The sequence below is a fragment of the Streptomyces sp. NPDC002671 genome, from assembly GCF_053592475.1.
On record NZ_JBSFVU010000004.1, the window covers coordinates 184,950 to 239,912 of the forward strand.

General features: G+C 72.1%; 54 protein-coding genes, 3 tRNA genes and 4 pseudogenes (2 of these 61 running past the window's edge). 26 read left to right on the top strand and 35 right to left on the bottom strand.

What is annotated here, in order from left to right; all coding sequences use genetic code 11:
* Nucleotides 1–328 carry the end of a GH1 family beta-glucosidase gene (locus tag ACWD35_RS07645; protein WP_451350236.1) on the top strand. Its footprint begins 1,100 nt before the window's first position, so 328 of the gene's 1,428 nt are visible here — the last part of the coding sequence; its start codon lies beyond the left edge, outside the window; it ends in the stop codon at nt 326–328.
* A gap of 57 nt (nt 329–385) precedes the next feature.
* On the opposite strand, the gene ACWD35_RS07650 is transcribed toward ACWD35_RS07645, so the two are convergent.
* From ACWD35_RS07650 to ACWD35_RS07665, 4 genes are all read right to left on the bottom strand, one after another.
* Nucleotides 386–946, bottom strand: a complete 561-nt coding sequence (locus ACWD35_RS07650) for a hypothetical protein (protein ID WP_451350237.1) — start codon at nt 944–946, stop codon at nt 386–388.
* Nucleotides 947–1,108: 162 nt separating this feature from the next.
* Entirely contained in the window at nt 1,109–2,581 is a 1,473-nt protein-coding gene (locus ACWD35_RS07655; protein ID WP_451350238.1) for a glycoside hydrolase family 18 protein, read from the bottom strand.
* A 110-nt stretch (nt 2,582–2,691) separates the two neighbouring features.
* Nucleotides 2,692–4,092, bottom strand: coding sequence for an ATP-binding protein (locus tag ACWD35_RS07660; protein WP_451350239.1), 1,401 nt, complete (start codon nt 4,090–4,092; stop codon nt 2,692–2,694).
* On the bottom strand, nt 4,089–4,796 hold the full coding sequence (locus tag ACWD35_RS07665; RefSeq protein WP_451350240.1) for a response regulator transcription factor: 708 nt from the start codon (nt 4,794–4,796) through the stop codon (nt 4,089–4,091). The genes ACWD35_RS07660 and ACWD35_RS07665 overlap by 4 nt, the downstream gene beginning before the upstream one ends.
* A gap of 123 nt (nt 4,797–4,919) precedes the next feature.
* On the opposite strand from ACWD35_RS07665, the gene ACWD35_RS07670 reads away from it, so the two are divergent.
* Nucleotides 4,920–5,444, top strand: a complete 525-nt coding sequence (locus ACWD35_RS07670) for a hypothetical protein (RefSeq protein WP_451350241.1) — start codon at nt 4,920–4,922, stop codon at nt 5,442–5,444.
* A 63-nt stretch (nt 5,445–5,507) separates the two neighbouring features.
* Here ACWD35_RS07670 and ACWD35_RS07675 read toward each other — a convergent pair whose 3' ends face one another.
* From ACWD35_RS07675 to ACWD35_RS07685, 3 genes are all read right to left on the bottom strand, one after another.
* On the bottom strand, nt 5,508–5,858 hold the full coding sequence (locus ACWD35_RS07675; RefSeq protein ID WP_451350242.1) for a hypothetical protein: 351 nt from the start codon (nt 5,856–5,858) through the stop codon (nt 5,508–5,510).
* A gap of 154 nt (nt 5,859–6,012) precedes the next feature.
* Nucleotides 6,013–6,870: a spermidine synthase gene (locus tag ACWD35_RS07680; RefSeq protein WP_451350243.1), complete on the bottom strand. Its 858-nt coding sequence runs from the start codon at nt 6,868–6,870 to the stop codon at nt 6,013–6,015.
* Between the two features lie 55 nt (nt 6,871–6,925).
* Complete coding sequence (locus tag ACWD35_RS07685) at nt 6,926–7,297, bottom strand: hypothetical protein (RefSeq protein ID WP_451350244.1); 372 nt, start codon at nt 7,295–7,297, stop codon at nt 6,926–6,928.
* Nucleotides 7,298–7,562: 265 nt separating this feature from the next.
* On the opposite strand from ACWD35_RS07685, the gene ACWD35_RS07690 reads away from it, so the two are divergent.
* Nucleotides 7,563–9,086 carry a hypothetical protein gene (locus ACWD35_RS07690; RefSeq protein ID WP_451350245.1) on the top strand — a complete coding sequence of 508 codons (1,524 nt, stop codon included), beginning with the start codon at nt 7,563–7,565 and terminating at the stop codon, nt 9,084–9,086.
* Between the two features lie 29 nt (nt 9,087–9,115).
* Here the strand turns inward: ACWD35_RS07690 and ACWD35_RS07695 are convergent, their stop codons facing one another.
* Entirely contained in the window at nt 9,116–9,712 is a 597-nt protein-coding gene (locus tag ACWD35_RS07695) for a histidine phosphatase family protein (protein WP_451350246.1), read from the bottom strand.
* A 202-nt stretch (nt 9,713–9,914) separates the two neighbouring features.
* Here ACWD35_RS07695 and ACWD35_RS07700 point away from each other — a divergent pair, with 202 nt between their 5' ends.
* The 7 genes from ACWD35_RS07700 to ACWD35_RS07730 all read left to right on the top strand — a co-directional run bounded on the left by ACWD35_RS07700 (nt 9,915) and on the right by ACWD35_RS07730 (nt 16,167).
* A complete protein-coding gene (locus ACWD35_RS07700; RefSeq protein WP_451350247.1) occupies nt 9,915–10,880 on the top strand; it encodes a phosphatase PAP2 family protein in 966 nt (321 codons plus the stop codon).
* Nucleotides 10,765–11,976, top strand: a complete 1,212-nt coding sequence (locus ACWD35_RS07705; RefSeq protein ID WP_451350248.1) for a hypothetical protein — start codon at nt 10,765–10,767, stop codon at nt 11,974–11,976. The genes ACWD35_RS07700 and ACWD35_RS07705 overlap by 116 nt, the downstream gene beginning before the upstream one ends.
* On the top strand, nt 11,967–13,574 hold the full coding sequence (locus tag ACWD35_RS07710) for a hypothetical protein (RefSeq protein WP_451350249.1): 1,608 nt from the start codon (nt 11,967–11,969) through the stop codon (nt 13,572–13,574). Before ACWD35_RS07705 ends, ACWD35_RS07710 begins: the two co-directional genes overlap by 10 nt.
* Complete coding sequence (locus ACWD35_RS07715; protein WP_451350250.1) at nt 13,571–14,914, top strand: AAA domain-containing protein; 1,344 nt, start codon at nt 13,571–13,573, stop codon at nt 14,912–14,914. The genes ACWD35_RS07710 and ACWD35_RS07715 overlap by 4 nt, the downstream gene beginning before the upstream one ends.
* A 93-nt stretch (nt 14,915–15,007) precedes the next feature.
* Nucleotides 15,008–15,379 (top strand): hypothetical protein, encoded by a 372-nt coding sequence (locus ACWD35_RS07720; protein ID WP_451350251.1) that lies wholly within the window; start codon nt 15,008–15,010, stop codon nt 15,377–15,379.
* A gap of 145 nt (nt 15,380–15,524) precedes the next feature.
* A complete protein-coding gene (locus tag ACWD35_RS07725) occupies nt 15,525–16,103 on the top strand; it encodes a bifunctional DNA primase/polymerase (protein ID WP_451350252.1) in 579 nt (192 codons plus the stop codon).
* A tRNA-Lys gene (locus tag ACWD35_RS07730) sits at nt 16,094–16,167 on the top strand. Before ACWD35_RS07725 ends, ACWD35_RS07730 begins: the two co-directional genes overlap by 10 nt.
* Before the next feature lie 139 nt (nt 16,168–16,306).
* On the opposite strand, the gene ACWD35_RS07735 is transcribed toward ACWD35_RS07730, so the two are convergent.
* Nucleotides 16,307–17,515, bottom strand: coding sequence for a M6 family metalloprotease domain-containing protein (locus tag ACWD35_RS07735; protein ID WP_451350430.1), 1,209 nt, complete (start codon nt 17,513–17,515; stop codon nt 16,307–16,309).
* Nucleotides 17,516–17,891: 376 nt separating this feature from the next.
* Between ACWD35_RS07735 and ACWD35_RS07740 the strand changes: the two genes are divergently transcribed.
* Nucleotides 17,892–19,730, top strand: a complete 1,839-nt coding sequence (locus tag ACWD35_RS07740) for a putative bifunctional diguanylate cyclase/phosphodiesterase (protein WP_451350253.1) — start codon at nt 17,892–17,894, stop codon at nt 19,728–19,730.
* Here the strand turns inward: ACWD35_RS07740 and ACWD35_RS07745 are convergent.
* The 3 genes from ACWD35_RS07745 to ACWD35_RS07755 all read right to left on the bottom strand — a co-directional run bounded on the left by ACWD35_RS07745 (nt 19,709) and on the right by ACWD35_RS07755 (nt 22,441).
* Nucleotides 19,709–20,797 (bottom strand): LLM class flavin-dependent oxidoreductase, encoded by a 1,089-nt coding sequence (locus ACWD35_RS07745; protein WP_451350254.1) that lies wholly within the window; start codon nt 20,795–20,797, stop codon nt 19,709–19,711. The two genes, ACWD35_RS07740 and ACWD35_RS07745, sit on opposite strands and share 22 nt — an antisense overlap.
* 118 nt (nt 20,798–20,915) lie before the next feature.
* Nucleotides 20,916–21,647: a maleate cis-trans isomerase family protein gene (locus ACWD35_RS07750; protein ID WP_451350255.1), complete on the bottom strand. Its 732-nt coding sequence runs from the start codon at nt 21,645–21,647 to the stop codon at nt 20,916–20,918.
* Nucleotides 21,644–22,441 (bottom strand): maleate cis-trans isomerase family protein, encoded by a 798-nt coding sequence (locus ACWD35_RS07755; protein ID WP_451350256.1) that lies wholly within the window; start codon nt 22,439–22,441, stop codon nt 21,644–21,646. The genes ACWD35_RS07750 and ACWD35_RS07755 overlap by 4 nt, the downstream gene beginning before the upstream one ends.
* Nucleotides 22,442–22,582: 141 nt before the next feature.
* On the opposite strand from ACWD35_RS07755, the gene ACWD35_RS07760 reads away from it, so the two are divergent.
* Both ACWD35_RS07760 and ACWD35_RS07765 read left to right on the top strand, forming a co-directional pair.
* Nucleotides 22,583–23,554 (top strand): D-2-hydroxyacid dehydrogenase, encoded by a 972-nt coding sequence (locus tag ACWD35_RS07760; protein WP_451350257.1) that lies wholly within the window; start codon nt 22,583–22,585, stop codon nt 23,552–23,554.
* Between the two features lie 16 nt (nt 23,555–23,570).
* A complete protein-coding gene (locus ACWD35_RS07765) occupies nt 23,571–24,947 on the top strand; it encodes an amidase (protein WP_451350258.1) in 1,377 nt (458 codons plus the stop codon).
* Between the two features lie 44 nt (nt 24,948–24,991).
* On the opposite strand, the gene ACWD35_RS07770 is transcribed toward ACWD35_RS07765, so the two are convergent.
* A complete protein-coding gene (locus tag ACWD35_RS07770) occupies nt 24,992–25,549 on the bottom strand; it encodes a TetR/AcrR family transcriptional regulator (RefSeq protein WP_451350259.1) in 558 nt (185 codons plus the stop codon).
* A gap of 95 nt (nt 25,550–25,644) precedes the next feature.
* Between ACWD35_RS07770 and ACWD35_RS07775 the strand changes: the two genes are divergently transcribed.
* A complete protein-coding gene (locus tag ACWD35_RS07775) occupies nt 25,645–26,247 on the top strand; it encodes a DUF2867 domain-containing protein (RefSeq protein WP_451350260.1) in 603 nt (200 codons plus the stop codon).
* 47 nt (nt 26,248–26,294) lie between these two features.
* On the opposite strand, the pseudogene ACWD35_RS07780 reads toward ACWD35_RS07775, so the two are convergent.
* Nucleotides 26,295–26,414, bottom strand: a pseudogene (locus ACWD35_RS07780) (DUF3830 family protein); the annotation flags it as partial.
* 79 nt (nt 26,415–26,493) lie between these two features.
* Between ACWD35_RS07780 and ACWD35_RS07785 the strand changes: the two are divergent.
* A pseudogene (locus ACWD35_RS07785) lies at nt 26,494–27,055 on the top strand (amidase family protein); the annotation flags it as partial.
* A gap of 157 nt (nt 27,056–27,212) precedes the next feature.
* On the opposite strand, the gene ACWD35_RS07790 reads toward ACWD35_RS07785, so the two are convergent.
* Nucleotides 27,213–27,665, bottom strand: coding sequence for a hypothetical protein (locus ACWD35_RS07790; RefSeq protein ID WP_451350261.1), 453 nt, complete (start codon nt 27,663–27,665; stop codon nt 27,213–27,215).
* Nucleotides 27,666–27,922: 257 nt separating this feature from the next.
* A complete protein-coding gene (locus ACWD35_RS07795) occupies nt 27,923–28,417 on the bottom strand; it encodes a DUF3830 family protein (protein WP_451350262.1) in 495 nt (164 codons plus the stop codon).
* A gap of 47 nt (nt 28,418–28,464) precedes the next feature.
* Here ACWD35_RS07795 and ehuB point away from each other — a divergent pair, with 47 nt between their 5' ends.
* The 6 genes from ehuB to ACWD35_RS07825 all read left to right on the top strand — a co-directional run bounded on the left by ehuB (nt 28,465) and on the right by ACWD35_RS07825 (nt 32,663).
* Nucleotides 28,465–29,391, top strand: a complete 927-nt coding sequence (gene ehuB, locus ACWD35_RS07800; RefSeq protein ID WP_451350263.1) for an ectoine/hydroxyectoine ABC transporter substrate-binding protein EhuB — start codon at nt 28,465–28,467, stop codon at nt 29,389–29,391.
* Entirely contained in the window at nt 29,388–30,107 is a 720-nt protein-coding gene (ehuC, locus tag ACWD35_RS07805; RefSeq protein WP_451350264.1) for an ectoine/hydroxyectoine ABC transporter permease subunit EhuC, read from the top strand. Before ehuB ends, ehuC begins: the two co-directional genes overlap by 4 nt.
* Nucleotides 30,104–30,754, top strand: coding sequence for an ectoine/hydroxyectoine ABC transporter permease subunit EhuD (ehuD, locus tag ACWD35_RS07810; RefSeq protein ID WP_451350265.1), 651 nt, complete (start codon nt 30,104–30,106; stop codon nt 30,752–30,754). The genes ehuC and ehuD overlap by 4 nt, the downstream gene beginning before the upstream one ends.
* The gene (gene ehuA / locus ACWD35_RS07815; RefSeq protein WP_451350266.1) at nt 30,744–31,541 is read left to right on the top strand and encodes an ectoine/hydroxyectoine ABC transporter ATP-binding protein EhuA; all 798 of its coding nucleotides are present in this window, start codon (nt 30,744–30,746) and stop codon (nt 31,539–31,541) included. Before ehuD ends, ehuA begins: the two co-directional genes overlap by 11 nt.
* A gap of 189 nt (nt 31,542–31,730) precedes the next feature.
* A complete protein-coding gene (locus ACWD35_RS07820; protein WP_451350267.1) occupies nt 31,731–32,483 on the top strand; it encodes an IclR family transcriptional regulator in 753 nt (250 codons plus the stop codon).
* 106 nt (nt 32,484–32,589) lie between these two features.
* Nucleotides 32,590–32,663, top strand: a tRNA-Lys gene (locus tag ACWD35_RS07825).
* Here the strand turns inward: ACWD35_RS07825 and ACWD35_RS07830 are convergent.
* The 6 genes and pseudogenes from ACWD35_RS07830 to ACWD35_RS07855 form a co-directional block, all read right to left on the bottom strand.
* Nucleotides 32,629–34,286: pseudogene (locus ACWD35_RS07830) on the bottom strand (AMP-binding protein). The gene ACWD35_RS07825 and the pseudogene ACWD35_RS07830 overlap by 35 nt on opposite strands.
* A 48-nt stretch (nt 34,287–34,334) precedes the next feature.
* Nucleotides 34,335–34,799 (bottom strand): DUF3592 domain-containing protein, encoded by a 465-nt coding sequence (locus tag ACWD35_RS07835; RefSeq protein ID WP_451350268.1) that lies wholly within the window; start codon nt 34,797–34,799, stop codon nt 34,335–34,337.
* An 88-nt stretch (nt 34,800–34,887) separates the two neighbouring features.
* A complete protein-coding gene (locus tag ACWD35_RS07840) occupies nt 34,888–35,319 on the bottom strand; it encodes a DUF3592 domain-containing protein (RefSeq protein WP_451350269.1) in 432 nt (143 codons plus the stop codon).
* 140 nt (nt 35,320–35,459) lie between these two features.
* Entirely contained in the window at nt 35,460–36,074 is a 615-nt protein-coding gene (locus ACWD35_RS07845; protein WP_451350270.1) for a lytic polysaccharide monooxygenase auxiliary activity family 9 protein, read from the bottom strand.
* A gap of 159 nt (nt 36,075–36,233) precedes the next feature.
* The gene (locus ACWD35_RS07850) at nt 36,234–37,439 is read right to left on the bottom strand and encodes an SPFH domain-containing protein (RefSeq protein ID WP_451350271.1); all 1,206 of its coding nucleotides are present in this window, start codon (nt 37,437–37,439) and stop codon (nt 36,234–36,236) included.
* Nucleotides 37,440–37,475: 36 nt separating this feature from the next.
* Nucleotides 37,476–38,770 (bottom strand): annotated as a pseudogene (locus tag ACWD35_RS07855) (peptidoglycan-binding protein).
* A gap of 187 nt (nt 38,771–38,957) precedes the next feature.
* Between ACWD35_RS07855 and ACWD35_RS07860 the strand changes: the two are divergent.
* Nucleotides 38,958–39,031: transfer RNA gene (locus tag ACWD35_RS07860), tRNA-Lys, on the top strand.
* Nucleotides 39,032–39,118: 87 nt separating this feature from the next.
* Entirely contained in the window at nt 39,119–39,808 is a 690-nt protein-coding gene (locus ACWD35_RS07865) for a FadR/GntR family transcriptional regulator (RefSeq protein ID WP_451350272.1), read from the top strand.
* Here the strand turns inward: ACWD35_RS07865 and ACWD35_RS07870 are convergent.
* The 13 genes from ACWD35_RS07870 to ACWD35_RS07930 form a co-directional block, all read right to left on the bottom strand.
* Nucleotides 39,789–40,457, bottom strand: coding sequence for a class F sortase (locus ACWD35_RS07870; protein ID WP_451350273.1), 669 nt, complete (start codon nt 40,455–40,457; stop codon nt 39,789–39,791). The genes ACWD35_RS07865 and ACWD35_RS07870 overlap by 20 nt on opposite strands.
* An 11-nt stretch (nt 40,458–40,468) precedes the next feature.
* A complete protein-coding gene (locus ACWD35_RS07875; protein ID WP_451350274.1) occupies nt 40,469–41,338 on the bottom strand; it encodes a hypothetical protein in 870 nt (289 codons plus the stop codon).
* A 105-nt stretch (nt 41,339–41,443) separates the two neighbouring features.
* Nucleotides 41,444–42,223, bottom strand: a complete 780-nt coding sequence (locus tag ACWD35_RS07880; protein ID WP_451350275.1) for an HAD-IIA family hydrolase — start codon at nt 42,221–42,223, stop codon at nt 41,444–41,446.
* A 105-nt stretch (nt 42,224–42,328) separates the two neighbouring features.
* On the bottom strand, nt 42,329–43,813 hold the full coding sequence (locus ACWD35_RS07885; protein WP_451350431.1) for an alkaline phosphatase family protein: 1,485 nt from the start codon (nt 43,811–43,813) through the stop codon (nt 42,329–42,331).
* A 134-nt stretch (nt 43,814–43,947) separates the two neighbouring features.
* Entirely contained in the window at nt 43,948–45,003 is a 1,056-nt protein-coding gene (locus ACWD35_RS07890) for a 2-aminoethylphosphonate ABC transporter substrate-binding protein (protein ID WP_451350276.1), read from the bottom strand.
* Between the two features lie 99 nt (nt 45,004–45,102).
* The gene (locus tag ACWD35_RS07895; RefSeq protein ID WP_451350277.1) at nt 45,103–45,900 is read right to left on the bottom strand and encodes an ABC transporter permease; all 798 of its coding nucleotides are present in this window, start codon (nt 45,898–45,900) and stop codon (nt 45,103–45,105) included.
* Complete coding sequence (locus ACWD35_RS07900) at nt 45,887–46,705, bottom strand: 2-aminoethylphosphonate ABC transporter permease subunit (protein ID WP_451350278.1); 819 nt, start codon at nt 46,703–46,705, stop codon at nt 45,887–45,889. Before ACWD35_RS07900 ends, ACWD35_RS07895 begins: the two co-directional genes overlap by 14 nt.
* On the bottom strand, nt 46,698–47,744 hold the full coding sequence (locus tag ACWD35_RS07905) for an ABC transporter ATP-binding protein (protein WP_451350279.1): 1,047 nt from the start codon (nt 47,742–47,744) through the stop codon (nt 46,698–46,700). The genes ACWD35_RS07900 and ACWD35_RS07905 overlap by 8 nt, the downstream gene beginning before the upstream one ends.
* Nucleotide 47,745: 1 nt before the next feature.
* Nucleotides 47,746–48,459, bottom strand: a complete 714-nt coding sequence (locus ACWD35_RS07910; RefSeq protein ID WP_451350280.1) for a phosphonatase-like hydrolase — start codon at nt 48,457–48,459, stop codon at nt 47,746–47,748.
* Nucleotides 48,460–48,485: 26 nt separating this feature from the next.
* Nucleotides 48,486–49,610, bottom strand: a complete 1,125-nt coding sequence (locus ACWD35_RS07915) for a TIGR03364 family FAD-dependent oxidoreductase (protein ID WP_451350281.1) — start codon at nt 49,608–49,610, stop codon at nt 48,486–48,488.
* A gap of 141 nt (nt 49,611–49,751) precedes the next feature.
* Nucleotides 49,752–50,507, bottom strand: a complete 756-nt coding sequence (locus tag ACWD35_RS07920) for a GntR family transcriptional regulator (protein ID WP_451350282.1) — start codon at nt 50,505–50,507, stop codon at nt 49,752–49,754.
* 50 nt (nt 50,508–50,557) lie between these two features.
* Nucleotides 50,558–51,385, bottom strand: a complete 828-nt coding sequence (locus ACWD35_RS07925; protein WP_451350283.1) for a hypothetical protein — start codon at nt 51,383–51,385, stop codon at nt 50,558–50,560.
* Between the two features lie 81 nt (nt 51,386–51,466).
* Nucleotides 51,467–52,624 carry an ROK family transcriptional regulator gene (locus tag ACWD35_RS07930; RefSeq protein WP_451350284.1) on the bottom strand — a complete coding sequence of 386 codons (1,158 nt, stop codon included), beginning with the start codon at nt 52,622–52,624 and terminating at the stop codon, nt 51,467–51,469.
* A 101-nt stretch (nt 52,625–52,725) separates the two neighbouring features.
* Between ACWD35_RS07930 and ACWD35_RS07935 the strand changes: the two genes are divergently transcribed.
* The 3 genes from ACWD35_RS07935 to ACWD35_RS07945 form a co-directional block, all read left to right on the top strand.
* The gene (locus ACWD35_RS07935) at nt 52,726–53,793 is read left to right on the top strand and encodes a Gfo/Idh/MocA family protein (protein WP_451350285.1); all 1,068 of its coding nucleotides are present in this window, start codon (nt 52,726–52,728) and stop codon (nt 53,791–53,793) included.
* Nucleotides 53,793–54,293 carry a heme-degrading domain-containing protein gene (locus tag ACWD35_RS07940; protein ID WP_451350286.1) on the top strand — a complete coding sequence of 167 codons (501 nt, stop codon included), beginning with the start codon at nt 53,793–53,795 and terminating at the stop codon, nt 54,291–54,293. Before ACWD35_RS07935 ends, ACWD35_RS07940 begins: the two co-directional genes overlap by 1 nt.
* A gap of 99 nt (nt 54,294–54,392) precedes the next feature.
* On the top strand, nt 54,393–54,963 hold the 5' portion of the coding sequence (locus tag ACWD35_RS07945) for an LLM class F420-dependent oxidoreductase (RefSeq protein WP_451350287.1). Its footprint extends 305 nt past the window's final position; 571 of the gene's 876 nt are visible here — the first part of the coding sequence; it begins with the start codon at nt 54,393–54,395; its stop codon lies beyond the right edge, outside the window.

Below are 54,963 nucleotides of genomic sequence, written 5' to 3' on the forward strand. Positions count from 1 at the left end.
ACCCGGTCTGCCGCTGTACGTCACGGAGAACGGCGCGGCGTACGACGACAAGCCCGACCCGGACGGCCGGGTGCACGACCCCGAGCGCATCGCCTACCTGCACGGCCATCTCTCGGAGGTCCGGCGGGCCATCGCGGACGGCGCCGATGTGCGCGGCTACTACCTGTGGTCGCTGATGGACAACTTCGAGTGGGCGTACGGCTACGGCAAGCGGTTCGGGGCGGTGTACGTCGACTACGCCACGCAGGCGCGGACACCGAAGTCGAGCGCCCGCTGGTACGGCGAGGCGGCGCGGACGGGAACGTTGCCGGCGGTGGCGGCCGGCTAGCGGGAGCCGGCCGGCGGGGCGGGCGCGGCACCCTAGGGGAGTGCCGCGCCCGTCCGGTCAGGAGCCGTACAGCTCGGTCATCTCGGTGATCTTGCCGTCGCTGCCCACGGCGATGTCGAAGAAGTTCTCGCCGTAGCAGTCGCTGGTGTCGGCCTTCTTCGTGGCGGTCTCCTGCGCGTAGCCGTTGACGCAGATACGGATGTGCTCCAGGCCGCCCTTGGCGGCGGTCATCTGCGCCGGGCCCTTCTCCTTCACGTGCAGGACGTTGATGGGGGTGTCGCCGGACTCGACGAGGTACTCGTGCTCCCTGTTCACCACCTCGTAGAAGGCGCCCTCGTCGGGGTTGCAGTTCTGCTTGGCGTCCTTGACGGTGAGCGTGTTCATGGCGCCGGAGACGCTCTCGACCAGGACGTACTTGTGGCCCGGAGCGAGGGTGTGGCAGGCGCTCTTGGCGCTGGGGCTCGCCTTGCCGCTGGGGCTCGTGGAGGCGGCGGGCGCACCGGCGGTGGAGCTCGCGGAGGCCGAGGCGGCGGGAGGGGTGCTGGCGCCGTCGGCGGCGCCGTCGTCGGGCTGGCAGGCGGTCAGGGTGAGTGCGGCGCAGCCCAGTACGGCGGTCACAAGGGCATGGCGGATGGACGGCATTGTTCCCCCGAAAATAAGCGGCCCGGGGCGCGAACGGCCCGGGTGATGACAGATGAAGCGGGCCGAAGATCAACCCGGGCCGGAACTATATAGGCATGATCATGCCCAGTCAGAATGGGACTCGCCGCGCCTGCACTCCTACTTGTACGCCCCGAACGCCTTCGAGAAGGCGAACTTGTCCTGGACGATCGAGCTGCACGTGGGGTCGGCGAAGTTCTTCGCGCCGCCGTCGCACTGCTTGTCGCGGGTGGCGGACCACATGGACAGGCCGCCGAGGCCCTTGGACTTGGCGAAGTTCACCAGCTGGGTGGCGTCGTCCACCTTGAAGACCTCGGCGGAGACGTCGTTGACGCCGATCATCGGGGTCACCGCCACGGCCTTCCAGGCGGCGGAGTCGGACAGCCCCAGCACGCTCTTGACCTGCGCCTGGGTCGCGGTGGCGGCCTGCTGGGCGTAGTCGCCCATGTCGCCGTTGTACGAGGCGCCGTAGTCCATCGCCATGATGTTGACGGTGCCGGTCTTCACGCCGTTCGCCTTGGCGTTGGCAAGGAGGTTCACGCCGTCCTGGGTCAGGCCCTCGGGCATCACCGGGAGGGTGAAGGAGACGTCCAGGTCCGGGTGCTTGGCCTGGAGCTTGGCGATGGCCTGTGCGCGGCGGGTGTTGGCGGCCGTGTTGGGCAGCGCGCCGCCCTCGACGTCGAAGTCGACCTTGGTGAGCTTGAAGGCGTCGACGACCTTGCCGTACGCCGCCGCCAGCGCGTCCGCCGAGGAGCAGGTGGTGGCCAGCTCGGAGCCGGAGGCGCCGCCGAAGGAGACCCGGACGTCGCCGCCCTTGGCGCGCAGGGAGCCGATCTGGGCGGCCACGCCGTCGCTGTTCAGGTCAGTGACACCGCCCCACTTGGGGGTGCAGCTCCCGCCGTCGGTGATGAAGGCGAGGTTGTAGTTCTTCACGCCGGTCGCGTCCGTGGCGGCGAGCAGGTCGAAGGCCGGGTAGAGGGAGGTGTCGACGTACGGGGCGAAGCCGGCGGAGGCGGTGCTGCCGCTGCCGGTGCCCGTGCTCTGCGAGGGCGTCGGGGTGGGGGTGGGGGTGGCGGTCGGGGTCGGCGACTGGGTCGCGGTCCGGGTCGGGCTCGGGCTCGGCGACCGGGTCTGGGTCGGCCGCCCGCTGGGCTCGGGGGTGGCGCCGCCGTCCGCGGAACACTGGCTGCCGTCGATACGGCAACCCGTCGGATCGCCGTCGCCGTTGACGACGAAGCCGACGGTCACCGACTTGCCCGGGGCGAGGCCGTCCGTGTCCCAGGTCGCGGGCTTCACGGTGACGTGCTGACCGCTGACGCTCGACTCGCCGTTCCACAGGGAGCTGAGCTTGGTGCCCGACGGGAGGTCGAACTCCAGCGTCCAGGTCTTCTCCGTCTCGCCGCTGTTGTTGGTGACGACGTACTGCGCGGTGTAGCCCGACGACCAGTCGCTGGTCTTGGTGTACGCGGCATTCACCCCGGCCGCGTGCGCGGTGCCGGTGAGCAGGACCGCGCCACCGCCGACCACGGCGGCGGCCACCAGGCCGCCTATCGCCTTGTTCCTGCCACTGATCCTGCGCCGGTGCGTGCTCATGCGCGTGCCTGCTTTCACTGCTCACGGGGGTGGGGTGCGGCAGCACGCTAGCGATCCGGAACCGGACAAAAGGCCTGACAGGGACGGCGGTTGGGGTTCTTGAGCTGCGCTTAAGGAAGGGATCGGGGACGGTTAAAGGTCGAGACCACCTTGCGCGCTCGTCTCCGGCGTACGGCCCCCCGGTGCCCGCTGCCCGCCGGATTCCGCCCGTCCAGCTGGAACCAGATCCGCACCTCGGTGCCGCCCAGTACGGAGGCGCCGATGCGGACGTCGCCGCCGGTGGACTCGGCGAGGCGGCGGACGATGTCGAGGCCGAGGCCGGTCGAGCCGTCGCTGCCGGAGCCGCGGCCCCGGGCCATCGCCGCCTCGGGGTCGGGTATGCCGGGGCCCGCGTCGGAGACCAGCACGATCACCGCGTCCTCCCCGTTGTGCACGTCGACCGCGAAGGCGGTGCCCTCGGCGGTGTGCCGGAAGACGTTGCCGAGCAGGGCGTCGAGCGCGGCGGCCAGGTCGGCGCGGGCCACCGGTATGCGCACCGGGCGGTCGACGCCGGCCACCCGCCACCTGCGGCTCTCGTCCTCGGCGAGCGCGGACCAGAACTCCATGCGCTCACGGACCACTTCGGCCGCGTCGCACCCGGCGCCGGGCCCGGCCGCGGCGGTCTGCGGCTTGGCCTCCCGGGCCGTACGGATGATCGTGTCCACCTCCCGCTCCAGCTGGGCCACCGCCGCCCGGGTCTGCTCGGCGACCGGACCGGCGCCGAGGGAGGCCGCGTTCAGCCGGAGCACGGTCAGCGGGGTGCGCAGGCGGTGGGAGAGGTCCGCCGCCAGCTCACGTTCGTTGGCGAGGAGCTGGACGACCTGGTCGGCCATGGAGTTGAACGCGACCGCCGCGAGCCGCAGTTCGGTCGGCCCGTCCTCCGGCACCCGGGCGCCCAGCCTGCCCTCGCCCAGCTCGTGCGCGCCCTCGACCAGCCGCCGCGCGGGCCGCACCATGCGCACCCCGAGCCGGTCGGCGACCGCGACCGAGCCGACGATCAGCGCGAGACCGACGGCGGCGAGCACCGCCCAGGCCGTGCCCACGCCGTGGGTCACCTCGGACTCGGGGACGTACACCTCGACCACCGCGGTCCCGGAGCCGAGAGCGACCGGCTGGAGCAGCGTGGAACCGCCGGCGACGGACGTGGTGGAGGCGCGGCCGAGTCTGCGCACGGTCTGGATGTCGCGGCCGGCGGCGCGCTGCCGGCCGAGGTCGAGCGCGGCCCGGCCGCCGTCGGCGGGCAGGTGCAGGGCCATCCCGGAGTCGGCACCGGCGGAGGCGACCACCCGCTCCAGCTGGTCCCGGTCGGTGGTGATGGACAGCGCGGGGGCCACCGCGGCAGCCTGCCGCTCGGCGTTGGAGAAGGCCCGGTCGCGGGCCATCTCCCTGACCACCAGGCCGAGCGGGACGGCGAAGGCGACCACGACCATCGTGGTGACCGCCAGACAGACCTTGACCAGAGCCCATCTCATCGCGGCCCCTCCCCGTCCGCAGGGGGTTCGAGCTTCATCCCGACCCCGCGCAGGGTGTGCAGATAGCGGGGCCGGGCGGCCGTCTCCCCCAGTTTCCGGCGCAGCCAGGACAGATGGACGTCGATGGTCTGGTCGTCGCCGTACGACTGCTGCCAGACCTCGGCGAGGAGTTCCTTGCGCGCGACGACGACTCCGGGGCGGCCGGCGAGGAAGGCGAGCAGGTCGAACTCGCGGCGGGTGAGGTCGAGCCGGACGCCGTCCAGTTCGGCCTGGCGGCGCAGCGGGTCGACGGTCAGGCCGCCGACGCGGAGCACCGACGAGGGCGGGGCCTCACCGGCACCGGAGCGGGCCCGGCGCAGTACGGCCGCGATGCGCGCGGACAGGTGCGCGACGGAGAACGGCTTGGTCAGGTAGTCGTCCGCCCCGGCGTTCAACAGCCGCACGATCTCCGCCTCGTCGTCCCGGGCGGTGGCGATGATGACGGGCACGTCGGTGAGGCCGCGCAGCATCTTCAGGGCCTCGGAGCCGTCCAGGTCGGGCAGTCCCAGGTCCAGGATGACGACGTCGAAACGGAAATGGGCGACCTCGCGCAGCGCCTCCAGTGCCGTACCGACGCTGCGCACGGTGTGGGCGGCGTCGGTCAGATGCCGGATGAGCGCCGAGCGGACGAACTGGTCGTCCTCGACCACGAGCACACTTGCCATGCGCCGCACCGTACGCCATGCGGGTGATACGGATCCGGCGCCTGTGGATAACTCCAGTCTTGTGGACAACCCATGGAAGACGAGCGGGACACGGGCGGGACACCTGGGGCAGGATGGCCCGCGATGCGCAGAGGACTCGTACACGTACTGGCGTGGCTGCTGGCGACCGGAGCGGCCGTCACGCTGTCGTGGTGGGGTGTGCATACGGTGCTGGCGGGGACGGTGTACGACCCGCCGCGCGCCCTTCCGGTCACGGCGGCCGACGCGACCGCGCAGGGTTCGAAGGCGCTGGCGTCGCCGACGCCGGCTCCCCCCGCCCCGAGCCGGTCCGTCCACCGGTCGGCTTCGGCCACGCCCACCCCGTCGTGGACGCCCACGCGCACCCCGTCTCCGTCCCCCACCGCCGCGGCTTCCGCGTCCGCCTCGGGCCGGATCAAGGCCTACGACACCGACGGCGGCCGGGCCGTCTTCGACCTGGGGCCCGCCGACGCCACGCTGGTCTCGGCGACGCCGGGGGCCGGCTGGTCGATGCAGGTGTGGAAGACGGAGTCGTGGATCCGGGTGGACTTCAGCAGGAGCACGGACCGTGTGTCGGTGTTCTGCACCTGGCACGACGGTCCGCCGCACGTGGAGGTCGAGACGTACTGACGCCCGCTTCCGGTCAGCGGGCGTCAGGGCACGTCAGCGGAGGTCAGGAGAGGTCGAGGGACATCAGGGTGCGCAGACGACGTAGATGCTGCCGCTCGCCGCTCCGCCGGTGGCCCGCTGCCGGATGTCGCCCTTCCAGCCGACCGGCTTGCCGGCGGAGTTCTTGATCGGTTCGGTGCGCGAGACGTACATGCTGTTCGGCCAGTCGACGCCGACGCCGCCGCCGGTGGCCGTCCAGCCGGACGGACAGGAGATCGTGGTGGCGCCGGTCGTGAAGTACTTCGACCTGACGACGGAGTTGGTGACCGCGGCATCGGCCGGGGACGAGGTGAACGAGTTGAACGCGACCAGGGCGAGAAGGACCGCGGCGACCGCGCCAAGGGCGTAGGCGGTCCGTCGGACAGCAGCGCTCATGACCGTTTCCTTCCGGTGTGATGGGCCACCAGATCAGCACCAGTCAGGAAAAGACACGCGAACGCCTCCTAAAATGGCTCAAGTTGAGCCAAGAGGGATCGTTCACGACAGATCCTGAACGGTCGGCGACCGGCCCGGATCGGGACGCGCGGCCCTAGTGGAACACCGAGGGCGGTGGGGCCGGGGAGGACACCGCCGCATCGTCCGTCACGGGTGCCGCGCCGCCGGTGAAGTCGGTGAGCTGCCTGCCGTGTTCGACGCGGCCGGGGTGCGGGTCGGAGGCGGCCCGGCGGGTGAGTTCGGCGAGCGGGAGCGGGGCGTCGCAGGCGACCAGGATCGCGTTGCCGAAGCGCCTGCCGCGCAGCACGGCCGCGTCCGCGATCAGCGCGAGTTCGCCGAACCGCGCGGCGGCGGTGGCGATCTGGCCGCGCAGATGGGCCAGCGGCGGGCCGTCGGCGAGGTTGGCGGCGTAGACACCGGCAGGCTTCAGGGCCCGGCGGACCTCGTCCAGGAACTCGGTGGAGGTGAGGTGGGCGGGGGTCCGGGCGTCACTGAAGACGTCGGCGATGACCAGGTCGGCCCAGCCGTCCGGCACCTTGGCGAGCCCCTCGCGGGCGTCCGCCGAGCGCACCCGGATCCGCGCGTTCGGGTCCAACGGCAACTCGCGCCGGACCAGTTGGACGAGGGCCGCGTCCCGCTCGACGACCTGCTGGGTGGAGCGGGGGCGGGTGGCGGCGACGTACCGGGCGAGGGTGAGCGCGCCCCCGCCGAGGTGCACGGCGTGCACGGGCCTGCCGGCCGGGGCGACGAGGTCGATGACATGGCCGAGGCGGCGCTGGTACTCGAAGGAGAGGTACGCCGGATCGTCCAGGTCGACGTGCGACTGGGGCGCCCCGTCGATCAGCAGCGTCCAGGCCCGGCTGCGGTCCGGGTCGGGGACGAGCTGCGCCAGCCCGCCGTCGACCGCCTCGACGGCGGCGCCCCTGCGCCGCGTGCTCCTGGACCTGCCCACCGGTCCATTCTCGCAGGTGGCACGGGCACCCGCCGTACGGCGGCCCCGCGGCAGCTCACCGGCAGCTGTCCGCCGCCTCGATCAGCCGGGCCGCCTCCCCCAGAGCCCGGCGCAGCACCACCGGGTCGGTGGCGAGGTCGGCCTCGTCGGGCGGCAGCAGCCAGTCGGAGCCCTCGACGGGCGGATCGGGGTTCAGCCGCAGCCCGCGTCCGCTCGTCTCCGTGCAGGTGCTGCCCGGTACGTCCCAGCAGGCGGCGGTGCCCGCCGGCACCACGAAGCCGAGGGTGTCGCACCCGTCGTCGTGCAGTACGGGCCCCACCGCCTCCCCGGCGCCCCTGCGCAGGATGTCGACTGCCTCCAGCCCCTGCCGGGTCGGTACCGTCACCAGGTCGCATGCCGCGTCATCGTTGCTCTGGCTGGTCTCCATGCCGGCCTCCACCACGCTGCCCTGCCAGTCCACCGACTCCAACGACGCGAGTTCGTCAACGGCTACGGCACAAGTGCGCCGCAAAGGATGGCACTTCATGGCAGATCGTGGATGAGATATCCGGTTTGTAGCCAAACGCAGCGTGGCGGACCCAACACAGCAGGTACGTTCTTGCTCGCCGGAACCAGGGTGTCACACGGGCAACTCACCCCGGAACCGCCCCGGATCCGGCATGGTTCGACGGTTCGCACGAGAGGACCCGGCCATGGCGTCGTCAACCGAGACCGCGTCACAGCCCGAACGGCCACCCCGGCCGAACCTCGCTTTCCGGCGGCTGCGCGGTCACCGCTCACCGGCCGAGTTCGCGGCGCTGGTACGACGGGCGGCGCACGAGATCGGTGAGCGGGTGAGCTGTGACGCGCGCTACGTCGGCCGGGTCGAGGCGGGTGAGATCCGCTGCCCGAACTACGCGTACGAACGGGTGTTCCTGCATATGTTCCCCGGCCGCACCCTCACCGACCTCGGCTTCGCGCCCCGCTCGGCCGTCCGCGGACGCGCGGCGCGCGAGACCGCGGACGCACCCGGAGCCCCCGACTCCGGTGAGTCACAAGGCCCCCTCGAGCCGTATGAAACGCAGGACCTGTATGACACGCAGTGCCCGTACGACCCGGATGACCGACCGGATCCGTACGACCCGTATGACGCGCAGGACCCGTACGACCCCCACGAGCCGTACGCGAAAGACCCCCTGAACCACGAGGAGAGCGACGTGCTGCGTCGCGCATTCATGACCGGCGGAGGCGCCACGATGGCCGCCGTCACGCTGAGCCCGCTGGGGCTCACCATCGACGCCGCGGCGGCCGACCCCCCGCTGCATCGCCCCGGCATCCCCGAAGCGGTCGCCCTGGAGGAGGCCGTCCGCCGCATCCGGCTGCTCGACGACCGGCACGGCGCGGACGGCCTGTACCGGCGCGCGGCGGCCCCGCTGCGCGCCGCCTACGCGCTGCTGGACGCCGGCGCGACGCGGCAGACCACCGCGGACCGGCTGCACTCGGGCGCCGGTGAACTGGCCATCTCCGTGGGCTGGCTGGCCCATGACTCGGGCCGGTTCGACGACGCCCGCTCGCACTACGCGGAGGCACTGGCCACCGCCCGGATGACCGGCGACCCGGCCCTTGAGGCGCACGCCTTCTGCAACACCTCGTTCCTCGCCCGCGACGCCGGCCGCCCCAGAGAGGCGGTCCGGGCGGCCCAGGCCGCGCAACGCGTCGGCCGCGCCCTCGGCTCCCCCCGCCTGCTGTCCCTGCTCTCCCTGCGCGAGGCGGGCGGCTGGGCCGGGCTCGCCGACCGCACCGGCTGCGAACAGGCGCTGGTCCGCGCGAAGACCCTCTTCGAGCGAGGCCACTCGGACGCCGACCCCGAGTGGATGAGCTTCTACGGAGAGGCCGAACTGGCGGGCCTGGAGGCGCAGTGCTGGTCCACGCTGGGCGACTGGCGCCGGGCCTCCCGGCACGCGCACCTCGCCGCGCGCCTCCAGGACCCGCACTTCACCCGCAACATCGCGCTGTACATGGCGGAGCTGGCGGACGACCTGGCGCGCGAAGGCCGTCCCGACGAAGCCGCGGAGGCGGGGCTGCAGGTGCTGTCTCTGCTCCACCAGGTCCAGTCCTCGCGCATCCAGACGATGCTGTCCGGCACCGCGAGGGTGCTGTTGCCTCACCGGCGGGCGTCAGGGGTGTCGGAGTTCCTTGACCGGCATGCGTCGATGCCGAGGGTTGGAAGAGCGTAGGGGTCTAGGCCCTGTCGGCCTAGTGCGCGCTACCCCGCCAAGTGCCCCAAGTCGTTCCAGCTCTCGATCGCCGGCTCCCCGTACGCCCAGCCCAGTACCGACAGCGAGGTCGGATTCAGCCGTATCCGCGCCGCGAAGTCCAGTGGCAGCCCGAGCCACCGCGCCCCGATGGACCGCAGGATGTGCCCGTGGGCGAAGACCAGGACGTCGCGGTCGGCCGAGCGCGCCCACGCGACGACCTCGTCCGCGCGTGCGGTCACGTCGGCCAGGGTCTCGCCCTCGGGGACGCCGTCCCGCCAGATCAGCCAGCCCGGACGCACGGCCTGGATCTCGGCCGGCGTCATGCCTTCGTAGGCGCCGTAGTCCCACTCCATGAGCGTGTCCCAGGTCTCGGCGCGCTCACCGAACCCGGCCAGCTCGCACGTCTCACGCGCGCGGGACAGCGGGCTGGTCCGCACCTCGACCCCCGGCAGCCCGTCCAGCGGAGCGCGATGCAGTCGCTCGCCGAGCAGCTTGGCCCCGCGCCGGCCCTCTTCGAGGAGGGGGACATCGGTCCTGCCGGTGTGCTTGCCGGACAGCGACCACTCGGTCTGTCCGTGCCGGGCCAGCAGGATGCGCGGTGCCATGGGGGGCCTTTCGAAGAGAGAAACGGGAGGCGCAAATGTGCCGCTCCCATCATCGCGCACCCCCTCGACGGGCAACCTGGTGGTCGACCTCGACGTCTTTGAGGACCGGAGTGCCCGCATGGGCGATATGCGGACGCCGTAAAGTGGCACGGTCGCCCGGCCGGGCGTCGCACAGCTGAACCAGAAGGGGGAGGGCGATCGGATGCCGCAGACCGAGACACCGGGCACCGAGGTGGCCCCGCGTACCCGGCTGCGGTGGTGGACCGAGCTGCCGCTGATCCTCCTGGTGTACGGCTGCTACTCGGCCGGCCGCCTGCTCGCGCGCGGGAACGTGCAGCAGGCCGTGGACCACGGCCTGGCGATCCTGCGCTTCGAGAAGGCCCTGCACATCGACGCCGAACACCCGCTCAACCGGCTGTTCCGGCACGAGGCGTGGCTCGGGGTGCCGGCCGACTTCTGGTACGCCTCGCTGCACTACCTGGTGACGCCCGCCCTGCTGATATGGCTGTTCCGGGCCCGCGCCGAGCACTACCGGGCGGCCCGCACCTGGCTGATGACGTCCACGTTCATAGGCCTGATCGGCTTCACGCTGCTGCCCACCTGCCCGCCCCGCCTGCTCCCCGGGGTCCACGGGTTCGTCGACACGATGGCCCAGTACAGCTCGTACGGCTGGTGGGGCGGCGAGGCCAGCGCGCCGCGCGGCATGGGCGGCATGACCAACCAGTACGCGGCGATGCCGAGCCTGCACGTGGGCTGGGCGCTGTGGTGCGGGGTCATGCTGTGGCGCTACGGCGGCACCCGCCTGACGAAGGTGCTCGGTGTCGCCTACCCGCTGCTGACCGCCCTGGTGGTCATGGGCACCGCCAACCACTACTTCCTGGACGCGGCGGCGGGCGTCGTCGTGATGGGCGTCGGCCTGCTGCTCGCACCCCGCGTGATGCGCGGTCTGGATCTGCTCCGGGCGCGCCTGCGGCCGGGTCGCACGACGGTCGTGGCGGGCTCGGGCGGCGACGGTTCCCCGATTGTCAGTGCCGGATGCCAGACTTCCGCGGGTGAGCGAATTCCACGGCAGCGCGAGTCCGGGCCGGGCGCCGGGGCCGAACCGGACGCCCCCGACACCGACGCGGGCGAAGGGGCCGGCGAAGGGGCTTCGGCAGCGGCTCGCTGAGCTGCGCGGTCCCGAGGTACCGGCCAAGGCCCTGGACGCGCGCGCCCTCGCGGCGCTCGCCGCGAACCCGGGCTGCCGGCGGCGGGCGATCCTGGACGGCGCCGGGGTGGACAAGGTGGCGCTGGCGAGCGCGCTGGGCGCGCCGTCGGGCTTCGGCCAGTCGCAGTTCGCGCTGACCCGGGGCAACGCGTTCGAGGCGCGGGTCAAGGCCGACGGCGGCGCGGAGCTGCTGCGGCTGGTGCACTCCCGGCTCGCCCCGGGCACCGAGCCGCCCGCGGGGGCCGCCGTGCCCGACCTGTCCGCGCAGGGCCCCGAGGGGCGTACGGCCCGTACGGCGCTGGCGCTGCGCGAGGCCACGCGCGCGGGCGGCTGGGCGCTGCTGGACCACCCGATGCTGGCGCTGGACGTCGCGGGCTCGCTCGCGTTCCTGGAGCCGGACGCGGTGGTGGTGCACCCGGACGGCAGCTGGACCGTCGTGGAGATCAAGTCCTTCCCGATGCTGGACGGCTCGGCCGACCCCGCGAAGGTGGGCGCCGCCGCCCGGCAGGCCGCCGTGTACGTGCTGGCCCTGGAGGCGGTCGCGGCCCGTCTCGCCGAGGAGGGCGAGACCGCCCCCCGGGTACGGCACCGGGTGCTGCTGGTGTGCCCCAAGGACTTCTCCAACCTGGCCACCGCCTCGGCCGTCGACATCCGCAAGCAGCGCGCGGTCACCGCCCGCCAGCTGGCCCGGCTCACCCGCGTCGAGGAGATCGCCGACTCCCTGCCGGACGGCACCTGCTTCGCCCCCGACCGGCCGGCCGAGGAGCTGACGGCGGCCGTCGAGGCGGTCCCGGCGACCTACACGCCCGAGTGCCTGTCCGCGTGCGAACTGGCCTTCCACTGCCGGGAACGCTCCCGCGCGGCGGGCGCCGTGACCCGCCTCGGCCGCCCCGCGCGTGCCGAACTGGGCGGCCTGGCCACGGTCGAGGACGTCCTGGCCGCGGCCCGCGGCGAGCACGGCGACCCGGACGATCCGGCGGTGGCCGCCCTGCGCCGCGCGGCGGCCCTGCGCACGGAGGCGCTGGCCGCCCGCCAGGAGGTGGCCCCTTGTCGCTGATCACCACGCTCGCCCGGCTGGAGGCCGTCAGCAGCGGCCGGGCCCAGCCCGCCGCGACCGTCCGGCACCGGCATCTGTCCGCGCGCCCGCTGGTGTTCGTGCCGCTCACCACCGCCGGCGAGGCGGGCGCCCCGCTCGGCGCGCTGGTCGGCACCGACCGGGACGCGCCCCGGCTGCTGGTCGTGCCGCAGCCCCGCGACCGCGACCTGCGCTTCGCGTTCCTCGCGGAACTCGCCGACGTGGTGCTGCCGTACGTCGACGCGTACACGGAGTCGGTCGAGGCGGCCGAGCGCAGCGAGACCGACCCGGAGACCGGAAAGCGGGTCAAGGTCGAGGTAGAGCTGTGCGCGGGCGCGCCCCAGCTGATCGTGCCGAGCCGCACGGGCCTGGACTTCGTACGGCTGCTGGGCCGCTCGATGCGCTTCCGGCGCACCGCCGAGCAGGACCCGGAGGCGCCCTATCCGGCCCCGCCCCGGGTGCCGCTGCTGGGCCGCTGGCTGACCCACTTCGGGGAGCGGTCCCGGGTCCCCGGCTCCTCCCTGCTCCTCGCCCTGACCGACGTGCTGTCCCGGCACTGGGCGACCGGCCAGTCCAGCGTGGAGGACCAGCACCTGGGCGCGCTGCTCGCCTGGATAGACCCTCCCGAGGGCAGCGACGGCGCCGAGGCGGCCGTCCGCGCCGGGCTCGCCCGGGACGCCGGCGGGCAGCTGCTGTGCCCGCCCGCCGGTCCGGCCACCGACCCGGCGTTCGACAACAAGCTGCTCGCGCCCGCCATCGAGCGCTACGACCGCGCCCGCACCGCCCTCTCCGCCGCCGAGGACGCCCTGGAGGCGGACGACCGGATGGCCGCGCTCACCGCGGCCGAGCGGGAGCTCCGCGACCTGGTGGCGAGCGTCACCCGGCCCACCTGGGACGCGGTGTGGCGGGGCCTGGACCTGCTGCGGGAGCTGCCGGCGGGCGCGCATGCCGAGGAGCGCTGGACCCGGGACCGCTGGTCGTTCACCAGCCACCGCGACCGGGTCCTGGCCGGCGAGCCCCCGCAGCCGCGCCGCGACGACGCGGTGACGGCGGCGAACAAGCTGGCCACGCGCGAGCGCGAACAGGCCCGCCTGGAGGCGCAGGAGGCGCTGGACGATCCGCTGGTGATGGCGGGACGGCGGCTGGCCGGGGAGGCGTTCGCGGGCGAGGTCACCGATGTCGTCATGGCGTACAGCGAGGGCAAGCGACCGAGCCCGCGCCCGCTGGTGACGGTCCGCACGGACGACCGGCCGCACCTCCCCGAGCGGGCGAAGGCGTACCGCTCGCTGGGCGGCAAGCCGCAGACGGCGGAGTTCGTCGGCCACGAGGGCGCGCCCGAGGACGGCGGCGGCCTCCTCGTCGTCCTGCGCATCGTCGACAAGATGGGCCGGGGCAAGGAGCCCGAACCCGGTTCGGTGCCGGAGAAGGGCGACGCGGTGGTCTTCACGCTCTTCGAGCACGAGCAGCGCGGCGGCGCGAAGCTGCCCGACCCGGAGGACACCCCGTGGACGCACGGCGGCCCGCCCGGGGAGGCCGCACCGGAAGCCCCCGACACCGTGACCGAGGAGGACACGCTGTGACGACGGTCGACTTCGACCCCGGGACCGCCGCCGCCCGCGTCACCGACGCGATCCTGCACGACACCCTGCACGGCACCGAGCGGGGCGTGGTGGTCGACTCCCCGCCGGGCGCCGGCAAGTCCACGCTGGTGGTCCGGGCGGCCCTGGAACTGGCCGAGGCGGGGCGCCCGTTGATGGTGGTCGCACAGACCAACGCGCAGGTGGACGACCTGGTCCTGCGGCTGGCCGAGAAGAACCCCGAGCTGCCGGTGGGCCGCCTGCACAGCAGCGACACGGACGCCTACGACAAGGCGCTGGACGACCTGCCGAACGTCCGTACGTCGGCGAAGGCGGCCGACCTGAACGGCCTCCCGGTGGTGTTGTCGACGGCCGCGAAGTGGGCGCACGTCAAGGTGGACGAGCCCTGGCGGCACGCGATCGTGGACGAGGCGTACCAGATGCGCTCGGACTCGCTGCTGGCCGTGGCCGGCCTGTTCGAGCGGGCGCTGTTCGTGGGTGACCCGGGCCAGCTGGACCCGTTCGCGATCGTCGGCAGCGAGCAGTGGGCAGGACTGTCGTACGACCCCTCGGCCTCCGCGGTGACGACCCTGCTGGCGCACAACCCGGACCTCCCCCAGCACCGCCTCCCGGTCTCCTGGCGCCTGCCCGCCTCGGCGGCGCCCCTGGTCTCGGGCGCCTTCTACCCCTACACCCCGTTCCGCAGCGGCACCGGCCACGGCGACCGCCGCCTCACCTTCGCGATCCCGGCCGACGGCTCCGGCCCCGACCGGGTGGTCGACGAGGCGGCGGAGTCCGGCTGGGGCCTGCTGGAACTGCCCGCCCGGCACACCCCGCGCACGGACCCCGAGGCGGTACGGGCGGTGGCGACGGTCGTCCGCCGCCTGCTGGACCGGGGCGGCGCGGCGGTCTCTGAACGCTCGCCGGACCCCGTCCCCCTCACCGCCGACCGCATCGCCGTCGGCACGGCCCACCGCGACCAGGCGGCGGCCGTACGCGCGGCGCTGGCCGACCTCGGCGTGGCGGACGTGACGGTCGACACGGCGAACCGCCTCCAGGGCCGCGAGTACGACGTCACGGTCGTCCTCCACCCCCTCTCCGGCCGCCCCGACGCCACCGCCTTCCACCTGGAGACCGGGCGCCTGTGCGTCCTGGCCTCCCGCCACCGCCACGCCTGCATCGTGGTCTGCCGAGAGGGCGTCGACGCCCTCCTGGACGACTACCCGTCCACGGAACCGGTCCAGCTGGGCACGCTGATGAAATTTCCCGACGGCTGGGAGGCGAACCATGCGGTGCTGGCGCACCTGGCGGAGCACCGCGTGAGATGGATGCCACAGTTTTGAGGGCCTCTTGCGGGGGCGCGGGACAATAGGGGGTGGCCCACCCGGAGGGTGGGTGCAGCGAAGCGTATGAGTCCGTACGAGGAGGATGAAGACATGGCGGAGCCCACGCCGCGTCGGAACGAACCGCGGCTACGCCCCGCGCCCTTGATCTTCGAGCCCGCGGAGGCCGCGGCCGATCCCGATCACTTCTTCGACCTGGAGTCCATAGAGGATCCGCGGGCGCTGCTGGCGCGTGCGACGGAGCTGGCCAAGGCATTCGCCGCCGCCGCCGACCGCGCCATGGAGTACCAGGCCGTCGCCGCCGCCCAGCTCGCCGACCCGCGCCGCTTCGACCGGCTGACCCCGGCGGACATCGCCGAGCAGGCCGAGTGGACCGAGGACTATGCCAAACGGATGGTCGAGTTCGGGCGGGACCTGATGCGGGGCCCCACGAGCGAGGGGTACACCTCCGTCGACCCGGTGTGAACCCGGGCCTCGTCCGAGGACCTGTGCCCCGCCCGGCGCACCTGGCATATGCCGAGCGGGCAAGATACTCCTCCGCGCCCGCTCCTGTCCCGGTTTTCCACAACCCAGCGGAATCGTGTGCTCACCACCGGTACATGTAGACGTCATGAGCAGCGCACCGAGCGTCACCTCCGCCACCGCCGACGGCACCGCCTGGCTCGCGTCGGCAGGAACGTACCCGCGCAGCATGCTCGCCCTCTGGGAGGAGCGCCCGGACGCCCCGGTCGTCCTGCCCTGCGGCACCGTCTTCGACGTGGTGAGTGCCCCGGCGGCCTTCGGGCGCCGCATGCTGCACCGGCTGTGGGACGGGGGGCCGGGCTCCGGCCCGGTCGCGGTGTTCCGGGGCCGCATGCTGCTGTTCGCCGCCCCGGGCACGGCCCAGCGGCTGCCCTCGCTGCTGAGCTGGGAGGAGTGGGGAGGCGCGCACGGCAGGCGTACGGAGGCCGTGCCGCCGCTGCTGTGCCACGGCACCGGCGACGCGGTGACCGTCCCGGCACCCACCGGAGCCGACCCCGCCGGCGCCTCCCGCTGGGTTGCCGCCCCGGACACCCGGCACCCCTGGCTGCCGGGGCCCGAGGTCGTGCTCTGGGCGGCGGTCCGGGCGGCCCGCGCGGCGGTGCGGATATCGATTTTTCCTCCCGCCGACCAGAGTGCTAAGGTCTACGACGTCAGCAGGCGCCGCTAGCTCAGTTGGTTAGAGCAGCTGACTCTTAATCAGCGGGTCCGGGGTTCGAGTCCCTGGCGGCGCACGATGACGATGGCGAGCTATGTCCGCAGAAAGCGCGGACCTGGCTCGCCATCTCTGTTATTGCGCGGCTTCGCCGCGCGCTGTGGGGGCTCCGCCACCCACACCCCCGCGAGGTCGGCGCAGCGAGCGTTCCCCGAGAGTCACCTCGGCGTGATCTTCACCGTCCAGGCCCCCGAAGCCGTCCGCCCCTCCACCTTCACCTGCACCCCGTCCCCCGGAACCGTGAAACTCTCCCCGAGGGCGACCGGGGCGTCGGCCAGGCGTGGGTAGACCGAGTTCTCCCAGCACGCCTCGGTGTGCGGGTGGGCGTCCACCACCTCGACCGCGCCGCCGCCCGACGGCGGACCGCCGCGCACCCGGTACACCAGGACGCCCTCCCGGCAGGCCGCCCGGTCGTTGCCGGCGCCGCCGCGGGCCTCGAAGGCGAGGACGCTGTCGGGGCCGGTGCGCACGAGGGCCAGCTTGGTGCCGTGGCCGAGACCGAAGGCGGGGGCGCCGGCCGCACCCTGCACCGGGACACCGGGGCCGGCGGCCAGCGGTTCGAGCGTCAGCACGGTCGAACCCTTGCTCCGTACGCACATCACCTGGCGCGGATCCAGCCAGCCCAGCTTCCACTTGTGCCAGGCGAACAGGTCGGGCGCGAGGCCGAACTGGCTGCCCATCAGGTCCCAGTCGCCCACGTAGGTGTCCCAGTCACCACCTTTGCCGCCGCCCGGGCGGTGGTAGAGGTCGGGCAGGTCGAAGACGTGGCCGGTCTCATGGGCCAGGACCAGGCGGTCCGGCGGGTGTTTCTCGAACACGGTGACGACCCGGCGGACGTCGGTGCCGTCCATGTGCACGGGCGTGTCGAGGTTGACGACCTTCGTGGCGTCCGAGTCCACGCCGGGCGCGTCCGGGTCGGCGACGAAGTACACGATGCCGTAGCGGGAGAAGTCGACCTCCTTGTCGGCCACGGCGAACGCGTCACGCAGGTAGGCGGACCGGTCCGTGGTTCTCCAGTCCCGCTTCATGGAGTACGACGTGGACGCCTGCGGCATGCGCAGCCAGTGCCCGAGCGGGTGCGGGCGGACCGTGAACCTGCCGTAGGAGGCCTGTTCGTAGAAGCGGCTGGTGGCCGGGAAGTGGTCGGCCGTCAGTTCGGCGGGCGTGGCGTGGGGGGTGGCGTCCGGGAAGGAGAGGAAGACCAGGACCGCGTCGAGCGGTCTGGTCGGGCGGGTGTAGTCGGAGTTCCAGGTGTCCAGGCCCTCCGAGTGGTGGGCCTCGGTGCGGTGCAGGGTGCAGGGCGCCGTCGAGAAGGGCTCGGCGACCGACGGGCCGGTGAGGATCGAGGTCGCGGCGAGCGCCGACATCGTGGTGCACACGGCGGCGGTGCTGCGCAGCTTGAGCACGACGGGACCTCCGGACGCGGTTCACGGGACACCGCATCCAGCCTGTAATTGTTTGATGCACTATGCCCTGTTTGCCTGCACCAGAAGGGTGAGCACGCCCCCGGTACGCTCCGGCGCGCCCCGGCGGGCGACACCCCGGAACACTCACGGAACGTCACAACTGGTCGCTGGCTTGAAGAACCTGTCCAGGCGCGGGCAGAAACGATCTGTCTAAACGGCCGACTGGTCCGGGACACTGGAGAGTGGCTGGAAGGCCCCGGGGCCAGCCTCTATGATCGGCACACTTTCCGGCACGGACAGGCACGGACACAGATCGAGTGCACTGCGGGAGCGAGCGGTGAGCGGAACGTCCGAAGGGCCGACGCCCGCGGCAGACCTCGACCGGTCAGCCGTAACAGACAGTGACCACACCACCTATCACCGTGTCTTCGCGGCTGCCCCGCTCGCCATGGCCGTCGTGGACCGCGAGGGACTCATCGGCAGCGCCAACGCGGCCTTCGGCGAACTGCTCGGCACCGAACCGGACGCGCTCACCGGGCGGATCGCCGCCGACCTGGTGGACCTCTCCACGGACGCCCGCGCCTGGCACGCCTACCGCGAGGTGCTGCGCGGCCGGGAGGCGCGCCTGCGCTGCACACGCCGGTTGAAGCACCCCGCGGGCCACTCGGTGTGGGTGCAGGTCACCGTCGCCCCGCTGAGCGGCGGCGGGCCGGGCGTGCTGCTGTCGGTGGCCGACATCAGCGCCCGCCACGAACTCCAGGCGCGGCTAAGGCACTTGCAGATGCACGACCCGGTGACCCGGCTGCCCAACCGGACGCTGTTCTTCGAGCGCCTGACGGCCGCCCTGGAGGCGGAGGCGTACGAAATGAGCGGCACCGGCCGGATCGGCCTGTGCTATCTGGACCTCGACGGCTTCAAGGCCGTCAACGACACCCTCGGCCACCGGGTCGGCGACCGGCTGCTCGCCGCCGCCGCCGAGCGCCTGACCCGGGTCGCCGACGAGGCCGGATACGCCCGCGCCGGCACGCCCCTGGTGGCCCGGCTCGGCGGCGACGAGTTCGCACTGCTCGTCGAGGACTCCACCGGCACCGAGCAGGTCGCCGACCTCGCCGAGTCCGCGCTGAAGGCCCTGGAGGACCCCTTCGACCTGGCCGGTCAACGCCTGTCGCTGACGGCGTCCATCGGCGTCGTGGAACGGCTGGCGGCCGGGACCACCGCCACCGGCCTGATGCAGGCGGCCGATACGACGCTGTATTGGGCGAAGGCCGACGGCAAGGGCCGCTGGACCCTGTTCGACCCGGAGCGCAACGCGCACCGGGTCACCCGTCAGGCCCTGTCCTCCACCCTGCGCCCCGCCATCGAGCGCGGTGAATTCGTCCTCGAATACCAGCCGTTGGTCGGCATGGACGACGGACGGCTGAGCGGGGTCGAGGCGTTGGTGCGCTGGCACCACCCGCAGTTCGGCACGCTGGCGCCGAATCGGTTCATCGGACTGGCCGAGGAGGACGGTTCGATCGTGCAGCTCGGCCGCTGGGCACTGGCCACCGCCTGCCGACAGGCCCGCCGCTGGCAGCTCGACCACCCCGGCGAGGCGCCCATCTTCGTCAGCGTGAACGTGGCCGTGCGCCAGGTGTGGGACTCCGACCTGGTCGCGGACGTGGCCGAGACCCTCGCCGAGACCGGACTCGCCCCGCATCTGCTCCAGCTGGAGCTGACCGAGTCCGCGGTGATGGGCTCGGCGGGCCGCCCCCTCCAGGCGCTCCAAGCGCTCAGCGACATGGGGGTACGCATCGCCATCGACGACTTCGGCACCGGCTACTCGAACCTGGCCTACCTGAGCCGCCTCCCGGTCTCCGCCCTGAAGTTGGACGGCTCCTTCGTGCGCGGCTTCCAGTACGAGGGTGACACGTACCAGAACGACGCGTACGAGGGCGACACGCCGCCGGCGATCACCCCGAACCCGGCCGACGAGGTCATCGTGGAGGCGATGATCCAGCTGGCGCACCGCCTGGGTCTGACGGTGACCGCCGAGTGCGTGGAGACCTCGGCGCAGGCGACGCGGCTGCGCCGGATCGGCTGCGACACCGGACAGGGCTGGCTGTACTCCCGCCCGGTGTCGCCGGATCGTATCTCCGAGCTGCTGGGGGCGCGGGTCTACGCGGTGGGCAAACCGTAGGCGTCGGCGATCAGTTCGTACGAGCGCAGACGCAGCGCGCCCCGGTGGGCGTGCGAGGTGAGCATCAACTCGTCGGCGCCGGTGCGCTTCTGGAGGTCGTCCAGGCCTGAGCGGACCTCGTCGGCGGTGCCGTGCACGATGTTCCCGGTCCAGGAGGCGGCGAACTCCTCCTCCATGGGGCTGAATTCGTGCTTCTCGGCCTCCTCGGGGTCCGGGAAGAGCCCGGGACGCCCGGTCCTGAGCCTGATCATGCTCAGCGCCGCCGCCCGCACCTGCCGCCGGGCCTCCCGCTCGTCCTCCGTGGCGAGGGCGGAGACGCCGATGAGGGCGTACGGCTCGTCCAGCACCGCGGAGGGGCGGAAGGTCTGCCGGTACAGGTCGAGGGCCGGGACGGTGTTCTGCGCGGAGAAGTGGTGCGCGAAGGCGAACGGCAGCCCGAGCAGCCCGGCGAGGCGGGCGCTGAAGCCGGAGGAGCCGAGCAGCCAGACGGGCGGCCGGTGCGTGGACTGGACGCCGCCGGGGGCGGTGCCCTGCACCGGGCCGGGGATGGCGTGAATCCGCCGGTACGGATGCCCGTCCGGGAAGTCGTCGTCCAGGAAGCGGGTGAGTTCGGCGAGCTGCTGGGGGAAGTCGTCGGCGCCCTCGTTCAGGGTGTCGGTGCGGCGCAGCGCGGCGGCCGTGGCGCCGTCCGTGCCCGGCGCCCGCCCGAGGCCCAGATCGATCCGCCCCGGTGCCAGCGCCTCCAGCGTGCCGAACTGCTCGGCGATCACCAGCGGGGCGTGGTTGGGCAGCATGACACCGCCCGAGCCGAGCCGGATGCGCTCGGTGTGGGCGGCGAGGTGGGCGAGGATCACGGCCGGCGAGGAGGAGGCGACGCCGGGCATGGAGTGGTGCTCGGCGACCCAGTACCGGTGGAAGCCGCGGGCCTCCGTGAGGCGGGACAGCGCGACGCTGGTGCGCAGGGCGTCGCCGGCGGTACTGCCCGCGCCGACGGTCACCAGGTCCAGTACGGAGAGGGGGACGGGCGCGGTGCCGTGCGTCGCGCCCCGGATCTCGTCTGCCGACACGGTGTGGGCCTCCTGTTTTCCGGCGTGGGCTGTCCTGCCCTGCGCTAACAGGAGACGGTCTCCGGTTATTCCGGCGGCTGCATCCGGATGATCCGGCTACATCTGCCGAATGATCCGGCTACATCTGGACGATCGGTTCCCTGGTGAACAGCGTCCCGAGGACGGGCGCGTTCACCCGGCGGTCGGCGAGCCTCAGTCCCTCCCACACCGACACCTGGTTGGCCGTGAGCACCGGCTTGGACAGCGCCTTCTCCAGCAGCCGCAGATGCGCGGCCGTGTGCAACGCGGTGTCCGGCAGCAGCACGGCCTCCGCCCCGGAGCCGTCCGCCGACCGCGCCAGCGTCAGCACCTCCTCCTCGCCCCACGTGCCGACCTCCGCCGCCGTGACGATCCCCGACGCACGGACCTCGGTCACCTCCAGCCCGCCGGCCCGCAGGAACTCCGCGAACAGCCGGGCCACGTCCTCCGGGTAGGTCGCACCGACCGCCACCCGCCGCACCCCGAGCTCCCGGGCCGCGTGCACGAAGGCGAAGGACGTCGAGGAGGCCGGCATCCCGGCCACCCGGGCCAGCGTCCGCACCTGCTCCAGGGCGCCCTCCCAGCCGTACACGAAGCTGCCGCTGGTGCAGGCCCACACCACCGTCTCCGCGCCGGACAGCCGCAGCACCTCCATGCCCTGGGCGAGCCGCTCGGCGGAGCCCATCTCGCGCAGCGCGTCCACCCGGTGCGCGTCCTCGCCGATGTCGGTGTGGACCAGGTCCACCCGGATGTCGCTGCCCAGAAGCTGCTCGATGCGCGGATAGTCGTCCTCGGCGGAGTGGCCCGGATAGAGGAATCCGAGTGCGGTCATGTCGGCCCTTCCCAGTGTTGCTGCGGTTCTTCGGGCAGTACGGGCGGCCAGTCACGCGCGGCCACGTCCAGCAGCGCCTGATACGGTCCCACGGCTCGGGTACCCAGCCGGCGCAGCGCCGCCCACATCGTGACCTGGTTGGCGGACAGGACGGGGATGCGCAGCTCGGCCTCCAGTTGCGGGATGACGTCGTACGTCGGCAGGTTGGTGCAGGAGATGAAGAGGGCGTCGGCGCTGCCCGGGCGGACGGCGCGGCGGGCCATCGCGACGACGTCCCGGTACGGCACCTGCCAGATGTGCCGGGTCAGGCCCATGAAGGCACAGCCGGTGACCCGTACGCCGGCCTCGGCGACGTACTCCCGCAGCGCGTCGGTCACCGAGACCGTGTACGGCGTGACCAGCGCGAGCCGTTGTATCCGCAGCTCCTCCAGGGCCTCCAGGAGGGCCCCGGAGGTGGTCACGGAGGGCAGGGTGCCGGCCCGGTGCATCGCCTCGCACAGCGCCCGCTCCCCCGCGATCCCGCCGACGAAGCTGCCGGAGGTGCAGGCGTAGGCGACGGCCTCCGGGGCGACGGCGGTCAGCGCGCGCACCGCCTCGCCCAGGGTCTCGTGCTCGCTGACCAGCCGGGCCAGGTGCAGGCTGACCTCGACCGGCACGAACGGCGTGCGGGTGAGGTGCAGCGACACCTCGTCGGGCACCCAGCGCCACAGCTCGCGGTCGAGGGCGAAGTCGAAAGGCGCCACGACCCCCACACCGCGCTGGGGGCGAGGACCGCCGAGAAAGGAGACGTCCATGGCAGGCACCCGTCTCACGCAGGGACACCAGAGGGCAACGCATCACGAGTGCGCCCTTGTTGACGACGGTAGGTTCGGGTGCGAGCGTGGTCAATCCACGCATGTCAGACGCTGCCTGTCAGACGTTCGGAGCCGCCGAGGATGACGCCGACCCCGCCCGTCCCTGCCACCCCTCCCACGCTCCTGGTGCTGGACGCAGACCCGCCGCCCCGGCTGGGCCGGCTCACCGGCCGCGCCCGGATCGTGCACACGGACGCGGCGCACCTGGCCGAGCGGCTGCCGGCCGCGGACGTCCTCCTGGTCTGGGACTTCACCTCGCATGCGGTGCGCGAGGCCTGGCCGGGCGGCGGGCCCCGCCCGCGCTGGGTGCACACCGCGAGCGCGGGCGTGGACCATCTGATGTGCCCGGAACTGGCCGCGTCCGACACCGTGGTGACCAACGCGCGCGGGATCTTCGACCAGCCGATCGCCGAGTACGTGGCCGCGCTGGTGCTGGCGGCGGCCAAGGATCTGCCGCGCACCCTGGAGTACCAGCGGGAGCGGGTGTGGCGGCACCGCGAGACCCGGCGGGTGGCGGGCACGCGCGCGTGCGTGGTGGGCTCGGGCCCGATCGGCCGGGCGATCGCCCGCACTCTGAAGGCCCTCGGTGTGACGACCGCCCTGGTCGGACGGGTGCCGCGGACCGGCATCCACGGCCCGGCCGACCTGGACCGGCTGATCTCCCGCGCGGACTGGGTGATCGCGGCGGCCCCGCTCACCGGGCAGACCTACGGCATGTTCGACGCCCACCGCTTCGGCGTGATGCAGCCCTCGGCGTTCTTCGTGAACGTGGGCCGGGGCGCCCTGGTGGACGAGGAGGCCCTCGCCCAGGCCCTGACCCGCCGCTGGATCGCCGGCGCCGCGCTGGACGTGTTCACCAGCGAACCCCTCCCGCCGGACAGCCCGTTGTGGGGGCTGCCCGGGCTGGTCGTCTCCCCGCACATGAGCGGTGACACGGTCGGCTGGCGGGACGAACTGGGCGCCCAGTTCGTGGAGTTGTACGAGCGATGGGCGGCGGGCAGATCACTGGTGAACGTGGTCGACAAGAAGAGCGGATACGTCCCCGGTCACTGACCTACCAGGAGGGTGCATGCAGCTCACCGACCTGACCGCCGTACAACTCCTCGACGGCTACCGCAAGGGCGAGTTCAGTCCGGTGGAGGTGACCGAGCAGACCCTGGAGCGGGCCCGGCGGATCCAGCCGGAGGTGAACGCGTTCGTACGGCTCACCGAGGAGGACGCGCTGGCCCGGGCCCGGGAGTCCACCGAGCGCTGGCGGCGCGGTGAGCCGGTCGGCCTGCTGGACGGGGTGCCGGTGACGGTGAAGGACATCCTGCTGCTGCGCGGCCACCCGACCCTGCGCGGCTCCAGGACCGTTTCGGAGCAGGGCAGCTGGGACGAGGACGCGCCCTCCGTGGCCCGGCTGCGCGAGCACGGCGCGGTCTTCCTCGGGAAGACCACGACACCCGAGTTCGGCTGGAAGGGCGTCACCGACTCCCCGCTGACCGGGGTGACCCGCAATCCCTACGACCCCTCGCGCACCGCGGGCGGCTCCAGCGGCGGCAGCGCGACGGCCGTCGCGCTCGGCGCGGGCCCGCTGTCGCTGGGCACGGACGGCGGGGGCAGTATCCGCATCCCGGCCGCGTTCTGCGGGATCTTCGGCCTGAAGCCGACGTACGGCAGGGTGCCCCTGTATCCCGCTAGCCCGTTCGGCACGCTGTCGCACGTCGGCCCGATGACCCGGGACGCGGCGGACGCGGCGCTGATGCTGGACGTCATCGCCGCCCCCGACGCCCGCGACTGGTCGGCGCTGGCCCCGCCGCCGGAGTCGTTCACCGCGGGCCTGGACCGGGGCGTGCGCGGGCTGCGGGTGGCGTACTCGCCGGCCCTGGGCGGGCAGGTGGCCGTCCGCCCGGCGGTCGCGGCGGCCGTGCGGCGGGCGGTGGCCCAACTCGCGGACCTCGGCGCCTACGTCGAGGAGACCGACCCGGACCTCAGCGACCCGGTGGACGCCTTCCACACCCTGTGGTTCAGCGGCGCGGCCCGGCTCACCCAGAGCTTCTCGCCGCGCCGGCGGCAGCTGCTCGACCCCGGCCTGCGCGAGATCTGCGCCCAGGGCGCCCGGTACAGCGCGCTGGACTACCTGGCCGCGGTCGACGTCCGCATGGACCTCGGCCGCCGGATGGGCCGCTTCCACGAGCGGTACGACCTGCTGGTCACGCCCACCCTGCCGGTGACGGCGTTCGAGGCGGGCGAGGAGGTGCCCAAGGGGTCCGGCCTGCGGCGCTGGACCGGCTGGACGCCGTTCACCTACCCGTTCAACCTCACCCAGCAGCCCGCTGCGACGGTCCCCGTGGGCACCGACGGCGACGGACTGCCGGCCGGGATGCAGATCGTCGCGGCCCGGCACCGGGACGATCTCGTGCTGCGCGCGGCGCATGCGCTCTACGAGACCGAGGTGGCCTAGGTACAGAGAGGCCGAGGCGGCCTGGGTACGGAACGGTGGGGCGGCTATTCCAGCAACCGTTGCCTGATGAGCGCCATCAGCTCCGCGCGGCTGTGCCTGCCGTGGTCGGCTGCGGAGAAGTGGTTGCCGATGCGCACCGAGACGGCGATCAGGCAGCGGACCTCGACCTCGACCTCGTCGGGACAGAAGGAGGAGAACAGGGAACGCAGGTAGTCCATGCGGCGGTTGTCGACGCGGCGCAGCCGCTCGGCGACGGCCTCGTCGCGGCGGGCCCACTCGCGGATCGCTATGTCCGCGTGGGTGCCCCGCACCGGCCCGTCGGCGCCGGCGACGATGGCGAACAGCCGCTCCAGTCTGGCCCTGGCGTCTCCCCCACCGCTCTCGGCCTCCTGGATCACGCTCTCGGTGACCTCGTACTCCCAGGTGTCGAGCATTTCGGTGAGCAGCGCGTCCCGGTTGCGGAAGTACCCGTAGAAGCCGCCCTTGCTGACACCGAGCGCCTGCGCCAGTACCTCGATCCGGACCGCTTCGGGACCGCCTGCGACGAGTGCCCGCAAGCCTTCTTCGATCCACTTGCCCCGTGGCGTGCGGGTCGCGCCCATGATGTGTGCCTCCTCACGCCCCTGCCGAGTATACGGCGGCGTATAGATGGGCCTACGCTCGTTCTATACGCCACCGTATAGACAGGGGCCTGCTCATGCGACTTCCCCGGACCGCCCACACCGACCGCCCCTGGCGGATCCACGAGATCGCCGGCGACTTCACGGTCGAGGACGTGTGGGCCATGCCCACCCCCGGCGGACCCGACGACCTTGTGCGGCTGGTGCGCCAGACCGCCGAAGGAATCCGTGGCGGAGTGAACGGAGAAGATCCCGTCTCCCGCGTGCTCTTCGCCGTCCGCTGGAAGCTCGGGGCACTGCTCGGCTGGGACAAGCCCGACAGCGGCATCGGCACCCGGCTGCCCTCGCTGCGCGACCGCCTGCCGGCGGATCTCCGGGACGGCCCTCAGGGCCCCGACCTCGGCTCGTCTCCGTTCACCTCCGTCTATCAGAGGCACGACGAGTGGGCCGCCGAGATGTGCAACAGGACCGTGCACGCGGTGATGCACATCGGCTGGGTCCCGGACGGATCCGGCGGCCACCACGGCCAGATGGCCGTCCTGGTGAAGCCGAACGGCCTGTTCGGAACCCTCTACATGGCCGCGATCAAGCCCCTGCGGTACGTCGGGGTGTATCCCGCGCTGCTGCGCTCCATCGGCCGCGAGTGGCAGGCGAACGCCGCCGGACGGAGCGCGCATTGACGGGATCCTGCGGGTGAGGCGGCCCGGCCTCCCCACCCCGAAGATGCTCACGCCCTCCGGAAGCTGAGCGTCTCCCCCGCCGCCCCGCTGCGCCACAGGTCGTTACAGGCCTCGGCCATCGGCTCCAGACCGTCCACGACCTGGCCCCACACGATCCCGGGCGCCCACGGTGGGGCGAACTGGGCGCCCAGTTCGTGGAGTTGTACGAGCGATGGGCGGCGGGCAGATCACTGGTGAACGTGGTCGAGCCTGGAGCGCTGGCGGCACGGTGAGCCGAACGGCCCGCTGGACGGGGTGCCGGTGACGGTGAAGGACATCCTGCTGCTGCGCGGCCACCCGAACCTGCGCGGCTCCAAGACGGTGCCGGAGCGGGGAAGTTGGGCCGAAGACGAACCGTCGGTGGCCCGGCTGCGCGAGCACGGCGCGGTCTTCCTCGGCAAGACAACAACTCCCGAGTCCGGCTGGAAGGGCGTCACCGAGTCCCCCCTGTCCGGCGCGGCGGCGCATGGGCCGCTTCCACGAGTCGTACGACCTGCTGGTCACGCCGACGTTGCCGATCACGGCGTTCGAGGCGGGCGAGGAGGTGCCGAAGGGCTCCGCACATCGCCGCTGGACCGGGTGGACGCCGTTCACCCACCCCTTCAACCTCACCCAGCAGCCCGCGGCGACCGTTCAGGTGGGGACCGACGAGGAAGGGCTGCCGGTGGGGATGCAGATCGTCGCCGCCCGGCATCGGGATGATGTCGTGCTGCGAGCTGCGCATGCCCTGTATGCGGCGGGGCCGGCACATTCGATAATTACCTCATGAAATTCCCTCCGAAAGGCGAGGACCATGGGGCGACTGGGAATTCGTCGAACCGTCGCCCAGAATTCAGTTGGCGTTTTTGACAGCTCCCGCCGGTGAACGTGCGAACGGGCCGGTCCGACGGCGCCAAAAGGCGCTCGCGGACCGGCCCGTCAGCGACTCAGCTGGTGCAGGCCGAAATCAGCGCGCCCGGCGCGCCGGCGGTGATGGTCTCGGTCTTGGGGCCCACCGAGGTGCTGTACGGCCCGCCGCTGGCGGTGGTGCCGGACACGGCGGCGCTGAGGGTGACGCTGACCGTCTGGGTGGTCGTCACCCGAACCGCGGCACCCAGGCCGCCGTTCGGGCAGTCTTCCCTGGTCAGAACGACCGGTGTAATCGAACCGTCGACCGTCGCCGTCGCCGTGAGCGTCACGCTGGCCAGCGTGGGCGTCGAGACGCAGGTGGTGTCGACACAGGCGGAGACCGGAACCTGCGGGAGCGCGACCGGCCCGACCGTGAGACTGGTGGAGGTCGGAACGGCGAATGCCGGTGAAGCGGAAATGAGCGGAATGACACCGAAGGCAATCCCCGTGACACCCAGGGCGATTCGGTTACGCAGCCGTGAAATGGCCACTTTTTTCCCTCTCTCGAATCCGATACCTGATTAGGCGGTGAGAAGCTATCCGCGCTCCAGAAAGGCGGTCAAGATCGCCTTCGCGTTTGCACCCCTTTCCGGCCATCACCCCCGTGGACGGATTCCCGGAGAATCCAGCCAGGATACGGAAAGGTGAATATGGAGGCGCGGTGAAGCCTCTGGTCAGACCGTGATCAAGTCCACGCATCGCTGCCCAGGAAAGATCCACTGGAAGGCTGGAAACAGCCGTGGACGTCTCACGCCCGTCGGAAGCTGAGCTTCTCCCCCGCCGCCCCCGTGCGCCACAGGTCGTTGCAGGCCTCGGCCATCGCCTCCAGGCCCTCCACCACCTGGCCCCACACGATCCCCGGCACCCACCCCACATCGCCGTTGAGCAGCAGGTTGTTGCGCTCGTAGAACAGGGCCAGGTCGACCACGGTGGTGCCGGGACGGACCTCGCGGTCGTAGCCGTAGGCCCTGGTGCCCAGTTCGGTCCCGGCGAAGGAGAAGTAGCAGAGGTCGCCGGGGATCGGGGTGACCGTCGGGTTCTCCAGTGGGGGTTCCGTGGAGGTGAAGGGCGGGAAGAGGGCGTAGATCTCGTTACGCGCGTACTTGGCGTGGAAGACGTCCCCGGCGAGCGGCAGCGCCTCCCATACCGCCGCGCAGGTCAGGGGCGCACGGTCGGTCAGCAGGCGTGCCGTGCAGTGCACGTTCCGCTTGTCGAGCGAGACGGTGATGAGTCGATCGGCCATGAAATTCATGGTGCATACGACGGGAGCGCCTGGGTAGCCGCGCCGCCATGGCTCCACCACATGGGTACGACGTGCACACGATCCGGTCGGAACACAGACACTCCCGGCGCTCGCTGCTCGCGGGCCTCGCCGCGTTCGGCGCCCTGGGCGCCGCGGGCGCCGCGGGCTGTACGCGGGTGGCCTCGGCGTCGGGCAAGGACGGCGGCGAGCTGCTCGAACGGCTGAAGGCGCAGGGTGTCGTGCGGCTCGGGATCGCCGGTGAGATCCCGTTCGGGTACATCGACAAGGAGGGCCATCTCACCGGTGAGGCACCCGAGTTGGCGAAGGTGATCTTCAAGCGGCTCGGGGTGGACAAGGTGCAGCCCGTGCCGACCGAGTTCGGCTCGCTCATTCCGGGGCTGAACTCCCAGCAGTTCGATGTCGTGGCCGCCGGGATGTACGTCAATCCCGAGCGCTGCCAGCAGGTCGTCTTCGCGGACCCGGACTACCAGATGCTGGATTCGTTCATCGTCCGCAAGGGCAACCCGATGGGGCTGCACTCGTACAAGGACATCGTCGCGAAGCAGGCCAAGTTCGCCACCGGCACCGGATACGCGGAGATCCAGTACGCGGTGGAGGCCGGGTACAAGGAGAGCGACATCCTGATCGTCCCGGACCAGGTCGCGGGGCTGAACGCCGTAGAGGCAGGGCGTGTCGACGCGTTCGCCGGTACGGCGCTCACCACGCGCGAGGTGGTGAAGAAGTCGAGCAAGGCGGAGGCCACGGGGCCGTTCGCACCGCTGGTCAAGGGCAAACCGCACGTCGACGGGGGCGCGTTCGCGTTCCGGCTGACCGAGACGAAGCTGCGGGACGCCTTCAACGCCGAGCTGCGCAGCCTGAAGCAGAGCGGGGAGCTGTTCCGCATCCTCCGGCCCTTCGGTTTCACGAAGGCCGAGATGACGGACCTGACCGCGAAGGGGCTGTGTCACGGATGACCTCGGGCCTGTGGGAACTCGTACTGAAGGGCGTCTGGACCACCGTCCAGCTGCTGGTGTTCAGCGCGCTGCTGGCCGCGGCCGTGTCCTTCGCCGTCGGCATCGCGCGCACCCACCGGCGGTGGATCGTGCGCTTCCTCGCCGGCTTCTACACAGAGGTGTTCCGCGGCACCTCGGCGCTGGTGATGATCTTCTGGGTGTTCTTCGTGCTGCCGGTCGCCTTCGGCTGGCAGCTGGTGCCGATGTGGGCGGGCACGCTGGCGCTCGGGCTGACGTACGGCGCGTACGGCTCGGAGATCGTGCGCGGCGCGCTGAACGCGGTCGACCCGGCGCAGAAGGAAGGCGGGATCGCGCTCAGCTTCACGCCCTGGCAGCGGCTCAGGCTGGTCCTGCTGCCGCAGGCGGTGCCGGAGATGATCCCGTCCTTCTGCAACCTGCTGATCGAGCTGCTCAAGGGCACCGCACTCGTGTCTGCCATGGGCATGGGTGATCTGACGTTCAGCGCCAACCTGGTGCGGCTGGCGCTGCAGCAGAGCGCGGAGATCTACACGTACATCCTGCTCATCTACTTCGCGATCGCCTTCGTGCTGACGCGGCTGATGCGCGGGCTGGAGAAGCGGCTGAAGGCCGGGGTCGGCAAGGACGTGGGTACGGAGTCGGCGGCGCGTGAGCTGAAGCGGGCGCAGACGACCGGAGTGGGGGGTCGGGTCGCATGAAATGGGACTGGAACGCCGTGAGCGACTTCATGCCGGACTTCTGGCGCGGTCTGCTCGTCACGCTGGAGGCCCTGGCCCTCGGTTCGCTGCTGTCCTTCAGCCTGGGCCTGGTGTGGACGCTGCTGATGCGGGCGCCGACCCGGTTCGTGCGCTGGCCGGTCGGGGTGGTCACGGAGTTCGTGCGCAACACCCCGCTGCTGGTGCAGCTGTTCTTCCTGTTCTACGTGCTGCCCGAGTGGGGCCTGACCTTCTCGGCGCTGGCCACCGGCGTCTTCGCGATCGGCCTGCACTACTCGACGTACACCATGCAGGTCTACCGGGCCGGCATCGAGGCGGTGCCCGTCGGCCAGTGGGAGGCGGCGACGGCGCTGAACCTGCCCCGGCGGCGGACCTGGACCGCGGTGATCCTGCCGCAGGCGATCCGCCGGGTGGTCCCTGCCCTCGGCAACTACGTGATCGCGATGCTCAAGGACACGCCGCTGCTCATGGTGATCACCGTGCTGGACATGCTCGGCCGGGCCCGGCTCTTCTCCCAGCAGCACTTCCAGTTCACCGAGCCCATCACCGTGATCGGTGTCGCCTTCATCCTCATCTCCTACCTGGCCTCCCTGCTTCTGCGAGCCCTGGAGCGACGTCTTGTCCGCTGACACTTCCCTGACGAACACACCCGAGCCCGGCGCGGGCGCGGCGACGGCCGGCGGTGAGCTGGTCCGCCTGGCGGGCGTCACCAAGCGCTTCGGCGCGAACACCGTCCTGGACCAGCTGGACTTCTCCGTCCAGCCCGGCAAGCACGTGACCCTGATCGGCCCGTCCGGCTCCGGCAAGACGACGATCCTCCGGCTGCTGATGACCCTCACCAAGCCGGACGAGGGCACGATCACCGTCGACGGGCAGCGGCTGTTCCCGGCGCCGGAGAAGGAGATCCGGGAGGTCCGCAAGAAGATCGGGATGGTGTTCCAGCAGTTCAACCTGTTCCCGAACATGTCCGTGCTGCGCAACATCACCGAGGCGCCGGTGCAGGTGCTCGGCATGTCCAGGGACGAGGCGGAGCAGCGGGCCCGGGAGCTGCTGGACCTGGTGGGGCTCACCGACAAGTGCGACGCGCGGCCCACCCGGCTCTCCGGCGGGCAGCAGCAGCGGGTGGCGATCGCCCGCGCGCTGGCGATGCGACCGCGGGTGCTGCTGCTGGACGAGGTGACCTCGGCGCTCGACCCGGAGCTGGTCGCGGGGGTCCTCGATCTGCTCAGGGACATCGCGCGCAGCACGGACATCACGATGCTGTGCGTGACCCACGAGATGGGTTTCGCCCGGGACATCTCCGACCAGGTCCTGATGTTCGACGCGGGCCGGGTGATCGAGGCGGGCCCGCCGGAGAAGATCTTCAGCGATCCGGAGCAGGAGCGCACCCGGGAATTCCTCAGCGCGGTTCTGTGACCACGGGCTGTGAACGCGCGAAGTGCCGAGGTCCAGCCGTCAGCCCATGCCCCGGGCATATGCCCTTGGGTCTGAACCGCAGTTGGGAGGGGGTGGGGCGGGGCGCATTCTCGCCAACACCCTCTCCCCAAAGAGGCGTTGCCCGCTATCGTGGTATGGATCCGCCGACCGGACGCGAGGGGGACTGTCGTGAGGATCGAACCGACCGCCCCGTACCACTCGGCCCAGGACGCGCTGCGCGTGCTGGAGACCGTCGCCCGCCACGCCGCCGGCATCACCGACACCGAGCTGGCGCGCTGGACCGGCCTGGAGCCCGGGCGGCTGACCGCCGTGCTGCTCATGCTGCGCCGCGAGGGCTACGTCGAGCAGATCACCGACGGGGCGTACGTCACCGGTGACACCCTGCGCCGGCTCACCTCGACGCACGACCGCGCGGAGGCCCTGCGCGAGAAGCTCCAGCGCACCCTGGACCGGCTGCGCGACTCGGTCGGCGCGGCCGTCTACATGAGCCGGTACGTGGACGGCGAGGTGAAGGTCACCCAGTACGCCACCGGGCCCACCACCCCTGCGGTCAACGAATGGGTCGACTTCCGCCACTCCGCCCACGCCACCGCCATCGGCAAGAGCCTGCTGACCCAGCTGGATCACAACGGCCGCCGCGACCACCTCTCCCGGCACAAGATGCCCCGGCTCACCTCGCGCACCATCACCAGCGACAAGCTGCTGCTGTCCCGCCTGGAGTCCCAGCCGCCGACGGTGCCCGTCCTCGACCTCCAGGAGTACGCGATCGGCACGGTCTGCGCGGCCGTACCGATCACCGCGGGCTCAGCGGTCGGCTGCCTGGCGCTGTCGCTCCCGGTGGAGCACGCCCACCGGCTGAAGCAGGCGGCGGACACGCTGAACCGCAGTGCGGCGCCTGTGCTCCTGTCGCTCACGATCTAGGTCCTGGACGGACGATTCAGGTGGTCACGAGCACCCCCCGGGACCGGGTAGTATTTTCTTCGTCGCCAGCCGCGGAAACGAAAAATCCGCGAAAGGCGGGAGTCATGCGCCGCTAGCTCAGTTGGTTAGAGCAGCTGACTCTTAATCAGCGGGTCCGGGGTTCGAGTCCCTGGCGGCGCACAAGATCGAAGGGCCCTTCGCGCAAGCGAGGGGCCCTTCGGCGTCTTCCCTCGTCAGCGGCCTGTAGGCGGACTTCCCCGGTGGCCGCCACCAGACGGGATCCGCGCACCGGAGCCCCTCCCGCCTGAGCAGCGCCCGGTGGATCTTGTTCGTCGCCGTCACCGGCATCCGGTCCACCACCCGCACGAACCGGGGCGCCATCTTCGTGCCGAGGTCCGGCTGGGCGCGCAGGAACGCCTCGAAGGCCGCCGGGTCGAAGCTCCCGGCGATCGTCGCCATCACCTGGTCCCCGGTCACCGGGTCCGGCACCCCGTACACGGCGACGGCGAGCGCGCCCTCGTACCGGGCGACGATGTTCTCGATCATCGCGGCGGCCAGGTTCTCGCCGTCGACGCGGATCCTGTCGTCGCCGCGGCCCGCGAAGTACAGATAGCCGTCGGCGTCCCGGTAGAAGAGGTCCCCGGTCCAGTACGCCCCCTCCCGGCGCCGCTCGGCCTCCGCCGCCGGGTTGCGCCAGTAGCCCTCGAAGGGGCTCGGGCCCCGGTTCACCAGCTCGCCGATCGCCTCGTCGCCGTTGAGCAGGCGCCCGGCAGTGTCGAAGGCGGCACGCGGGCACTCCCGACCGGTGGCCGGATCGAGCACCACGAGCCCGGGTGCCGCGGGGCCCACCGCGCCCGGCGGCGTCCCCGGCGCCCACTGGATCGCCGCCCCGCCCTCGGAGGAGCCGTAGCCCTCCACCAGCCGCACCCCGAAGCGCCGCTGGAAGGCCGCCGCGTCCACCGCGCCGGCCTCGGTGCCGAAGCCGAGGCGCAGCGGGTTGTCCCGGTCGTCCGGGCGCTCCTCGGTGGCGAGGAGGTACTGGACCGCCCGGCCGACATACGTGAAGTACGTCGCCCGGTAGCGCCGTACGTCGGTGAGGAACCCGGAGGCCGAGAAGCGCCGGCGCAGCGCCACCCCGGCTCCGGCGGCCAGCGCGGGCGCCCAGTCGGCGATCACGGCGTTGCCGTGGAACATCGGCATGCACACGTAGTGCACATCGTCCGCGCGCACCCCGAACTGCCGGACCAGCGCGTGCCCGGCGGCGGCCAGCCGGCCCTGGGAGCAGATGGCGGCCTTGGGCGCGCCGGTGGAGCCGGAGGTGAAGTAGAGCAGCAGCCGGTCGGCCGGGGCGGCCCGGCCGGGGTCGGGCACGGCACCGGCGTACGAGGCGAGGAGCCCGGCGTACTCGGGGCCGTCGGTGACGAGGATCCGCACCCCGGGCAGGTCGAGACCGGCCAGCAGGGGCAGGTGGGCTCGTTCGGTGACGAGGAGCGCGCACTCGGTGTGCCGGATGTCCCGGGCCAGCTCGGCGCCCCGCCGGGTCGGGTTGATGCCGGCGACGGCGGCCCCGGCAAGGGCTGCCGCACCGAGCCACAGCGGGAACTCCTCGGTGTTGTCGAGCAGCACCCCGACGTGCGGGACGGCGCCCGGTGGCAGCAGGTCCCCCAGCAGCGCCGCCCGCGCCGCGGCCCCCGCCGCCAGCTCGTGATGGCTGAGCCGCCTCTCCTCGCACCACAGCCCCGGCCGGTGGTCCCCCCACCGCGCCGCCACCAGCTCGGCGACCGTCCGCTTCGTGGACTCCATGACGGAGCACGATAACTGACGGAACGTCAGAAGTGGAGGGCTGCGCGGCTACGGCATCAGGCCGTCGGCCTCCGTGACCATCATGTGCGCCACGACGATGAAGACCACGCAGACGGTGGTGGCGAGGCCGATGACAATCAGCCCGCAGCCCGTGCCGAAGGCGAGCCTGGCGCGCGAGGGCGGCAGCGCGGTGGCCAGCTCGGGGCACTCCGGCAGATAGCGCACGATGACGTGGTCGCCGTCCACGACGGTCGAGGGGCCGTTCTCCTCGTCGAAGCGGACCGTGCGGCCCTCGCGGGTGGTGAACTCGTAGACGTGGTGCAGGGTGGTGTGCACCGACGAGTCCCCGCCGCCCCCGCTCGTCGTCGTGTACGACCTGAGGCAGCGGCCCTCGGCGGTCAGGCCGTGCGTCCAGGTCCGGCTGATGCGCCGGGCGCGCCGGATCAGCGCGTACGCCGCGAAGGCGAGGAAGCCGATCATCACGACCGGCACGATGTAGAGCAGCAGTTCCATGAGGTCCCCCGAGGTCGGTACGCCGCTCTCTTCGAGGGGCGTGGCGGGAAACTACCTCCGCCGCAGGCGAGTTTGCCTCAAGCGAAGCTCAGAACCGCGGGAGCGTCGCCCACTCGCGCATGAGGACGATCGCGGCTGCCGTGAGGACGCCCAGCCAGACCACCGTGCTCGCCAGGTCCTTGCCCGGCTGCGGTTCGGCGGCGGTGGCCTTGTCCGGGTCGTGCGGGGCGTAGTAGACGGGGACCAGGTCGCCCTCGGCCCGGTGGCGCGGACCGCCGCTCTCCTTGAAGCGGACGGCGCGGCCGTCCACGGTGGTGTAGTCGTACTCGTGCCACTGCACGCGCTGGGGCACGTTGTTGACCGTCCGGGTGGTGGTCCAGGCCCGTATCACCCGGGCGTGCGCGGTCAGTCCGCTCTCCCAGGCGGCACGCCGCTGCTGCGTCCGGCGCACCAGGCCGACGGCGGCCCCGACGATGATGACGAGCATCAGCAGCATGATGATGTCGAACCAGGCACCCATGGTGCGCGTACCCCCGTACGTCGGTATCAGGACTCACGTGCGCCGGACGAGCAAGCGGAAGCATCCGTACCGGCGCACGCGGACCCTATCCGAGCCGGAGTCGGAGGACGACGGCCGGGATCGAACGGTTACGAACGCGATCAGAAGGTGACGTCCGAGCAGGCATAGAACGCGTTGCCCGTGTCGGCGACCGTCCACACCGCGAGGATGACGTGGTGACCGCTCAGTCCGGTCGGCAGCGTGCCACTGTGGGAGAGCGTCTGCGGCGGGCGCTGGCCGTTGTACGGCACCGTCAGGAACGGGGTGAGGTTGAGGTCCGAGCGGGACAGGGCGTGGTTCTGGTTCCAGCCCTGCCTGGTGACGTAGTACTTGAAGTCCGTCGTGGCGTGCATGGCGGTGAACTGCCAGCGGAACGTGTACTGCTGACCTCCTGTCAGCTTGGTGGTGGGCCAGGGCGCGCCGGACGGGGTGGTGGGCGAGCTGAGCTCGGCGAAGCGGCTCAGGCCGCCGCTGCAGAGCTGGCCGTCGGCGGGTCCGGCGGCCGGGAAGCCCTTGGGGCCCTCGACGCTCTGCGGCTCCCACTGGATGTCGCCGCAGTCCGTCACGGTGCCGTTCTGGCAGAGCTTCTGCCTGCTGACGGGAAGGTCGGTGTAGCCGTGCCCGCTGGCGCCGCCGGTGGAGAGCGCGAAGGCTCCGGCGGTCACCACACCCAGCACGGCTGCGGATAGCGCAGACAATCTGGTCTTGGTGCGCATGCTGCCGCTCCTGGAGAACGTGGGGAGTTCGGGGAGTTCGGTGAGCTGTGCAGACGTTAGGTCTAGACCAAGTCTCAGATTATTGCCGCGCCTTGAACATGTCCAGACCAATCGCGAGCCCTGTCGCCAGCCTCGTCGCGACCTCGGCCCCCAGAACCCTCACGCCGGCTCCCCGCGCCCCGAGCAGAACGCCACCGTCAGGTCCCGCACGAGCAGCTTCCGCTCGTAGTCGTCCAGTTCGACCAGGCCGCGCATGGTCAGCCGGGTCACCGTGTCCTCCACCGAGTCCACCACCGAGCTGAGCATGGTGGCCCGCTGCTGCGCGTCCAGCGTGGCGATCCGGCGCCGGTGCATCGCCGCCGCGACCTCCGGCGCGTACTCCACCCGGACCGGCTGCACCGAGAACACCTCCAGGCCCACCGGCGCGGTCTCCGCCGCCACCAACCGGGTCAGCGCCTCCCCGGCCGCCTCCGCCCCGCCGCGCGCCCCGCCCGGCGGCTCCACGGGCACCCGGGCCAGCGCCGCCTCCACGCACTCACGCAGGAACGTCTCGTGGTCCTCGATGCCGAGCAGGGCCCGCGCGGTGTCCCGCACCCGCCACACCACCAGGACGACCACCTGCTGCGCCACCCCGTTGCCGTCCGCCGCCGGCATCGCCTCGCTGCGCCAGTGCCGCAGCCGTACGTCGACCCGGCGGCGCGGCAGCAGCGGGTTCACCCAGAGCAGCCCGGTGCGCCGGACCGTCCCCCGGTAGCGGCCGAACAGGCCGAGCACCCAGGCCCGCCCGGTCGCCCCGCGGGCCAGCCCGCCGAAGCCGAGCGCGCCGAGCGCCCCGGCCCCGGCGTACGCCGCCCACTGGGCCGGGCCGAGCCCTACGCCCGTGTGTACCGGCAGGCGCAGCGCCTCCGCCGCGAGCGGCGGCAGCACCCCCGCCCACCACGAGACGGCCAGGCAGCCGGAGAAACCGCACGTCCCGGCGAGCACCCCGGCCGCCCCCGGCAGCACCCGCGCCGGGCGCTCGGCCAGCTCCGGGTCGACCTGCGGGAGCGTACGGCCGGGCACCGCCGCCGGGCGCCGCAATCGCGGCTGCTCGCCGGTGCTCTGACGGCTGCCCACCACGGCGGGCTTCAGCGGCACCGGGTCGGGGTCGTCACGGAAGAGCAGATGGACCGGGATCTCGGTGGTCGCCTCGTTCTGGATCAGCCGGGCCGGACGGGGAGCGGCGCCCGCCTCGCCCGCCGCGCCTGTCGTACTCGCTGCACCCTCCGCGCTCACCGTGCCCTCCGCGCCCGCCGTGGCCTCCGCGCCCGCCGTGCCCCCCGGAGGCCCCTCGGACTCGGGCGTGTGTGACGTGGTCGTACTCATGCGTGCCTCCAGCCTCCAGCCTCCGCGCCAGATGCCCTAACCGAACAGGCGGCGCCAGGTCTCCGGGCCCGGGTAGCCGTCCGCCGCGCCGCCCCGCCAGCCCTGGCTGCGCTGGAACGCCTCGACGGCCCGCCGGTCCGCCTCGCTCCAGCGCGGGCCCGGCCCGGTCTCGTAGAACCTGCCGAAACCTTTCTTCACGAGCCGCTTCCCCAGCTCGGTGACATACGGGTTCTCCGCCCCGGCCGGAACCGGTTCCGGCCCGGATAGCCGGGCACACCGTGCGCGTTGGGGGGCCGCGACGGTCCGGCCGCGCCGGGCGCGATGTCCTTGCCCTTCCGGTTGACCAGCAGCTCCCAGGTGCGCGGGCCGGGCAGCCCGTCGGCGTCCGCACCGCTCCAGCCCTGGGCCAGCTGGAACGCCTGGGTGGCCCGCCGGTCCGCCTCGCCCCAGCGCGGACCCGGGCCCTGGGTGTAGTAGGGGCCGCCGCCCCGGGCGACGAGCATCTGCCCGAGCAGGGTGACGTACTTGTCGTTCGCCCCCGGGCCGAAGTACCCGGCCCCCGGGAAGGGCACCGGATCCGTCTTCTGCCCGGCCGGCTCCGCACCCGCGACGCCGGGGGGCACGCCCTTGTAGCGGTAGGGGACGTACTTGTCGGCGTGGCTCCAGTAGGGGTACGGGGTGGACTGGCGGCGGGTGTGCGGGGGTGTCTGCTCGTAGGCCGTGTAGTAGGTGCGCGTGTAGTCGGTCCAGCCGCCGAAGATCACGACGTGCGAGCCGCGCTGGGGGTCGTCGGGGTTGTGGTGGAGCAGCATGTCGCCGGGCTGGAGGTCCTCCTTGGCGATCCGGTCCGCGAACCCGCCGAGGCTGCCCGTCCATTCGTTGCCGGGCAGGCCCCAGGCCATGGAGACGAAGCCCGAGCAGTCCTGCCGGTAGCCGTCGGACCAGTACGTGTCCATGCTGTACGGCACCTGCGCGGCCACCCAGACCTTGGCCCGCTTGATGATGTCGGTCCTGGTGGTGGCCGGGAAGCGGACGGCCGCGGGCTTCGCCGGGCTGCCCGCCGGACCGTGCAGCGGGGCCTCGGCGCCCTGCGGGGTGTCGGGCTCGCCGTCGTCCGGCGAGGCGTCGGGGCGGTGGGGTCCGGACGGGAGGTGCGGGGCGGCGAGGGCGGCGGCCGGGGAGGCCGCGCCGAGGGCTGCGGACGCGACGGCGGCCACGGCCAGCACCCCCCGGGCCGCCAGGAGGCGGGGGCTGAGCCGCCGCCACCGGACGCAGCCGGGGCAGTCGCAGTCGCTCGCGGGGGCGAGTTCCTCGAACACCGGAGCGGCCATGCGATCTGCCTCACATCTGGGGTGGTTCCGTCCGCGAGTGTGCACATTGATCAGTCTCACAACTGTCTTCCGGACACGCATGTTGACGGTCCGAATGATGTACGGGTCCCCGCCGGCGGCCTCCCCCGCCACCTGACGGTGGTCGGGAGCACTCCTCAAGGTCGGGTAGAGTTCTCTTTGTCAGCAGGCGCCGCTAGCTCAGTTGGTTAGAGCAGCTGACTCTTAATCAGCGGGTCCGGGGTTCGAGTCCCTGGCGGCGCACCGACCGAAAGGCCCCTCGCGTAAGCGGGGGGCCTTTCGCATACTCGGACGGGGTCCCGCCGCCGATTGGCCGGATACTCTCTCGCCATGGCGGCCCGGGACCTGCAGGAGCGGATCAAGAAGCTGATCGTCGATCGGCGGCTGCCCTCGGGCGCCCCGCTGCCGACCGAGCCGGAACTGATGGAGTTCCTCGGGGCGAGCCGGAACTCGGTGCGCGAGGCGCTGAAGGCGCTCCAGGCGATGGGGATCGTGGAGATCCGGCACGGCTTCGGGACGTACGTCGGCTCGATGTCGTTCGCGCCGATGATCGAGGGGCTGGCCTTCCGGACCGTCGCCGGTCACTACCGCGGCGAGGACTCCCTGCTCCAGCTGCTGGAGCTGCGCGAGGCCGTCGAGACCGGGCTGGTGTCACGGCTGGCCGGACGGCTGCCGGAGGCCGACCTCGGCGAGCTGGAGGCCCTGGTCGGGCGCATGGAACGGGAGGCCGCCGAAGGGGTGGGCCTCGCCGAGACCGACCGCGCGTTCCACGCCGCCCTCTACCGGGGGCTGGACAACGTCCTGCTGAGCGAGGTGCTGGAGGCGTTCTGGGACGCCTTCCACCGGGTCCAGCGGGACCTGGTGGACATGCCGCAGGACCCGCGGATCACCTGCCGGCAGCACCGGGAGATCCTGGACGCGGTCCGCTCCGGCGACTCGCTCCGGGCGGAGGAAGCCATACGGGACCACTTCGGGCATGTGCGCGCCCGGCTCGGTGCGGTCAGGGACCGGTGCCCGTGAGGTACGCGGAGACCACCACGTTCGCGGTGTAGCTCTGGCTGGCGCGGTCGTAGGGGCCGCCGCAGGTGATCAGGCGGAGTTCGGCGCGGCCCTGCTTGCGGGGGCCGTAGGCCTGCCGGGCGTCGAAGCGGTCGCGGGGCAGGACGCTGACGTCGTCGATGGTGAACGCGGCGACCTTGCCGTCCGCGCGGAACACCCGGACCGTCTCGCCGGGCTTGAGGGTGCTGAGCTTGTAGAAGACGGCGGGCCGGGTCTTGGTGTCGACGTGTCCGACCAGCAACGCGGTGCCCGGCGCACCGGGCTGGGTACCCCCGCGGTACCAGCCGACCACGCCCGGCTGGTCGAAGGGCGGCGGGTCGATGGCGCCGCGGCTGTCGAGGCCCCGGGCGACCACCGGGGCCTGCACGCCCAGTTCGGGGATGTCGACGCGCTGCGGCACCGAGCCCGCCAGCGGCTGGGCGGCGGGCGGGAGGTCCGCCTCGGCCGGGCGGCCCACGGCGGCGATGTCACCGGTGGTGGGGCCGTCCGGGCTGGGCCGTACGTCGGTGATGCCGCGGCCCCACAGCCACAGCCCGATCAGCAGTACCGCCCAGGCCAGGCCGGTGATCAGGCGTCCGGTGCCGGAGGAGCGGACGCCGTCGTCGGACATGGCGCCCGCCCTCAGCGCGAGCCGCGGCCCCGGCGGGCGCGCAGCCCGACGGTGACCGCTGCGAGCCCTGCGAGCACCATGCCGGTCACCGTCTGCGCGGTGCCGGGTCCGGCGTCCCGGGTGTCCCGGGCGTCCACGGAGGCGAAGTGCGCGGTGCCACCGCCGCCCGCGTGGACGGGGGCGACGGGCGAGGCGGACCCGCCGGGCGGGTCGGTACGGCCGGACTGGTCGGACTGGCCGGACTGGTCACTACGGCCGGACTGGTCACTACGGCCGGACTGAACGGACTGATCAGACTGACTGGACTGACTGGACTGATCGGTACGACCGGACTGGTCCGAGGACGACGAGTGGCCGGACTGGCCGGACTGGTCACGACCCGACTGGCCGGACTGGTCACGACCGGACTGGCCGGACTGGTTGGAGTGGTCGGACTGGTCATTACGACCGGACTGGTCACTACGACCGGACTGGTCGGAGTGGCCCGAGTGCTGCCCTGACTGCCCGGACTGCCCGGACTGCCCGGACGGCCCGGACGGCCCGGAGTCCCGGTCCACCACGGTGATCCTGCGGGTGAGCGTGAAGTCGACGCAGCTGATCTTCACGTCGTAGGAGCCGGGCTTGAGCGAGGAGCGGACGCGGGTCTCGCCGGACAGGCTGCCCTGGCTGCCGCTCAGCCGTGCGTCGGAGACAAAGGCGCCCGAGACGGCGGTGCCCTGTGAGCCCGTGCAGCCGCGCACCCCGAGGGAGACGTCGGAGCCGGGGAAGAGGGACTCCGGGGTGACGGAGACTCCGTGGCCGTCGTCGGCCGCGTACGCCGCCGGGGTGAGTGCGGTGAGGGTGAGGAGTCCGGTGCAGAGAGTGAGGCGTAGTGAGCCCATCGTGAACCTCCAGTTACCTGGAGGCTCCCCCGGCGGGGGCGCCCCCGCATCCTCGGGGGGCGCCTTCTTGCTCCGACCGGGTGATACCGGGTTTCGGACGCCCGCTCAGACCAGGTCGACCAGGTCCGCGACGGAGTCGACGACCTGCGAGGCGCGGAAGGGGTAGCGGTCGATGTCGTCGGGCTGGGTGACGCCGGACAGCACCAGGAAGGTGCGCATCCCGGCCTCCAGGCCCGCGAGGACGTCGGTGTCCATGCGGTCGCCGATCATCGCCGAGGTCTCCGAGTGGGCGCCGATCGCGTTGAGCCCGGCGCGCATCATCAGCGGGTTGGGCTTGCCGACGAAGTACGGCTTCTTGCCGGTCGCGGCGGTGATCAGGGCGGCGACGGAACCGGTGGCGGGCAGCGCGCCCTCCGTGGAGGGGCCGATGTTGTCGGGGTTGGTGGCGATGAACCGGGCGCCGTCGTTGATGAGACGTACGGCCCTCGTCATGGCCTCGAAGGAGTAGGTGCGGGTCTCGCCGAGGATCACGAAGTCCGGGTCGTGGTCGGTGAGGACGTAGCCGACGTCGTGCAGGGCGGTGGTCAGGCCGGCCTCGCCGATGACGTACGCGCTGCCGCCGGGCCGCTGGTCGTTGAGGAACTGGGCGGTGGCCAGCGCCGAGGTCCAGATGTTCTCCGCGGGCACGTCCAGACCCATCCGCCGCAGCCGGGCGTGCAGGTCACGGGCGGTGTAGATGGAGTTGTTGGTGAGCACCAGGAACGGCAGCCCGGACTCGCGCAGCTTCTTCAGGAAGGCTTCGGCGCCAGGGATCGGAACACCTTCGTGGATCAGGACGCCGTCCATGTCGGTGAGCCACGACTCGATGGGCTTGCGGTCTGCCATGTCTTGCGTCTCCTGGCGTGCGTACGGTCAAGAAGGCTGGGGGCGCCGGAACCACGGCGTACCGACGCCCACAGCCTAGTCAGGGTGTCCTGATCGCGACCCCGGTCAGAACTGGCTGATCTTCACCCCGTCGATCACCCAGTACCAGTTGTTCCCGCCGGTGTAACGGAAGCGGACGCGGGCCGTGCTCGCCCCGGCCGGGACCTGGAGGGTGATGGTCTCGGTGCGCGAGGACACGTCGGCGGTGTACGTCTTCACGGTCACCGGGGTGCCGCCGTCGTAGGAGACGAGGACCTCGCCCTTCTGCGGGGCCTCCTGCCGGTAGTACGTGGTGTAGCTGAGGGTGGCGGTGGTGCCGCCGGTGACCGGGTAGGCGGGGCTGACGAGGGTGGAGTCGAAGCTGCCGGTGAGGGCCTTGTCGCTCCACTCGTCGCCGTCGGCGACCGCGAACACGTTCCGGGCGCGGACGTTGCACTCGCGGTTCTGGTCGCGCTGGGCCTGGGTCCAGAACTCGTCGGTGGTGAAGGACCAGCCCCGCCACTCGGTGACCCCGCCGCCGCCCATCCGGGAGTTGTCGACGGCCCAGCCGGCCGGCGGGGTGTGGGTGAAGCCGAGGATGCTCGTGGAGATGCCGGTCTCGTCGACGCGGGTCTGCAGCTGGCCGCGCAGGGAGTCGAAGTCGTCGGGGGTGGGCTGCTGGACCGGGCGTCCGTCCAGGTCCCAGGCGGGGTCGAGGGCGATGCCGAGGTGGGCGAGCGCGGAGGCGGCGATGTCCGGCATCTTCACGTCGTACCGGACCGAACCGGCCGCGAGCGCAGGCCCGGTGGCGATCATGAAGGTCTGGCGCTCCTGGAGGGTGGAGCCGCCGTGGCCGCCGGCGTCGGTGTGCCCGTGGTCGGCGGTGACCATGATCAGCCAGTCCTCGTCGGCGTACGTGGCGCGGGACTTGACCGCGGCCACCATCTGCCCGACCTGCGCGTCGGCGGTGTGGATGGCGTCCAGGTACTGCTGGGAGGCGGCGCCGTAGCTGTGTCCGGCGTGGTCGATGTTGTCGATCTGGACGAAGACCGCGTCCGGGTTGCCGTCCCGCAGCTGGGCGACGGCGCGGGAGGTGGTGCCGGTGTCGTACTCCGCGCTCGGGGTGGAGACCCGGGTGTCGACCGCGGTGGAGAACACCGTGTCGGTGATCGGCGCCCAGGAGGAGACGGCGTAGGTGTTCAGCTCGGGCTTCGCCGTCTCGACGCGGGTCAGGAAGTCCGGGTACTGGGCGAACTTGGCCCCGCTGAAGGTGTTGTCCTTGACGTTGTGCTTGTCCGGCCAGACGCCGGTGATGATCGTGGACCAGCCGGGCCCGGACAGAGTGGGCGCGAGCGGGTTGGCGTAGATGCTGCTGGGCGCGGTGAGACCGGCGGCCATCAGGGCGTCGAGGTTCGGGGCGTCGGCGTCCTTGATGCGCTGGAGCAGGCAGCCGTCCAGGCCGATGACCAGGACCTTGGGCGTCCGGGGGGTGGCGGCCCGGGCGACGGCGGCGAGCGGGCCGGCGGTCACGGCGACCGCGGCGGCGGAGACGAGGAACGTACGGCGGGACATGCGGTTCGACACGGAGACCTCCGTAGGGGACGGGCGAGCGCGTGTGCGGGCATGGGTGTGTGCGGGCATGTGCGGGCATGGCAACGCCCCCGGTGGTGCCAGGGGCGTTGCAGGATGTTGCGGAGGGGGCTGGGTCAGCTGCCGGTGGCGGACTTCCAGTCCTCGACGTACGACGTCAGGTTCTTGTCGATGTCGTTCCAGTCCGGCGCGAAGATGTCCACGCCGTCCATCAGCTTGGTGAGCGCGACGGCGTTGGCGTCGGTGGCCTTGACGTCCTGGCGGGCGCTGAAGCCGCCGCCGATCTCGCTGACCTCCTGCTGCTGCTTCTGCGCGAGCATGAAGTCGAGCAGCTTCTTGCCGTTCTCGCTGTGCGGGGCCTTGGTGACGAGGCCGGCCGCGTAGGGCAGCGCGAAGGTGGTGGGCTTGCCGTCCTTGCCGGCCGGGAACCAGATGCCGAGGTTGGGCATGTCCTTGGACTGGGCGTAGTTCATCTGCACATCGCCGTTGGCGACGAGCAGTTCGCCCTTGTCGACCTTGGGCGCGAGCTTGCCGGTGGAGGCGGACGGGCCGACGTTGTTGGCCTGGAGCTTCTTCAGGTAGGCGAGGGCCTGCTCCTTGCCGCCGAAGTCGTGTATCGCCTTGATCAGTACGGCGGTTCCGTCACCGGCGACACCGGGGGTGGAGTACTGGAGCTTGTTCTTGTACTTGCCGCCGAGCAGTTCGTCCCAGGTCTTGGGGGCCTGCTTCAGCTCCTTCTTGTTGTAGACGAAGCCGAAGTAGTTGTTGACGACGGAGGTCCAGGTGCTGTCGACGGCCTTGTCGCCGCCGCTGACCTGCACGGAGTCCTTCGGCTCGTACTTCTCGAGCAGGCCCTTGCTGTCGGCCTGCTGGATGAACGGGGGCAGGGTGACCAGCACGTCGGCCTGCGGGTTGCTCTTCTCGCGCAGGGCGCGCTGCACCATCTCGCCGGAGCCGCCCTCGACGTACTTGACCTTGATGCCGGTCTGCTTGGTGAAGTCCGCGAAGACCTTGTCGTACCAGCCGTCGCCGTTCTCGCCCTTGAGGCCGTCGGCACTGTAGACGGTGACGGCCTTGGCGTCGGAGGAGGACGAGGAGCCGCCGCAGGCGGTGAGCAGCGGGGTGGCGAGGAGGGAGACGGCGACGGCGAGCTTGAGCGTGTTTCTGGGCATGGCGGGATGAACTCCTGGCGGTGAAAGGGGTCGTGAGGGAGGGGGAGTGTCACGGATTCAGCGCTGCGGGCTCAGCGCTGCGGGATCGGCTCTGTGGGCTCAGCGGTACGAGGCTTTGGTGCGGACCCGGGAGACGGCGAACAGGACGAGCAGGGTCGCGGCCATGAGGACCACCGCGACGGCGGACCCCGCGAACAGGGCGCCGCGGTCGGTGGCCGCGTAGATCAGGACGGGAAGCGGGGTCCAGTCGGGCGGGTAGAGCATCATCGTGGCGCTCAGCTCGCCCATGGAGAGGGCGAAGCAGAGGCCGGCGGCGGCGGTGAGCGAGGGCAGCAGAAGCGGCAGCCGCACCCGCCACAGGACGTACGCGGGCCGGGCGCCGAGGGAGGCGGCGGCCTGTTCGTACGCCGGGTCGAGGCGGGTGATGGCCGCCGACACGGACTGGTGGGCGAAGGCGGCCACCAGCACGGTGTGGGCGAGGATGACGATCCAGCGGGTGCCGTTGAGCAGCATCGGCGGCTTGGAGAAGGCCACCAGGACCGACAGTCCGACCACCACCGACGGCACGGCGACCGGCAGCACGAACAGGGCGTCGAGGACCCGGCGGTAGCGCTTCTTCAGGGCGGCCCCGGCCAGCGCGGCCCAGGTGCCGACGGCCAGGGCGAGCAGGCTCGCGGTGGCGGCCGTGACCAGGCTGGTGGTGAGGGCCTGGAGGGCCTCGCCGCGGGTGGCGGAGCGGTAGTTGGCCGTGGTCAGGCCCGAGGGCAGGACGCTGGACCAGTGGGTGGCGAAGGAGGCGCCGAGGACGACGAGGAGGGGCAGGGCGAACAGCGGCACGAAGAGGACGAGAAACACCGCCCACACGGCCCACTTGGCCTTGCGGCTATGCACCAGCACGACGGCTCACCACCCGGTAGAGGCCGTACAGCCCCACGGAGATCAGGACGTTGACGACGGCGACCACGCACGCGCCCGGATAGTCGGACTCCAGGATCGCCTTGCTGTAGACGAGCATCGGCAGGGTCGTGACCCCTTTCGCGCCGGTGAAGAGCACGATCCCGAACTCGTTGAGGCACAGCACCAGGACGAGGCTCCCGCCGGCCGCGAGCGCGGGCAGCGCCTCCGGCAGGATCACCTGCCGCACGATGCGGGGCGCTCGGGCGCCGAGCGAACTGGCCGCCTCCAGCTGAGCGGTGTCGAGCTGGGAGAAGGCGGCGAGCAGGGGCCGCATCACGAAGGGCGTGAAGTAGGTGACCTCCGCCAGCAGCACCCCCCAGGGCGTGGTCAGGAACTGGAAGGGCCCGTCCGCCGCGCCCGTGAGGTCCGTCCACAGCCCGTTGGCCATGCCGACGGTGCCGTAGATGAACAGCAGCGCCAGCGTGATCAGGAAGGACGGGAAGGACAGGAAGACGTCGACGAACCGCGCCACCGCCTTCGCCCCGGGGAACGGTACGAACGCGATGACCAGCGCCAGCAGGAACCCGAGGACCATGCACCCGGCCGTGGAGGCCAGCGCCAGCCAGACGGTGGTCCACAGCGCGTGCCGGAACGCCTCCGAGGCGAAGACGTCGGTGTACGGCTTCAGGGAGGTGCCGCCGGTGTCCGGCTGGAAGGACTGCTGGACAACGAGGGCGAGGGGGTAGAGGAAGAAGAGGGCGAGCAGGGCTACCGGGGGCAGGGCCCACAACAGGCGCCTACTCATGGGTGACTCCGGCGGGCAGCAACACCGCATCCTCGGACTCGAAATGCAGGGTCACCGATTCCCCGTGACCGGGGGGATCCTTGAGCTCACGTACGTCCGCGATGACCGTGTGCCCACCGACCTCGACGTACAGCCGGTGCGTGGCCCCCCGCCACTGGATCTCCCGTACGACACCAACGAGTTGATTCGGCCCCTGCCCCAGCCCGACAACGTGCGGCCGTACACACAGCGTGGCCCGCGCCCCCGCGATCACACCCCCCGTATCGACCTTCACCTCCGTGCCCGCGAAGGACACACCCCCGGACCCCACGGTCACCGGCACCAGATTCGCACCGCCCACAAAGGAAGCTGTGAACTCGGTCTTCGGCGCCCGATACAGCTCGCGGGGCGTCCCGCACTGCTGAAGCCGCGCAGCGTCCATCACCGCGATCCGGTCGGCCAGGGTCAGCGCCTCGACCTGGTCGTGGGTGACGTACAGCATCGACACGTCGGGCAGCTCGCGGTGCAACCGGGCGAGTTCGGTGAGCATCCCGGAGCGCAGCTGGGCGTCCAGCGCGGACAGCGGCTCGTCCAGGAGCAGCACGTCCGGCCGGATGGCGAGCGCGCGGGCGATGGCGACGCGCTGCTGCTGTCCGCCGGACAGCTCGCGCGGGTGGCGGCGGGCGTAGGCGGCCATGCCGGTCATCTCCAGCGCCTCGGCGACCCGTTGGCGTATCTCGCCCTTGGCCGTCCTGCGGGCCTTGAGTCCGAACGCCACGTTCTCGTCGACCCGCATGTGCGGGAAGAGCGCGTACTGCTGCACCACCATGCCGATGCCCCGTCGGTACGGCGGCAGGTCCGTCACGTCCCGGCCGCCGAGGAGCACCCGCCCGGACGCGGGCCGTACGAATCCGGCGACCGCCCGCAGCGCGGTGGTCTTGCCGGAGCCGGACGGCCCGAGCAGCGCCATGACCTCGCCGGGCTCGACGGTCAGGTCGAGCGAGTCGAGGACGACGTTGCCGTCGTAGGCGACGGTGACGGAGTCGAAGCGGATGCCCATCTCAGCGCGCTCCCGACAGCAGGGCGGGCAGAGCGGCGACGGAGTCGAGGACGTGGGTGGCGCCGGCCGCGCGGAACGCGTCGTCTCCGTGGGCGCCGGTACGGACGCCCACGACGAGGCCCGCTGCGGCGCGTACACCGCTGAGCACGTCGTACGAGGTGTCGCCGACGACGGCGACCTGTCGTACGTCCTCGGCCGCCTTCGTCCGGACGAAGGCCTCCAGGACCATGTCCGGGAAGGGCCGCCCGCGCCCGCCGGCGTCGGCCGGGCACAGGGTGAGCGGCACGAGGTCCCGCCAGCCGAGGGCGTCGAGGATGGCGTCCTGGGTGACGCGGGCGAAGCCGGTGGTCAGGACGACGGTACGGCCGCCGGCGGCGAGTTCCTCGATGGCCTCGCGGGCGCCGGGGACCGGGGCGATGAGGCCTGCGTCGACCAGATCGCCGTACGCCTTCTCGAAGGCGGTGTTGGCGCGCTGGGCGAGGTCCTCGGCACCGAACAGGTGCCGGAAGACGGAGATCTTGGACTCGCCCATGGTGGCGCGGACGTAGTCCAGCTTCTCGGCGTGGTCCGCGGAGCCGGGCTCGACGCCCAGTTCGGCGGCGGCTGCCTCGAAGGCGCGCTCGACCAGTCCGCCGTCGGCGACGGTGGTGCCGGCCATGTCGAGGACGACGAGACGGATGTCGGTCAGGGGGTTCATGGGAGTCATGGGGGTCATGGGAGTCATGCGGGTCATGGGGGTACTCACCAGCCCAGTTCGTTCGCGGTGGTTTCGGCTATCGCGGGCGAGCAGGTCATGCCGCGCCCGCCGGGCCCGGTGACCAGCCACACGCCGTCGCTCACCTGCTGCCGGTGGACGACCCGGCTCTTGTCGGTGCACTGCGCGTACACGCCGGCCCAGCGGCGCCGGATGCGCGGCAGCGGGCGGCCGAGAAGGGACTCGACCACCTCGGTGAGGTGCTCGTACGGCTCCTCGACGGTGTCGAAGGCGAAGGGGTGCTCGTACTCGTGGGTGTCGCCGATGGTCAGGCCGCCGTCGGCGCGCTGCACCATGAGCAGCTGCATCTTGTGCTCGGCGGCGGTCGCCGGCTGCGGCCGGCCGGCGTTGAGCGCGTCCAGTGCCGGGGAGGCGTAGGCCGGGTAGTAGCGGAAGCTGTCGGCGTCCGCGACGGAGGTCGGCAGGGCCTCGCCCAGCGGGTCGGTCTGCATCATCTGGAGGCGCACGCGGCGCACGGGCAGGTCGGGCCCGGCCAGCTCGCGGACGAGTCCGCCGAGCCAGGCGCCGGTGCACAGCACGACGGTGTCGGCCTCATGCACGTCCCCGTGGTCGTCGCGCACCTTTCCGGCGCCGACCACCTCGCGGACCTCACGGCCCGGCAGGAAGGTGTAGTTCGGGGACTTCAGCAGCTCTTCGCGCAGGGCGAGCTGGGCCGTACGCGGCTCGACGGCGGCGTCGCGCTCGCAGTAGAGGGCGGCGGTGAACTCGCCGCGCAGGGCGGGGTTGAGGGCACGGGCCTCGGCGGGCAGCAGCAGCTTGTAGCCGCGCTCGGCGGCGTCCGGGCGGGCCACGGCGGCCTCGGCTACGGCGAGTTCGAGGTCCCCGCGCACCGGGGTCAGCGACCCGTTGGCCCGGAAGCCGAGCCCGGGCACCTGCCCGCCGATCTCCTCCCACAACTCCCGCGCCCGCAGCGCGGTCTCCAGCTCTTCTCCACCGGCACGGCCACTGACCCAGATCTGCCCGAAGTTGCGCAGCGAGGCGCCGCGCGCCTCCGCCTCACGCTCGATCTGGACGACCTGGTGGCCGCGCTTCACTGCTTGCCAGGCGTGCATGGTGCCCACCACGCCTGCTCCAACCACTGTCACTCTCACGGCGGCAACGCTCCTCGCGATCGGGGAACCGGAAGGGTCCGGCTGACAACGAGAGCGTGAACGACCCATCACGTTTGGGCTAGACCCGTTATCTTCCCGTGATAATCAAGCGGGGAGGTGATGGGGGACTTTGGGTGCTTTTCAGCCCTTCAGGTGCGTGGTGAAGGAGAACCGGTCGCCCCGGTACAGGGAGCGCACGCGCTCCAGCGGCTGTCCGTCGGTGTCCCTGGAGACCCGGTGGATCAGGAGCATCGGCAGGGCGGGCGGGGTGCCGATGAGCAGGGCCTCGCGAGGCGTGGCCAGCACGGTCTCGACCCGCTCGTCGGCGTCGCCGAAGGCGATGTCCTGGGCCTTGAGGTAGGCGTAGAAGGAGGAGTCGGGATCGAAGTCACGGTCGAGGTTGGGAACCCTGGCCGCGGCGACGTACGTGCTCTCCAGCCCGACCCGTTCATCGTCGGCGAGCAGCACCCGCTCCAGATGCCAGACGGGCTCGCCCCGCGTCAGCCCGGTCTCGGCGGCGAGGGCGGGCGGGCACGGGAAGCGGTCGAGCGTGACGAGCGTACGACCGGGTGTACGGCCCTGGCGGCGCACGCCCTCGGTGTAGCTCGCGAGGGACAGCGGCTGCGCCAGCTTGGGCCCGGCGACGACGGTTCCCCGCCCCCGACGCATCAGGCGCCCCTCCAGCACCAGCTCCCGCACAGCCTGCCGCACGGTCTCGCGGGCGACGTCGTACCGCTCGGCGAGATCCCGCTCGGTGGGGATGAGGCTGCCCTCCCCCAGTTCGTCGAGCAGGGCGGCGATCTGCGCCTTGACCGCGTAGTACTTGGGGATGCGCCCGTGCTCGGGAATGCCGGAGCGGACGGGGGCGCCGGGGTCTTGATCGTTCGGGTAGTCCACGCAGGGATCGTCGCAGACGGGGGCGTGTCTGTCGCAGGCCGGTCCATGCGTCAGCGGCGGCGCCGGCGGGTCAGCAGGAAGGCGCCCGCGCCGACGGCGAGGAGGGCGCTGGTGGCCGCGAGCAGTCCGTAGGCGAGCTCGGGGCCGGTCTCGGCGAGTTCCCGGGCCCGCTCCTCGGCTTCCTGGGCATCCTGGGCGAAGGGGAGGGAGGTGCTTTCGTCCGGGTCGGCGCTGCCGGGGGTGGCCCGAGGGGTGCCGGCCGGGCTCGCCCCGCTCTCCTCCTCCTCGCCCTTGCCCTTGCCCTTGTACTTGTCCTTGTCCTCCGCGATCTCGAACCGGTAGTCGTTGGACTCTCCGACCCAGTCCCCGTCCTGGCCCCGGCGCTGGACGACGGCGGCGTTGAGGGTCACCTGGTCCGCGGCGACGTCCGGCGTGACGGCGAGCCTGACCTTGACGCTGACGGTCCGGCCGGGCGGCACGCTGAACCCGCGGAACCCGTCCCCGTCGAGCACGCCGACCAGCTCCTGCTCGTCCGTGCGCGCGAACGACACCGGCCGGGCGCGGGGGCCGTCGTAGAAGTCCAGCCTGGGCTGCGACGGTTTCAGGGCGCGTTTGCTGTCGGTGAGGACGACGACGGGGTGGATGTCGGCGCAGGTCTTGCGGGTGGTGTTGGTGAGGTCGATGTACCAGGTGCCGTACTCCCCGCCCGGCGCATAGGAGCCGGGCCCGCCACGGATCCGCGTGGCCAGCGGAAAGGCCCGCTCGTCGGCACCGGCACAGGAGGAGACATCCGCGCGAGCGGTCTGCGCCGGCACGAGCACGAGCACGGCGGCTGCGGTGAGACAGAAGGACAGGGGCGTGCACAGTCGCATGAACACATGACCCTCCCGGACGGACACCGGGCTCCGGGACTGCCACTCCGGGGGCGGGGGGAAGTCCGCTCGATCGGAGTTATCCGCTCAGCCCCCCGCCCGCCCGAACACCGGAGCCAGCAACAGCTGCGCAGCCCCCTCGGCCACAACCCGCTCCCCGCCGGGAGCCACCCGCACCGGCACCGTCCCCCCGAGCGCCCCCTCCCGACGCGCCCGGGCGCCCAGCACCTCCGCGACCCCCGAGACGAACACCTCCGGCGCCTCCCCGACCGTCCGCCCCCCGAGCAGCACCAGGTCGATGTCCAGCAGCCCGACCAGATTCCCGGCCCCCACCCCCAGCACCCGAGCCGCCTCCTCCGCGTCCCCACGCCGTACGGCCCCCAGGCACAGCACCTCCACGCACCCCCGGTTCCCGCACTCGCACAAGGGCCCGTCCAGCTGGATCACCTGGTGCCCGAACTCCCCGGCCCCGGTCCGCGCCCCCCGGTGCACGCTCCCACCGATCACCAGCCCGGCCCCCAGCCCCGTACCGAGGTGCAGATAGGCGAACGACCCGCCCTCACCCCCGCTGTCCCCCTCGCCCCGCACCGACAGCCCGAGCGCCGCCGCGTTCGTGTCCTTGTCCACCACGACCGGCACCCCCAGCCGCTCCCCCAGCGCGTCCCGCAGCGGGAACCCCTCCCACTCCGGAAACCCGGTCACCCGGTGCAGCACCCCATGGGCATGATCGAGCGGACCCGGCAGGGCGACCCCGACCCCGAGCAGCGACCCGACCACACCGAGCTCCCGGCCCTCGGGAAGCCCCAGCACCTCCCCCACCAGCCCGGCCACCTCCTCGGCGACCACCCCGAGCACGGCCTCCGCGCCGCCCCCGAGGTCCACCACACCGCGCCGCTCCCCCACCACGGTCCCGTCGAGATCCACCAGTACGGCCCGCAGCTCGTCGCGGTCCAGATGAACCCCCACCGCGTGCCCCGCCTCCGGTACCAGCCGCAGCACGGTGCGCGGCTTGCCCCCGGTGGACGCCCGCCGCCCGGCCTCCGCCGCGAAGCCCTCCTCCCGCAGCCGCGCGGTGATCTTGCTGACGGCCTGCGGGGTCAGCCCGGTCCGTTCGGCCAGTTCGAGCCGGCTGATGCCCTCCGCCCCGGCCGCCCGCAGCAGATCCAGCACCAGCGCGGTGTTGTGACTGCGCACCGCGAGCAGATTCGCCCCCACCGCCCCGCCGCCGCTCTTCGTCCTGCTCACCGCACTCGCACCGCTCGAACCGCTCACACCGCTCACGCCACTCACACCCCCATTCTCCCCACCGCTTGCACTTTGGCAACAGCGTTGCGAAAGTAGGAGGCATGACTGGTACCCCCCTCCGCGTCGGCCTGATCGGCTACGGCCTCGCAGGCTCCGTCTTCCACGCCCCGCTGATCGCCGCCACCGAGGGCCTCGCCCTGGACACGGTGTTCACCTCGAACCCCGAGCGGCAGGAGCAGGCCCGCGCCGAGTTCCCGGAGGTCCGCCTCGCCGCCACCTCCGACGAGCTGTTCGACCGCGCCGGCGAGCTGGACCTGATCGTCATCGCCTCCCCGAACCGGACGCACGTCCCGCTCGCCACCGCCGCCCTCAAGGCGGGCCTGCCGGTGGTCGTGGACAAGCCGGTGGCGGGTACGGCGGCCGAGGCGCGCGAGCTGGCCGCCCTCGCCGACGAGCGCGGCCTCCTCCTCTCCGTCTTCCAGAACCGCCGCTGGGACAACGACTTCCTGACCCTCCGCAAGCTGCTGACGGAGGGCGCACTGGGCGACGTATGGCGCTTCGAGTCCCGCTTCGAGCGCTGGCGCCCGCAGCCCAAGGGCGGCTGGCGCGAGTCCGGCGACCCGGCGGAGTTCGGCGGCCTGCTCTACGACCTCGGCAGCCACGTCGTCGACCAGGCCCTGGTCCTCTTCGGCCCGGCCACCGAGGTGTACGCCGAGACCGACATCCGCCGCCCCGGCGCCGAGACGGACGACGACACCTTCATCGCGCTCACGCACGCGAACGGCGTCCGCTCCCACCTCTACGTCTCCGCGACCACGTCCCAACTCGGCCCGCGCTTCCGGGTGCTGGGCTCGCAGGCGGGCTATGTGAAGTACGGCCTGGATCCCCAGGAGGCGGCGCTGCGCGAGGGCCTGCGCCCGGGCCCGGCCTGGGGCGCCGAACCCGACGCCCTGTGGGGCCGGCTCGGAGCCGGCGAGTCCCCGCTGACCGGCGGCGGCACCCCCGTACCGACCGTGCCGGGCGACTACCCCGCCTACTACACGGCCGTGGCGAAGGCCCTCGCCGGCGCCGGCCCCAACCCGGTGACCGCCCTGGAGGCGGCCTCGGCCCTCGACGTACTGGAGGCGGCCCACCGGTCCGCCCGCGACAAGGTGACGGTGACCCTCTGATGCGCCACCCGCAGATCACCCCCAGGACCACCCCCGAACTCACCCCGAGCGTCGAGGAGTTGGAGGCACAGGAGCGCCGCCTGGTCTTCACCCGGTTCACGTACGAGGACGCGTGGACCCTCGGCTCGCTCCTCGTGGAGCTGGCCCGGGAGCGCCAGGCCCCGCTCGCCATCGACATCCACCGCGCCGGCCAGCAGCTCTTCCACGCGGCCCTGCCCGGCTCCACCCCCGACAACGACGCCTGGATCGCCCGCAAGCGCCGGGTGGTAGAGCGCTACGGCGCCTCCTCCTACCTGGTCGGCGCCCGCTTCCGCGCCAAGGGCACGACGTTCGAGGACTCCTCCCGCCTCGACCCCGACGTGTACGCGGCCCACGGCGGCTCGTTCCCCGTCAACGTCGAGAACGTCGGCGTCGTAGGAGCGGTGACGGTGTCGGGCCTGCCCCAACTCCAGGACCACCGCTTCGTGGTGGAGGCGCTGGAGCAGTTCCTGGGCGATTAGCCCGTCCTCGGGATTCGGGATTACCACGCGGCTCCCTCCGGTTGGGACGGATGTGCCAGGCGATCAAGGCACGAACGCCCACCGGAGGGAAGAAACGCGATGACCAGCGCACACTCCATCAAGGAGAAGATCGGCCGGTACGGCGTCTGGAGCCCGGGGCTCCGCTCGGACGACCCGGCCCGGCGCGGCGCCATCGCCGAGGCCGCCGCGGAGCTGGAAGAACTCGGGTACGGAGCCGCCTGGCTGGGCAGCAGCCCGGGTCCCCGGCATGCCGCCCCGCTCCTGGAGGCGACGTCCCGCCTCGCCGTCGGCACCAGCATCCAGAGCATCTGGCAGCACGAGGCCGAGGCGAGCGCGGCCGTGTTCGCCGAGCTTGAGGCGGCCCACCCCGGCCGCTTCGTACTCGGCCTCGGCGTGAGCCACGCCAAGTTCGCGGACCAGTACCGCCGCCCGTACTCGTCGCTCGTCGCCTACCTGGACGCGCTCGACGCGGCCGGCGTCCCGGCCGGGCGCCGCGTCCTGGCGGCCCTCAGCCCGAAGACCCTGGAGCTGTCCCGGGACCGGGCGGCCGGCGCGATCCCGTACCTCACCACTCCGGAGCACACCGCCCAGGCCCGCGAGCTCCTGGGCGAAGAAGCGCTACTGGCCCCGGAGTTCGCGGTCGTTCTGG

Bases quoted from the DNA above. Each gene is read 5' to 3' on its own strand.
- ehuC (WP_451350264.1), top strand. From the start codon at position 29,388: ATGACCTCGGGCCTGTGGGAACTCGTACTGAAGGGCGTCTGGACCACC.
- ACWD35_RS07750 (WP_451350255.1), bottom strand. From the start codon at position 21,647: ATGACCGCACTCGGATTCCTCTATCCGGGCCACTCCGCCGAGGACGAC.
- ACWD35_RS07905 (WP_451350279.1), bottom strand. From the start codon at position 47,744: ATGGGCATCCGCTTCGACTCCGTCACCGTCGCCTACGACGGCAACGTC.
- ACWD35_RS07660 (WP_451350239.1), bottom strand. From the start codon at position 4,092: ATGAGATGGGCTCTGGTCAAGGTCTGTCTGGCGGTCACCACGATGGTC.
- ACWD35_RS07865 (WP_451350272.1), top strand. From the start codon at position 39,119: ATGGCGGCCCGGGACCTGCAGGAGCGGATCAAGAAGCTGATCGTCGAT.
- ACWD35_RS07775 (WP_451350260.1), top strand. From the start codon at position 25,645: ATGCGACTTCCCCGGACCGCCCACACCGACCGCCCCTGGCGGATCCAC.
- ACWD35_RS07695 (WP_451350246.1), bottom strand. From the start codon at position 9,712: ATGGCACCGCGCATCCTGCTGGCCCGGCACGGACAGACCGAGTGGTCG.
- ACWD35_RS07850 (WP_451350271.1), bottom strand. From the start codon at position 37,439: ATGAGTACGACCACGTCACACACGCCCGAGTCCGAGGGGCCTCCGGGG.
- ACWD35_RS07725 (WP_451350252.1), top strand. From the start codon at position 15,525: ATGAGCAGCGCACCGAGCGTCACCTCCGCCACCGCCGACGGCACCGCC.
- ACWD35_RS07890 (WP_451350276.1), bottom strand. From the start codon at position 45,003: ATGCCCAGAAACACGCTCAAGCTCGCCGTCGCCGTCTCCCTCCTCGCC.
- ACWD35_RS07935 (WP_451350285.1), top strand. From the start codon at position 52,726: ATGACTGGTACCCCCCTCCGCGTCGGCCTGATCGGCTACGGCCTCGCA.
- ACWD35_RS07840 (WP_451350269.1), bottom strand. From the start codon at position 35,319: ATGGGTGCCTGGTTCGACATCATCATGCTGCTGATGCTCGTCATCATC.
- ACWD35_RS07845 (WP_451350270.1), bottom strand. From the start codon at position 36,074: ATGCGCACCAAGACCAGATTGTCTGCGCTATCCGCAGCCGTGCTGGGT.
- ACWD35_RS07685 (WP_451350244.1), bottom strand. From the start codon at position 7,297: ATGGAGACCAGCCAGAGCAACGATGACGCGGCATGCGACCTGGTGACG.
- ehuB (WP_451350263.1), top strand. From the start codon at position 28,465: ATGGCTCCACCACATGGGTACGACGTGCACACGATCCGGTCGGAACAC.
- ACWD35_RS07900 (WP_451350278.1), bottom strand. From the start codon at position 46,705: ATGAGTAGGCGCCTGTTGTGGGCCCTGCCCCCGGTAGCCCTGCTCGCC.
- ACWD35_RS07795 (WP_451350262.1), bottom strand. From the start codon at position 28,417: ATGGCCGATCGACTCATCACCGTCTCGCTCGACAAGCGGAACGTGCAC.
- ACWD35_RS07885 (WP_451350431.1), bottom strand. From the start codon at position 43,813: ATGTCCCGCCGTACGTTCCTCGTCTCCGCCGCCGCGGTCGCCGTGACC.
- ACWD35_RS07910 (WP_451350280.1), bottom strand. From the start codon at position 48,459: ATGACCCCCATGACTCCCATGAACCCCCTGACCGACATCCGTCTCGTC.
- ACWD35_RS07765 (WP_451350258.1), top strand. From the start codon at position 23,571: ATGCAGCTCACCGACCTGACCGCCGTACAACTCCTCGACGGCTACCGC.
- ACWD35_RS07770 (WP_451350259.1), bottom strand. From the start codon at position 25,549: ATGGGCGCGACCCGCACGCCACGGGGCAAGTGGATCGAAGAAGGCTTG.
- ACWD35_RS07720 (WP_451350251.1), top strand. From the start codon at position 15,008: ATGGCGGAGCCCACGCCGCGTCGGAACGAACCGCGGCTACGCCCCGCG.
- ehuD (WP_451350265.1), top strand. From the start codon at position 30,104: ATGAAATGGGACTGGAACGCCGTGAGCGACTTCATGCCGGACTTCTGG.
- ACWD35_RS07670 (WP_451350241.1), top strand. From the start codon at position 4,920: ATGCGCAGAGGACTCGTACACGTACTGGCGTGGCTGCTGGCGACCGGA.
- ACWD35_RS07880 (WP_451350275.1), bottom strand. From the start codon at position 42,223: ATGGCAGACCGCAAGCCCATCGAGTCGTGGCTCACCGACATGGACGGC.
- ACWD35_RS07940 (WP_451350286.1), top strand. From the start codon at position 53,793: ATGCGCCACCCGCAGATCACCCCCAGGACCACCCCCGAACTCACCCCG.
- ACWD35_RS07655 (WP_451350238.1), bottom strand. From the start codon at position 2,581: ATGAGCACGCACCGGCGCAGGATCAGTGGCAGGAACAAGGCGATAGGC.
- ACWD35_RS07700 (WP_451350247.1), top strand. From the start codon at position 9,915: ATGCCGCAGACCGAGACACCGGGCACCGAGGTGGCCCCGCGTACCCGG.
- ACWD35_RS07675 (WP_451350242.1), bottom strand. From the start codon at position 5,858: ATGAGCGCTGCTGTCCGACGGACCGCCTACGCCCTTGGCGCGGTCGCC.
- ACWD35_RS07735 (WP_451350430.1), bottom strand. From the start codon at position 17,515: ATGTCGGCGCTCGCCGCGACCTCGATCCTCACCGGCCCGTCGGTCGCC.
- ACWD35_RS07875 (WP_451350274.1), bottom strand. From the start codon at position 41,338: ATGGGCTCACTACGCCTCACTCTCTGCACCGGACTCCTCACCCTCACC.
- ACWD35_RS07835 (WP_451350268.1), bottom strand. From the start codon at position 34,799: ATGGAACTGCTGCTCTACATCGTGCCGGTCGTGATGATCGGCTTCCTC.
- ACWD35_RS07760 (WP_451350257.1), top strand. From the start codon at position 22,583: ATGACGCCGACCCCGCCCGTCCCTGCCACCCCTCCCACGCTCCTGGTG.
- ACWD35_RS07690 (WP_451350245.1), top strand. From the start codon at position 7,563: ATGGCGTCGTCAACCGAGACCGCGTCACAGCCCGAACGGCCACCCCGG.
- ACWD35_RS07870 (WP_451350273.1), bottom strand. From the start codon at position 40,457: ATGTCCGACGACGGCGTCCGCTCCTCCGGCACCGGACGCCTGATCACC.
- ACWD35_RS07755 (WP_451350256.1), bottom strand. From the start codon at position 22,441: ATGGACGTCTCCTTTCTCGGCGGTCCTCGCCCCCAGCGCGGTGTGGGG.
- ACWD35_RS07665 (WP_451350240.1), bottom strand. From the start codon at position 4,796: ATGGCAAGTGTGCTCGTGGTCGAGGACGACCAGTTCGTCCGCTCGGCG.